The 46,127-nt window shown below is 45.4% G+C and carries 47 protein-coding genes, 1 tRNA gene and 1 pseudogene; 33 read left to right on the top strand and 16 right to left on the bottom strand.

The genetic code is table 11. The features are described 5' to 3' along the window. A partial coding sequence (locus Q0413_RS06040; RefSeq protein WP_298988087.1) for an iron chelate uptake ABC transporter family permease subunit occupies positions 1–518 on the bottom strand: 518 nt, incomplete at its 3' end. Then, positions 515–703 (bottom strand): hypothetical protein, encoded by a 189-nt coding sequence (locus tag Q0413_RS06035; protein WP_298988086.1) that lies wholly within the window; start codon positions 701–703, stop codon positions 515–517. The genes Q0413_RS06035 and Q0413_RS06040, both read right to left, overlap by 4 nt. A gap of 372 nt (positions 704–1,075) precedes the next feature. Here Q0413_RS06035 and Q0413_RS06030 point away from each other — a divergent pair, with 372 nt between their 5' ends. Then, positions 1,076–3,157, top strand: coding sequence for a carbon starvation CstA family protein (locus Q0413_RS06030; protein ID WP_298988085.1), 2,082 nt, complete (start codon positions 1,076–1,078; stop codon positions 3,155–3,157). After that, a complete protein-coding gene (kcuS, locus tag Q0413_RS06025; protein WP_298988084.1) occupies positions 3,144–3,359 on the top strand; it encodes a KCU-star family selenoprotein in 216 nt (71 codons plus the stop codon). The genes Q0413_RS06030 and kcuS overlap by 14 nt, the downstream gene beginning before the upstream one ends. 382 nt (positions 3,360–3,741) lie before the next feature. On the opposite strand, the gene Q0413_RS06020 is transcribed toward kcuS, so the two are convergent. The 5 genes from Q0413_RS06020 to Q0413_RS06000 form a co-directional block, all read right to left on the bottom strand. Next, positions 3,742–5,034 carry a hypothetical protein gene (locus tag Q0413_RS06020; protein ID WP_298988083.1) on the bottom strand — a complete coding sequence of 431 codons (1,293 nt, stop codon included), beginning with the start codon at positions 5,032–5,034 and terminating at the stop codon, positions 3,742–3,744. Between the two features lie 264 nt (positions 5,035–5,298). Further along, a complete protein-coding gene (locus Q0413_RS06015) occupies positions 5,299–5,499 on the bottom strand; it encodes a hypothetical protein (RefSeq protein ID WP_298988082.1) in 201 nt (66 codons plus the stop codon). Positions 5,500–5,620: 121 nt separating this feature from the next. Continuing rightward, complete coding sequence (locus Q0413_RS06010; RefSeq protein ID WP_298988081.1) at positions 5,621–6,229, bottom strand: NAD(P)H-dependent oxidoreductase; 609 nt, start codon at positions 6,227–6,229, stop codon at positions 5,621–5,623. Between the two features lies 1 nt (position 6,230). Then, positions 6,231–7,766: a glutamine-hydrolyzing GMP synthase gene (guaA, locus tag Q0413_RS06005; RefSeq protein WP_298988080.1), complete on the bottom strand. Its 1,536-nt coding sequence runs from the start codon at positions 7,764–7,766 to the stop codon at positions 6,231–6,233. A 54-nt stretch (positions 7,767–7,820) separates the two neighbouring features. Next, positions 7,821–8,021 carry a hypothetical protein gene (locus Q0413_RS06000; protein WP_298988079.1) on the bottom strand — a complete coding sequence of 67 codons (201 nt, stop codon included), beginning with the start codon at positions 8,019–8,021 and terminating at the stop codon, positions 7,821–7,823. A 27-nt stretch (positions 8,022–8,048) separates the two neighbouring features. Between Q0413_RS06000 and Q0413_RS05995 the strand changes: the two genes are divergently transcribed. The 14 genes from Q0413_RS05995 (at position 8,049) to Q0413_RS05930 (ending at position 22,693) form a co-directional block, all read left to right on the top strand. Continuing rightward, on the top strand, positions 8,049–8,459 hold the full coding sequence (locus Q0413_RS05995; RefSeq protein ID WP_298988078.1) for a hypothetical protein: 411 nt from the start codon (positions 8,049–8,051) through the stop codon (positions 8,457–8,459). After that, positions 8,440–10,242, top strand: coding sequence for an excinuclease ABC subunit UvrC (gene uvrC, locus Q0413_RS05990; protein WP_298988077.1), 1,803 nt, complete (start codon positions 8,440–8,442; stop codon positions 10,240–10,242). Before Q0413_RS05995 ends, uvrC begins: the two co-directional genes overlap by 20 nt. Positions 10,243–10,407: 165 nt before the next feature. Continuing rightward, on the top strand, positions 10,408–14,961 hold the full coding sequence (locus Q0413_RS05985) for an ATP-binding protein (RefSeq protein WP_298988076.1): 4,554 nt from the start codon (positions 10,408–10,410) through the stop codon (positions 14,959–14,961). A 14-nt stretch (positions 14,962–14,975) separates the two neighbouring features. Next, entirely contained in the window at positions 14,976–15,356 is a 381-nt protein-coding gene (locus Q0413_RS05980) for a response regulator (RefSeq protein WP_005869488.1), read from the top strand. Positions 15,357–15,369: 13 nt separating this feature from the next. Then, a tRNA-Arg gene (locus Q0413_RS05975) sits at positions 15,370–15,446 on the top strand. A gap of 252 nt (positions 15,447–15,698) precedes the next feature. Then, on the top strand, positions 15,699–16,925 hold the full coding sequence (locus Q0413_RS05970) for a tyrosine-type recombinase/integrase (protein ID WP_298988075.1): 1,227 nt from the start codon (positions 15,699–15,701) through the stop codon (positions 16,923–16,925). Positions 16,926–19,133: 2,208 nt separating this feature from the next. Further along, on the top strand, positions 19,134–19,496 hold the full coding sequence (locus Q0413_RS05965) for a hypothetical protein (protein WP_298988074.1): 363 nt from the start codon (positions 19,134–19,136) through the stop codon (positions 19,494–19,496). Between the two features lie 107 nt (positions 19,497–19,603). After that, the gene (locus Q0413_RS05960; protein ID WP_298988073.1) at positions 19,604–19,939 is read left to right on the top strand and encodes a hypothetical protein; all 336 of its coding nucleotides are present in this window, start codon (positions 19,604–19,606) and stop codon (positions 19,937–19,939) included. Positions 19,940–20,127: 188 nt separating this feature from the next. Continuing rightward, positions 20,128–20,400 (top strand): hypothetical protein, encoded by a 273-nt coding sequence (locus tag Q0413_RS05955; RefSeq protein ID WP_298988072.1) that lies wholly within the window; start codon positions 20,128–20,130, stop codon positions 20,398–20,400. A 4-nt stretch (positions 20,401–20,404) separates the two neighbouring features. Beyond that, positions 20,405–20,884: an Imm41 family immunity protein gene (locus tag Q0413_RS05950; RefSeq protein ID WP_298988071.1), complete on the top strand. Its 480-nt coding sequence runs from the start codon at positions 20,405–20,407 to the stop codon at positions 20,882–20,884. Then, positions 20,877–21,215, top strand: a complete 339-nt coding sequence (locus Q0413_RS05945; protein WP_298988070.1) for a hypothetical protein — start codon at positions 20,877–20,879, stop codon at positions 21,213–21,215. Before Q0413_RS05950 ends, Q0413_RS05945 begins: the two co-directional genes overlap by 8 nt. A gap of 32 nt (positions 21,216–21,247) precedes the next feature. Next, on the top strand, positions 21,248–21,859 hold the full coding sequence (locus Q0413_RS05940; RefSeq protein WP_298988069.1) for a hypothetical protein: 612 nt from the start codon (positions 21,248–21,250) through the stop codon (positions 21,857–21,859). A gap of 16 nt (positions 21,860–21,875) precedes the next feature. Continuing rightward, on the top strand, positions 21,876–22,229 hold the full coding sequence (locus tag Q0413_RS05935; RefSeq protein WP_298988068.1) for a hypothetical protein: 354 nt from the start codon (positions 21,876–21,878) through the stop codon (positions 22,227–22,229). A gap of 35 nt (positions 22,230–22,264) precedes the next feature. Continuing rightward, positions 22,265–22,693, top strand: coding sequence for a hypothetical protein (locus Q0413_RS05930; protein WP_298988067.1), 429 nt, complete (start codon positions 22,265–22,267; stop codon positions 22,691–22,693). Between the two features lie 645 nt (positions 22,694–23,338). Here Q0413_RS05930 and Q0413_RS05925 read toward each other — a convergent pair. The 7 genes from Q0413_RS05925 to Q0413_RS05895 all read right to left on the bottom strand — a co-directional run bounded on the left by Q0413_RS05925 (position 23,339) and on the right by Q0413_RS05895 (position 29,110). After that, positions 23,339–24,184, bottom strand: a complete 846-nt coding sequence (locus tag Q0413_RS05925) for a hypothetical protein (protein WP_298988066.1) — start codon at positions 24,182–24,184, stop codon at positions 23,339–23,341. 15 nt (positions 24,185–24,199) lie between these two features. Further along, on the bottom strand, positions 24,200–24,508 hold the full coding sequence (locus Q0413_RS05920; RefSeq protein WP_298988064.1) for a GNAT family N-acetyltransferase: 309 nt from the start codon (positions 24,506–24,508) through the stop codon (positions 24,200–24,202). Next, the gene (locus Q0413_RS05915; RefSeq protein ID WP_298988062.1) at positions 24,499–24,978 is read right to left on the bottom strand and encodes a hypothetical protein; all 480 of its coding nucleotides are present in this window, start codon (positions 24,976–24,978) and stop codon (positions 24,499–24,501) included. The genes Q0413_RS05920 and Q0413_RS05915 overlap by 10 nt, the downstream gene beginning before the upstream one ends. Beyond that, entirely contained in the window at positions 24,944–25,234 is a 291-nt protein-coding gene (locus Q0413_RS05910; RefSeq protein ID WP_297941828.1) for a YciI family protein, read from the bottom strand. Before Q0413_RS05910 ends, Q0413_RS05915 begins: the two co-directional genes overlap by 35 nt. Before the next feature lie 79 nt (positions 25,235–25,313). Beyond that, positions 25,314–26,576, bottom strand: coding sequence for a ComEC/Rec2 family competence protein (locus Q0413_RS05905; protein WP_298988061.1), 1,263 nt, complete (start codon positions 26,574–26,576; stop codon positions 25,314–25,316). Positions 26,577–26,698: 122 nt separating this feature from the next. Beyond that, positions 26,699–28,126: a type I glutamate--ammonia ligase gene (gene glnA / locus Q0413_RS05900; protein ID WP_297941424.1), complete on the bottom strand. Its 1,428-nt coding sequence runs from the start codon at positions 28,124–28,126 to the stop codon at positions 26,699–26,701. Positions 28,127–28,321: 195 nt separating this feature from the next. After that, a complete protein-coding gene (locus tag Q0413_RS05895; RefSeq protein ID WP_298988060.1) occupies positions 28,322–29,110 on the bottom strand; it encodes a histidinol-phosphatase in 789 nt (262 codons plus the stop codon). A 71-nt stretch (positions 29,111–29,181) separates the two neighbouring features. Between Q0413_RS05895 and Q0413_RS05890 the strand changes: the two genes are divergently transcribed. The 17 genes and pseudogenes from Q0413_RS05890 to Q0413_RS05810 all read left to right on the top strand — a co-directional run bounded on the left by Q0413_RS05890 (position 29,182) and on the right by Q0413_RS05810 (position 45,068). Further along, the gene (locus Q0413_RS05890) at positions 29,182–30,444 is read left to right on the top strand and encodes a peptidase U32 family protein (protein WP_298988058.1); all 1,263 of its coding nucleotides are present in this window, start codon (positions 29,182–29,184) and stop codon (positions 30,442–30,444) included. After that, positions 30,441–30,941, top strand: coding sequence for a 5-(carboxyamino)imidazole ribonucleotide mutase (purE, locus tag Q0413_RS05885; protein ID WP_298988057.1), 501 nt, complete (start codon positions 30,441–30,443; stop codon positions 30,939–30,941). Before Q0413_RS05890 ends, purE begins: the two co-directional genes overlap by 4 nt. Positions 30,942–30,944: 3 nt before the next feature. Then, complete coding sequence (locus tag Q0413_RS05880) at positions 30,945–31,337, top strand: hypothetical protein (RefSeq protein WP_298988056.1); 393 nt, start codon at positions 30,945–30,947, stop codon at positions 31,335–31,337. Between the two features lie 109 nt (positions 31,338–31,446). Further along, a pseudogene (glyQ, locus tag Q0413_RS05875) lies at positions 31,447–32,283 on the top strand (glycine--tRNA ligase subunit alpha); the annotation flags it as partial. 206 nt (positions 32,284–32,489) lie between these two features. Next, the gene (locus Q0413_RS05870) at positions 32,490–33,212 is read left to right on the top strand and encodes a Nif3-like dinuclear metal center hexameric protein (protein ID WP_298988088.1); all 723 of its coding nucleotides are present in this window, start codon (positions 32,490–32,492) and stop codon (positions 33,210–33,212) included. A 9-nt stretch (positions 33,213–33,221) separates the two neighbouring features. Then, positions 33,222–33,929, top strand: a complete 708-nt coding sequence (locus Q0413_RS05865) for a zinc ribbon domain-containing protein (RefSeq protein ID WP_298988055.1) — start codon at positions 33,222–33,224, stop codon at positions 33,927–33,929. Continuing rightward, positions 33,926–35,314: a glycosyltransferase N-terminal domain-containing protein gene (locus tag Q0413_RS05860; RefSeq protein WP_298988053.1), complete on the top strand. Its 1,389-nt coding sequence runs from the start codon at positions 33,926–33,928 to the stop codon at positions 35,312–35,314. Before Q0413_RS05865 ends, Q0413_RS05860 begins: the two co-directional genes overlap by 4 nt. After that, complete coding sequence (locus tag Q0413_RS05855) at positions 35,314–36,063, top strand: RluA family pseudouridine synthase (RefSeq protein WP_298988052.1); 750 nt, start codon at positions 35,314–35,316, stop codon at positions 36,061–36,063. Before Q0413_RS05860 ends, Q0413_RS05855 begins: the two co-directional genes overlap by 1 nt. Positions 36,064–36,129: 66 nt before the next feature. After that, the gene (gene ffh / locus Q0413_RS05850; RefSeq protein WP_298988051.1) at positions 36,130–37,470 is read left to right on the top strand and encodes a signal recognition particle protein; all 1,341 of its coding nucleotides are present in this window, start codon (positions 36,130–36,132) and stop codon (positions 37,468–37,470) included. 78 nt (positions 37,471–37,548) lie between these two features. Further along, complete coding sequence (gene rpsP / locus Q0413_RS05845) at positions 37,549–37,779, top strand: 30S ribosomal protein S16 (protein ID WP_297901685.1); 231 nt, start codon at positions 37,549–37,551, stop codon at positions 37,777–37,779. A gap of 1 nt (position 37,780) precedes the next feature. After that, the gene (locus Q0413_RS05840; protein ID WP_005873158.1) at positions 37,781–38,023 is read left to right on the top strand and encodes a KH domain-containing protein; all 243 of its coding nucleotides are present in this window, start codon (positions 37,781–37,783) and stop codon (positions 38,021–38,023) included. Next, positions 38,016–38,546: a ribosome maturation factor RimM gene (gene rimM / locus Q0413_RS05835; protein ID WP_298988050.1), complete on the top strand. Its 531-nt coding sequence runs from the start codon at positions 38,016–38,018 to the stop codon at positions 38,544–38,546. The genes Q0413_RS05840 and rimM overlap by 8 nt, the downstream gene beginning before the upstream one ends. After that, positions 38,543–39,244 (top strand): tRNA (guanosine(37)-N1)-methyltransferase TrmD, encoded by a 702-nt coding sequence (gene trmD / locus Q0413_RS05830; RefSeq protein ID WP_298988049.1) that lies wholly within the window; start codon positions 38,543–38,545, stop codon positions 39,242–39,244. Before rimM ends, trmD begins: the two co-directional genes overlap by 4 nt. Continuing rightward, the gene (rplS, locus tag Q0413_RS05825; protein ID WP_005873155.1) at positions 39,241–39,597 is read left to right on the top strand and encodes a 50S ribosomal protein L19; all 357 of its coding nucleotides are present in this window, start codon (positions 39,241–39,243) and stop codon (positions 39,595–39,597) included. The genes trmD and rplS overlap by 4 nt, the downstream gene beginning before the upstream one ends. A gap of 294 nt (positions 39,598–39,891) precedes the next feature. Next, a complete protein-coding gene (locus tag Q0413_RS05820; RefSeq protein WP_298988048.1) occupies positions 39,892–42,846 on the top strand; it encodes an acyl-CoA dehydratase activase in 2,955 nt (984 codons plus the stop codon). Continuing rightward, positions 42,846–44,063, top strand: coding sequence for a 2-hydroxyacyl-CoA dehydratase (locus Q0413_RS05815; protein ID WP_295098664.1), 1,218 nt, complete (start codon positions 42,846–42,848; stop codon positions 44,061–44,063). The genes Q0413_RS05820 and Q0413_RS05815 overlap by 1 nt, the downstream gene beginning before the upstream one ends. A 375-nt stretch (positions 44,064–44,438) precedes the next feature. After that, entirely contained in the window at positions 44,439–45,068 is a 630-nt protein-coding gene (locus Q0413_RS05810) for a hypothetical protein (protein WP_298988047.1), read from the top strand. 100 nt (positions 45,069–45,168) lie between these two features. Here Q0413_RS05810 and Q0413_RS05805 read toward each other — a convergent pair whose 3' ends face one another. Continuing rightward, a complete protein-coding gene (locus Q0413_RS05805) occupies positions 45,169–45,693 on the bottom strand; it encodes a hypothetical protein (RefSeq protein WP_298988046.1) in 525 nt (174 codons plus the stop codon). Beyond that, positions 45,686–45,937: a TetR/AcrR family transcriptional regulator gene (locus Q0413_RS05800; RefSeq protein WP_298988045.1), complete on the bottom strand. Its 252-nt coding sequence runs from the start codon at positions 45,935–45,937 to the stop codon at positions 45,686–45,688. Before Q0413_RS05800 ends, Q0413_RS05805 begins: the two co-directional genes overlap by 8 nt. Positions 45,938–46,127: the final 190 nt, after the last annotated feature.

Here is a 46,127-nt window from a genome sequence, read left to right as displayed (position 1 = left end):
ATCCACGCCGTAATCCTAAAACTATCCTCTCCGATTAGATAGACCGCGAAGGATGTAAATGCGCCCAAAAAGGACGATACGGCGATACCTACGATCAGCAGAGTAGAGATCGAGCGAGTATGGGCTGTGAGCTTAAAGATCACGATCGACAGCGCGCTTGCGCTTAAAAATGCGAAAATTCCGTAAAAAACGTCGCTAAGCCCCAGCAGGTAAGCTATGACCGCGCCGAAGGTCGCTGCCGAGGCGATGCCGATGATGTAGGGATCCGCAAGCGGGTTTAAAAACACGCTTTGCACCACCACGCCCGAAGTTGCTAGCAGTGCGCCCACTAAGATGCCCATTACTAGGCGCGGCAGGCGCATTTGCAGCAAGATGAGCTGCTTGGTCTCGTCTATCTCGCCGAAGGTGAAAAATTTCGCGACATCGCCTAGCGAAATGCTCGCTCCGCCGCTACTTACGGCTACTAAAGCAAGCAATATGAAAGCTGCGATTAGAAAGAGATAAAATTTAAAGCTCATAGCCCACCAGGCGAACTATACGCGCAAATTTCGTCGCGGCGGATATTTTTAAAATTTAAACGGCGCCAGGAATTTATGCGCGCGGAATTCATGAAATTTTCACGGCTGGTGCCATCATTTTTGCAGCTTGCATAGCTTTTGATATCAGCGCGAAAAAGTACGTAGCCGCACACCTGATTCGGCATAAATTTCCTCCTAAAAGTATTCGCGATTTTTATTAAGAAATTAAAATCGTTATCATGGGATTTTATCGCTTGATTTCTTAAACCGCGATAAATTCCATAACGGCTAAAAGCTGCGGGGTTAAATTTGGGCGATTAGATATTAAAATTTCACGCGACTCCAAGCCGTCTATTTAAATTTGAAATTCAAAATTTAGGCGTTAAATTTAAACGTCGAAAGAGCTCTTTTTAATTTCGCGATTCAGCTTTAAATTATAAAAACGCCGATAAAATACGCACTAAATTTTATTTAACGAGTCCCGCTTTAAAGGCGCAAGCCGTTTTACTAAACGGCAAACTGCGCCGAAGCCGCTCGCTAAGCTTTAAGGAGTGAGCATGAAATTTTGGCAAAAGATCCTTTGGGCGGCGGTCGCCGTCATAGGGGCGTGGTGTTTCGGCATACTTGCGCTAAATAAAGGCGAGAGCATCAGCGCCGTCTGGCTCGTAGTAGCCAGCGCGTGCATCTATCTGATCGGATACACCTTCTACGGACGCTTTATCGCGTATCGCGTATTCGAGCTGGACGATCGCCGCGCAACTCCTGCAGTGATCCGAAACGACGGACGAGATTACGTCCCTACGAACAAATACGTCCTTTTCGGCCACCATTTCGCCGCTATCGCTGGCGCCGGACCGCTCGTAGGTCCCGTAGTGGCCGCACAGATGGGCTATCTACCCGGCACTATTTGGCTTTTGGTGGGCGTCGTGCTTGCAGGCGCGGTGCATGATTTCATCGTGCTCGTGCTCTCCACGCGACGCGGCGGCAAGAGCCTCGGCGAGATGATAAAAGACGAGATGGGCAAGCTCACGGGCGGTATCGCGATGATCGGGATTTTTTTCATCATGCTGATCATCGTAGCGATCTTGGCGATGGTCGTCGTAAAGGCGCTCTCTAACTCGCCGTGGGGGCTTTTTACGATCGCGATGACGATACCGATCGCCGTATTCATGGGAATTTACATGAGGTTCTTGCGACCGGGCAAGGTCAGCGAGGCATCGATCATCGGCTTTATTTTGCTGATGCTTTCGCTCTGGGGCGGGCATTACGTCTCGATCGATCCGTACTGGCACGACGTCTTTTCGCTAAAGGGCGAGACGCTCGCGCTTCTTACGATCGGCTACGGCTTTATTGCGGCGATCTTGCCCGTGTGGCTGCTGCTTGCGCCGCGCGATTATCTAAGCACCTTCCTTAAACTCGGCGTCATCATCGGTATGGCGGTCGCGATAATTTTCGTCGCACCCGAGCTTAAAATGCCCGCTACGACGAAATTTATCGACGGCACGGGTCCTGTTTTTGCAGGTCCGATATTTCCGTTTTTGTTTATCACGATCGCATGCGGCGCGATCTCGGGCTTTCATGCGCTGATCTCCAGCGGCACGACGCCGAAGATGCTCGAGCGCGAAACCCACGCTCTTTTCATCGGCTACGGCTCGATGCTTATGGAAAGCCTCGTGGGCGTAATGGCGCTTGTGGCTGCGTGCATCCTAAGCCCGGGCGAATACTTCGCTATCAACTCGCCTGCCGCGGTACTCGGTAAAGACGCGGTAAGTGCCGCGGCGTATATAAATTCTATCGGATTTAGCATTACGCCCGAGCAGATCGGCGCCTTGGCTTCAAACGTCGGTGAAACCACGATGATGAGCCGCACGGGCGGCGCTCCTACCTTTGCGATGGGGCTAACGATGCTTCTGCATCAGATCATCGGCGGCAAGGAGCTGATGGCGTTTTGGTACCATTTCGCGATCTTGTTTGAGGCGCTGTTTATTCTAACCGCGGTCGATGCGGGCACGCGCACGGGGCGCTTTATGGTGCAAGAAATTTTAGGCAACGTCTATAAGCCATTCTCCGATACCAAAAATTCCCTCTACGGCATCATCGCGACGGTGATCTGCGTGGCGGGCTGGGGCTATCTGCTCTACAGCGGCGTTACCGATCCTATGGGTGGAATTTACACGCTGTGGCCGCTTTTCGGCGCGTCCAATCAGATGCTCGCGGGCATTGCGCTGCTGCTTGCGACGGTGGTGCTTTTTAAAATGGGCAAGCAAAAATACGCCTTCGTCACGATCGCTCCTGCGATCTGGGTGCTTATAACCACGCTTTATGCGGCGATCTTGAAGCTGATGCCGGCTAACGGCGAGCGCGTGCACGACGCGGTAAGCCACGTAGCTATCGCGCAAAATACCGCCGCCAAGCTTGCTAGCCTAAGCGATCCTGCGGCGATCGAAAAGGCGCAGGCTATCATCAGAAACAACGTCATCGACGCCGTACTATGTGCTCTTTTCGTCGTCGTTACGATCATCGTCATCGCTCAAACGATACGAATGTGCCTTAAAATTTCAAAGGGCGGCGCGAACGAGGGGTATTTTAAACTGGCAGAAAGCGAGCACATAGATAGGGGCGTTTATGAAAAAACTTAAATTTAATCCGCTCGCGGCTCCAAAGGCCGTGGCGAGGTTTTTGGCGCGCGCGGATGCCGCACTTGCGCCGCTCATCGGGCTCGGCGATTACGAGGGCTATCTGCGCCATTTCAGAAGCGCCCATCCGGACGAAATCCCGCTGAGCAGGGCGGAATTTTTCCGCGCGATGCAAGATAGCAAGGCAAAAAACGTCAAGTGCTGATAGCGGCGAAAGGGCGCGGTCGCGCCGTACAAATCGTCGTTGATCTGAAATTTTAATTTGATAGGGTGCGGGCGCGCGAGTCATGAAATTTATCCCGCTGCTAGGGATAAAATTTTGCGCATGTCTCGAGCGCTTTAAATTTGCTCGTACTTAGGGCGTTGAGATTTGTCCTTGCCGTTGCGCCCTATTCATCGCCGACCCGCGATTTTTTGCAATGGTCTCACCTCTGCATGTCGTAGAATTTTTAAACGGGTATTTCCGCGTCTTGGTAGAATTCTATATAAAATTTTTGCAAAATTTTTAGCAAACCTGCCTTAATTAAAGGCGCGAAATCACAGCTGTAAATTTTAAATCAGGAATATGGGTGTGCTTGGACCATGGCTTAGATCTTATAGCAGGTTAGAATTTGCTCCGCATCCTCGTCGTAAGCGTTATCTACCAGTACCTGGCATGTGCAGGTATGCGGCTGCGTGTGCTCCTCTTTTTCGACGCCGCCTTCGGGCGCTAAATTTTGCTCGGCAAATGCGTCTTTTTGCTCCGCTTCGTATTTTGCGCTCGCAGCCCGGCAGGAAGCAGCCGTAACGACGCCTAAAATTCTCGCGCCCTTTTGTTTAAATTGATGCGTCAAAACAGGCTTTGTCGCAAGGTATTGGACCTGCTCGCCGAGTTTAAATTTAAAGGGCTCGTCGTACTCAAATTTATCCGTCGCTTCGCACCTGGATTTACTAGCCTCGATCTGCGTAAATTCGCCCGAGCCGCCGCGATTAAATTCGTCCGCTTCGTCGCATCTAAATTCCTCGGCTTTATCGTGCGCAAATTTGTCCGAGCCGTCGTGCTCGCCGCTCTCGAGGTCGCCCGTTTTGCCGTGCTCGAAGCCGCCCGCCTCGCTACGCATGAGATCAAGAACCCTCAGCTCATTCGGCTCGTTTATAAAGTGTCCGCGCCAGCCGTCCGGTCCATTCGCCGCAAGCTCGAATTTATCGAAATCAAAATCGAGCTTCACGCGGAATTTAACGTTAAAATTTGCGTCCGTAAAAACAAGCTCGTTAGCTCCCTCTATTTCGCCGTTTTCGCCCGCTTCGCCCACGCGAATGCAATATCCGCCGCTCGCGCGCTGCGCCTGCGTCATAGGGTAAGTTTTCGCGATGATTTTAAGCTCGCAACCGCTTAAATTTAAGCCGTAAATTTGACCCGAGCGCGTAAAAATCAAGAAATTTAGCTCATCCTGCTTAAAAATCGCCGTGCAGCCCTTTAATCGCTTTCGCATGCCCGCCTGCGTCTTAAAATCGTAAATAAAAAGCGTATCGTCGGTCGCCGTAATAGCCTTTTTATCGCCGCCCTTGCTACTTAGCGCGATAAAATTGCCGTATTTTAGCACGCCCTTCTTGTGCTTTGAGATGAGCGCGAGATCCGCGGCGTTAAATTTATAAATCGTGTCTATAAAGCCCAAAACTACGAGCGTGCGGCCGTCATCGTCAAAGGTCGCGGCACGGGTAAAATCGCGGAAAGGCGCGCCGGCTAGCTGCTTGCCGCTTTCGAGCGAGAATTTTCTAAGCTTCATCTGCTTTTGCTCGTCGTTATCGCCTACGTAAAATGCGCGATCGCCCTTTATCAGGACGTTTTCGCCGATATCGCGAAGTCTGTTTTGAAGCCTACTTTGCCATAAAATTTTCATCCGTCGCTCCTTCCGTCTGCGCGTAAGAACACAGCGCGATTTATTGCTTTTAATTTGCGCTAGCGGTTTTTCAGCGCGCATGCTAATACTTGAATTATTGCTTTTAAATTTACGCTATTTGCGCGGCGCTCGGTACCGATTTAATCGACATTTTAGCCGTGCTTTGCGGGCAAATTTATCCGCGTAGCGTTTGGACCGGGCTAGAAAGAAATTTAACCGCGCGCTGTTTGAGCGAAACCACAAAATTAGCCTCGCAAATTTAGATCATTTTTTCGGTTTATTTTCTTTGATATAGTCCACGGCGATACGCTGGCAGGCGATCTTGTCGTTCTTTTCGAGGCATAAAGTCTCCAGCTCCTCACGGCTGAAATTTTTGTAATCTTTGATCGTCTTTTTGCCGCCGCCTCCCATCACGAAGTATATGAGAACCGCTAAAATCGCCATCACAGCGATTAATCTAAGCATGATTGCCTCCTAAATTTCATAGATTTTGCGCCAAATGTGCGAGCGAATTCGGCGCGTATCTGTTTAAAACAAGCGGTCAAATTCTGTGCCGTTCGAATTTTGCGAGCAGCGCATTTTAAATTTAAAGCGATATCTGCTTCGGAAAGTACCTATCCAGCGTCTGCGCTACCTGCTCTAACCAGACCTTTCGCTCAGCTTCGTCGCTATCTGCGACCACTCTAAACATCAGCCGCTCAAAGGTTTTCACGCCGCAAAAATCAAAAATGCAGTTTTTCCAAATTCTTTCCAGCGGATCGCCGAATATCTCGTTTTCTCTGGCCTTGGGAGTGTTGGAGGTGTTGAAAACTACGGCGGCTTTAGCCTTTAAAAGCCCTATCGGAAGCCCGCCACCATTATCGCCCGGCGCAAAATCGTAGGCTACTCTCTGCCTTAGCACACGGTCAATCCAGCCCTTGAGGATAGCGGGCGGCTCGCCCCACCAGTTCGGATGGACAATCACGATGCCGTGGGCGCTTACGATATCTTTTTGATGCACTTTTAACAGCTCGTCGTCGCTTTCGTCGCTAACGAGCTCGGTGCCGCTAAGGATCGGGTTAAATTTCTCCTTATATAGATCGTGAAATTTAACCTCGTAGCCGCTATTTTGCAGCTTTTCTACCGCTACGTTTGCAATCGCCGCATTTAGGCTTCTTTCGTAAGGATGCGCTAAAATGATGCAGATTTGTTTCATCTTACTCCCACTCTATCGTTGCGGGCGGTTTACTCGAGATGTCGTAAACTACGCGGTTGATGCCGTCCACTTCGTTTATGATGCGGCGAGAGACGTTTTCTAGCAGGTCGTAAGGCAGGCGCGAGAAGCTAGCCGTCATGCCGTCGCTGGCGTCCACTACGCGTATGCACACGGCGTTTTCGTAAGTGCGGTTATCGCCCATGACGCCTACTGAGTGCACGTTTAGCAGCACGCAAAACGCCTGCCACGTTTTGTTGTACCAGCCGCTTGATTTTAGCTCGTCGCGCAGGATCACGTCGGCTTTGCGTAGTAGCTCAAGGCTTGGCGTATTTACCTCGCCCATTATGCGGATCGCAAGGCCAGGACCTGGGAATGGATGGCGGAAAACGACTTCGCGCGAAAGACCTAGCTCGAGTCCCAGCTGGCGCACTTCGTCTTTAAAAATTTCGCGCAGAGGCTCGATCAGTTCAAATTTCATATCTTTAGGTAGCCCGCCTACGTTGTGATGGCTTTTGATCGTTTTGCTTGAGCCTGCGACGGAGCTTTCGATGATGTCGGTATAGAGCGTACCCTGGGCTAGAAATTTTACGTTTTTGTATTTTGCCGCTTCTTTGCTGAAAACCTCGATGAAGGTCGCGCCGATGATTTTGCGTTTTTGCTCGGGATCGACCACCCCTTTTAGTCTGCTTAAAAATAGCTCGCTAGCATCGATCACGTCTAGGCTCACGCCCAGTTTGAGCCTAAACATCTCCTCTACCGCCTTGCGCTCGCCCGCGCGGAGCAGGCCGTTATCGACGAAAACCGCTATCAGGCTCTGCGGCACCGCATGCGCCAAAAGCGCCGCTACGACCGAACTATCCACGCCGCCGCTTACCGCGCAAAGCACTTTGGCGCTGCCTATGCGCTCTTTTATTTTGATCATCTGCTCTTTGGCGAAGCTACCCATATTCCAAGTGCTGGTTATTCCGCAGATCTCTTTGGCGAAATTTTTTAAAATTCTATCGCCGAACTCGCTGTGGCAGACCTCGGGGTGAAATTGCAGCGCGTAAATTTTATGGGTCTCGTCACCAAATACGCACCACTCACTTTCATCCGAGCTTGCCATCACCTCAAAGCCCTCCGGCAGGCTCTCGACCTTGTCCGAATGGCTCATCCAGACAGTAGAGTTATCCTCCACGCCGCCAAATAGCCTGCTAGCGCGAAGCAGCTTTAAAGAAGCCTTGCCATACTCTTTTTTGCCCGCAGGCACGACGCTAGCGCCAAATTTATGCGCGATGAGCTGCATGCCGTAGCAGATACCTAAAATCGGAATTCCAAGCTCAAAAATTCTATCGTCGCAAAAATACGCGTCTTTAGCGTAAACGCTAGCGGGTCCGCCGCTTAAAATAAGACCTTTGGGGTTTTTCGCTTTTATCTTATCGATCGGCGCGTCGTATGCGATCAGTTCGGTGTAAACGCCTTGTTCGCGCAAGCGCCTAGCGATCAGCTGGGTATATTGAGAGCCGAAGTCCAGCACTAAAATGTCTGCCGTTTGCATGAAATTCCTTTGTAAAAATTTTTAAAAGTATAACAAAGCAAAGCTAAAAGTAGGCTATTTATCGCGTAAAATTCTAACGCCGCCTTTCGCGTCGTTTGTTTTGTTGCCATCCGCGGCGGATGCCTTTGCATTCACGGTTTGCTCATCCGCGTCCGAGTAAAAAGGCGGTGCTTTGTATCCGCAGCCGCTAAGCAAAACTAAGATAAAAAATGCTAAAATCCGCTTATGGAAAATGCAAGAGAAATAATAGCTCATATCAGAAAAGATCCTTTATATGCCAAGATGCGAGAAAGAGGCGAGTTTTTAGCGATTTTGCCGCTTAGTTGGCAAAGGCTGATCGCTTTCATCTACGTCAAAGATGGCATTTTGATGATAGCCGCGAAGCATCCGGCGGGGCTTTGCGAACTAAAACGCGATAGTAATATAAATTTAATAAAAGACGTATTAAAGCGCTTCGTAGCCGCTAGAGAGACGGCGGAGCTTTGCGGCGTGCGCGATATAAAATTTTTCGTCGCAGATAGAGTAATGAGCAGAAGAAGGGCGCAAATTTATAAAGCTCATTTGCGCCGGGATGGCGAAGCTTTATCTTTGGAGCACGCAAAGGGGGAGTTTAAAAACAAAATCCAAGATCCGCAAATTTATAAAATTTTTGAAGAGATAAGAGGGCTGATCCTTGCTAATAGAGGAGATTAAGAGCCTGCCTGCCGCACCCGGCGTGTATCAGTACTTCGACGCCGCGGGCAAGCTTCTATACGTCGGCAAGGCTAAAATTTTAAAAAATCGCGTCAAAAGCTACTTCTCTTTCACGCCCGCTCTCGCGCCGAGCCCGCGCTTAAGCGCGCGCATCGCCAAGATGATAAGCGAGGCGGTGCATTTAGAATACATCGTAACGCCCAGCGAGAGCGACGCGCTGATACTGGAAAATTCCTTCATCAAGCAGCTCAAGCCCAAATACAACATCCTACTGCGCGACGATAAGACCTATCCATATATCTACGTAAATTTAGACGACGACTTTCCGCGCTTTGAGATCACGCGAAAGATCGTAAAGGGCAGAAACATCAGATACTTCGGTCCCTATTTTCACGGCGCGAAGGAAATTTTACAGACGCTTTACATGCAGTTTCCGCTCGTGCAGAAGAAAAATTGCGTCAAAGGCAAAAAGGCTTGCTTATTCCATCAAATCGGGCGCTGCGTCGCTCCGTGCGAGGATAAAATTTCAAAGCAAGATTACGCTCGTATCGTGCAGAGTGCGCTTGCGGCTCTGAAAAATCCGCAAAAAATGGTGCCGCAGCTTCAGGATCGGATGGCGCGGCTCGCGCAGAGCGAAAATTTCGAAGAAGCCGCGCAGATCCGTGATAAGATTGAAATTTTAAAGCAGATGAACGTAAAGGTCGAGGTCGATCTGGCAAAGCTCGATGATTTCGAGGTCTTTGCGATTGCTGCACGCGACGGGCTCGTCTGCGCCGTGCATTTTAGCATACGCGAGGGTAAAATTTCGGCTTCAAGCTCGCATATAATCAACTGCAAAGCCCCAAGCGCCGATGATATCGCAAACGCCTACAAACAGATGATCTTAAGCGCCTTTCCGGCCGCGGCTCCCGTGGCGTGCGCTAAAATTTACGTCTACGACGAGTTTGACGATGCGGATCTGGTACGTGAAATTTTATCCAAGCGGCACGAAAGAGCCTTTAAAATTTACGCGCCGAAAATCGGCGAGAAGCGTAAAATTTGCGAGATCGCATATCAAAACTGTGAGATCAATATCAAAAAGCATCTAAAAACCCACGATTACGCATTTTTGCAGGAGCTGAAGGATTATTTTAATCTTACGAATTTGCCCGTAAATATCGAAGTTTTCGACAATTCGCATATGTTCGGCGCCGCGGCCGTGGGGGCTATGATAAGCTTTCAAGACGGCGAGTTTAACAAGCAAAACTACCGCCACAAGCACCTTAGCTCAAACAACGACTACGATCAGATGCGCGAGTATCTAACTAGCCGTGCGCTTAAATTTGACGAGCTCGCAGCGCCCGATCTGTGGCTTATCGACGGCGGAACGGCTCTGCTAAACTTGGCGGAGGAAATAATCTGCAGCGTCGGAGCAAACGTCGATATAATCGCTATCTCTAAGGAAAAGATCGACGCTAAAGCTCACCGCGCAAAGGGAGCTGCGAAAGATAAAATTTGCACGAAAAGCGGAATTTTTTCGCTGCCTACGGATGATAAGAAACTTCAGTTTTTTCAGTGCCTACGCGATGAGGCGCACCGCTTTGCGATCTCGTTCCACCAAAAGAGCAAACGCAAACTCGATCTGCAAAGCTCAAAACTGCTAAGCTTGGGCGTTAGCAAGGGAAGCTTGAAGAAGCTTTTGGACTTTTACGGCGATTTTGAGAGCATTTATGCGGCGAGCTTCGATGAGATCAGATCGCTTACGAATATCCAAACCGCCGAAAAAATTTTAAACAATCATTAACGAAAACCTAACGCAAAAAGCTATATTTAAAGATTTGTTTAGTAAAATCACCCATTAACTTTGCAGGACGGCTAAATCGTCTCCGCCTAGCGTGACGGAAGCGACTTCGTTTCTCCGGTTGAATAAAATTTAACGTCGCGTAAGCTGCGCTTTGAAGGATTTTGTATGAATTTAAATACTACAAGTGCTTTGAGACTTGTTAGCGGTATCCCGTTACTTTTGATTTTCGCGTTTGCATCATATTTCTTGTTTATCTCTTTGCAGGATTACGCCAGAGTGGGAATTTTGCAGCAGCAGATTGCTAAAAACAGCAATCTCGCAGCGTTAGTAGAGCAGGTAGATAAAGAGCGCGGTATCACTTCGGCGTTTTTGGGTAGCGAGGGAAACCCCGGTATGGGAACCCTTCTATCAGGTCAACGCAAAAAAACCGACGATGCGCTTGCAAAGTATAAAGAAAGCAAAAATATTAGCGAAAATGTCGTAAAAAAGACTATTTTTGATATTTTCGCTTACGGCACCGGTAATGACGAACTTTTAGCTGCTGAGACCGATATAGACGGTTTATTAGACAAACTTCCGCAGATAAGAAGGGATGTCGATGCTCAAAGCAAAAGCTTCGGTGAGCTTTTCAGCTCATATTTTCAAAAATTCGACGATGATGTAAAAAAAATCCAACGAGTGCTAAGAGAGGGTCTTGTAAGCTCAAATATCACCGTTTGGACGGTTTCATTGCTTAATACTTATGAAGCGATGGATGCCACTGCATCAGAGCGCGACTATATTATCGAATACATTATCGGTAGCAAGGCGATGAATCAGGCGCAGCTAAGGACTTGGGCTAGCTTCAACCTATCTAGTTCGCTTCCTAATTATTACTTCTTGCCGGAATCTGATGCTAGAGCCGCGATTTTAAAAATTCTAGACGGAGAGGAATTTCAAAATGCATTAAGAGAGACTGCTAAAATTTCAGCCACATTGCAGCAAGAAGCGGATGAGGGACACTATAGCGTACCTTTTCAAGAGTGGTTTGCTTCTACTACACTTAAATATAAAAAACTAAGCGAAATTTCTGAAAAGATCAATGCTGAGCTTGCAGCGCATGCCGATACTTACTTAGCGCAAAGGCTAAGAAACCTATTTATCGCTCTTGGCATATGGGTTTTAGCGGCTATTTTGGTCGTTTTTGCCTTGGGTATTACAAGACGTTTAAGACAGAACGTTACCGACCTCGGCAACGTGCTTAGCCGAATCGGCGATTTGACGAATCAGCACGAGCATATCGACGTTAGGACTAGTGAGGGTGTTAACAAGGCATATTCGCTTATCGAGGACGCGCTCGATCTGATTGCGTATCAAAAGGGCGCTGCGGAGGATGCCAACAAGGCAAAATCGATCTTTTTAGCCAATATGTCTCACGAGATCAGGACGCCGCTTAACGGCATCATCGGCTTTACGGAGCTTCTTAAAAATACCGATTTGGATGAGGAGAAGCGCGATTACGTTGATACCATCGAAAAATCGTCCGAAAACCTTCTAACGATCATTAATAACATTTTGGATGTCTCTAAGATCGAAAGCAATAAGGTCGAGCTTGAGGATATCTTATTTAATCCTATCCAAGATTTCGAAAGCGCGGTTGAAATTTACGTTGCCAAGGCTGCCGAAAAGAATATCGACATCCTGCTCTACATCGATCCTACGCTCGTACACCACCTATACGGAGACATCACGAAGATCAAAGAGGTTCTTATCAACCTCATGTCAAATGCTGTCAAATTTACGCCTGAGCATGGCACTATCGTAGTTGAAATTTTAAGGGAGCCTAGCAAAGCTCCGGGAGAGGCGATCGTAACGTTTAGCGTAGAAGATACCGGCATTGGAATTTCTGAAGATAAGCTCGCAAATGTATTTAACGCCTTCTCTCAAGCTGACTCTACAATCACGCGCAAATATGGTGGAACGGGTCTTGGACTTACGATTTCGTCTAAATACGTAGCTATGATGGGCGGCAAGCTTCAGGTCAAATCTACCGTAGGAAAGGGTACTAGATTTTACTTCACCCTTGCTTTTAAAGAGACTCAAAAGACTGATGCAGACGCAGTATTTGAAAGCATCAAAGGATTAAATTTCGCGCTTTTAGCTGATAGCGCCGATACGATGTATAATGATATCGTTAAAAATTATATCAGCAAGCTAGGCGGTAAAATTTCGATATTTAATACGAACGCGCAGTTCCGCTCAGCGCAAAATAATAACAAATATGACGCTCTTATCACTAGATTTAAGAATTACGGCGAGGTTAGCGATATATTGAGTATGCCTACGATCTTAACTCTTAAGCCAAAAGAGCTTCAAAGTATTAGTATTTCAAATTCCAAAATTTTTACCCTCACAGAGCCTTTTAATTTAACTAAATTCGTTAAGACGCTAGATAAAATTTCAAAATCTGGAATTGCTTTAAGCAGATCGGATTTTGCTCCACAGACGCATGAGATTAAGCTGGATGCCGAGGTGGAAAAGCCTATCGCCCCTGATGAAATGATTATGGAAGAGCCGGTAGTAAAAGAAAGACCTATCATCAACAAGCTCGATGAATTACGACATGCTACTACTTCGTCGGCAGACGAGCTACGCGCTATCTTGCAAAGCAGAAGGCGTACGCATGATGCCGAGGCTCATTCTGCGCATAAAGAGGAGGCTGTTAGTAAGTCTAGTATCGCTCAAGAGCTCAAAAAAGAAGCCCCTAAGGTGGAAGAGCCGGTCATTAAGCCTATAGATATCGAGCCTATGAACGATATTAAGATTGAAAAGACAGAGCCTGAATCGCCAAAGATCGATATTGATATTCCTGAAATAGTAATCCCGCGCGCAGAAAAGCCAAAGGTAGAGCCTTCAAGCACAAAGGATGTCCAGACCGATATCGATGAGCCTATATCTTTGGAAATTCCTGATGATTTTGTGGGGCTCAAAACACATGCGGCGCAGACCCAGGCTCCTAAAGCCGAAACTCCTAGCATCGATCTTTCTGATATCGAAATAGAGCTTCCTAAGATTAAGAAAGAGGAAGAAGAAGTAAAGGCTGAGCCTGCAAAAGTAGAAATTCCAAAGGCTAAGATTGAGACGCCTAAGGCTGAGATTGAAATTCCTGATATAGATATCGATCTTTCGGATATCAAACCGAGCGCCAAGGTACAAGAGCCTGCCAAAAAGGTTGAAATTCCAAGCGTAGAAGAAGAAATTCCGGTAGCCGTTAAAACCGAGCCTGAAATTCCTATCGCTAAAGCTTCGAAGCCTGATACTTCAAGTGTTTCTGCTCATGAAGATGAAATTTCAAGTGTTAAACTTTCAGAACCTGAAATTCCAACTAAAAAGATAATTGAGCCAGAACCTATCGCTGTTGAGCCAGAGCCGATAACAATTGAGCCTGAACTAAAACCTATAGAGCCAAAACTTGAAGAGGTTAAACAGGGACCGTCAAATATCGAGTCTGAACCGGTAACGCCAGTAGTAGAACCAGCGGCTCAAAATATTCCTGCCGAAGAGCCGAGTATTGAGCCGGAGCCTGTAGATATTCCGAAGGTGGAGCCTGCTACTCAAAACGACCATGTCGAAGAGCCCGAGATCGAGCCTGTTAGCGTAAAAGTCGAACCGGTAGTTATCCCGCAGCCTGAGGAAGAGGAGATGGTCGAGGTGCCCGTCACCGTATACGAAGACGAGCAGCAGGAAGAAACTATTATGGTCGAAGAGGATGTCGAAGTCGAAGAAGAGGTTGAAGTGCCGGTAGAGCGAAATCCTGCCGATGAAAATGTACCTTTGGTCAATAGAAAATATAACGCCAAAATCCTTATTGCGGAGGATAATGAGATCAATCAAAAGCTTATGAAGCATACGTTAAATAGCTTTAATATGAATTTGACGATAGTCGAAAACGGACTTTTGGCGCTGGAAGCCAGAAAAGCCAATAACGACTATGATCTCATATTTATGGATATTTCGATGCCTGTTATGGACGGTATCGAATCTACAAAGCAGATCAAGCAATACGAGCACGAGAATAATCTCCGCCACATCCCGATCGTGGCTGTTACTGCCAATGCGCTAAAGGGCGATAGAGAGAAATTTATGGCAGCAGGACTTGACGAATACTGCACTAAGCCGATCAAAAAGGATATCTTAGCTCAAATGTTAGATAATTTTATCGGCGATAAACGATCTGATGCAGCGCCCGCCGGTGGAACTACAAAGAAGCTGGTTAAAAAGCTTGTCAAACGCCAGGTGCCTAAGACGGTCATTAAAACTGTCAAAGTGCCAAAGACAATAATGAAGCTAGTTCCTAAAAAAAGCATAGTTTCCGATGACGTAGTGAAAGCTAAGGGTGCGCGCGTGCCGACAAAAGATATACTTATATGTAAGGCAAACATTATGGAAAGTAAAATTTTTGCCAGCATATTAAAACACCAGTATAAAGACGTAGAAATTGCGGGCAATTTCGACCAGCTTATTTCTATGGCGGCTACGGGTAGTTATAAGCTTGTTTTGATTGATAAAAAGCTAGCAGGGCTAGACTTAGCGGCGTTAGAGAGCTTGCGCCGAAAAGCGTCTGCGACCAAGCTAGTTCTGTTTTCTAACGACAACGATGAAAATCCACTATTTAGCGAAGTCGCTAGTTACAATATCACCAAGTCGGGTCTTGAGAAACTCGCACAAAAATATATATAAGGATGAGGTCTTAAATGAGAGATTTGAAAGTTTTAACGGTTGATGACGACGCTATAAATTTAAAGCTACTTGAAGTTATGCTAAAAAAATACGGCAAATTCCAAACCATACTCCAAGCCAAAAACGGCTTGGACGCCCTTGCCGTACTCGAAGTTCAGCCCGTTGATTTGATTTTATTAGATATCGTAATGCCTGTGATGAATGGGCTGGAATTTTTAGATAATCTTCATGCTAGAGAAAGTATAGCTCATATCCCCGTCATCGTCCTTACGACGGACGAGACCGCTAAACGAGAGGCTTTAAATAAAGGTGCTTATGACTTTATGACAAAGCCCATCAATGACAAAGATCTTCACAAAAAACTAGACGACGTTATGAATATTATCGGCGATTAAATTGCCGATTTTTGTCCTCGTAGCTCAGTAGGATAGAGCGCAAAATTCCTAATTTTGAGGCCACAGGTTCGAATCCTGTCGGGGACACCATCTATCAAATTTTCCCCCTATTTTTAGTTTTTTGATTTTTTTGAAAGCCCTGTTTTACGGGTTTTTCAAAACGGCTTTTTCAAATTTTTTCAAAAAAATTTCAAATACTAAAAACGCTAGATTATACAGGTAGTTTAAGAGAAACTACTATATATTAAAAAATGTATAGTAGCTCTTAAGCTTGTTAAACTCTTTGGAAACTTTTATAATTTGTCCTATGAAACTATATGAAATTTTAAAGGACAAGCAGTTATGAAGGTTTTTTCTAAGATTAAAGACGATCCGGCTTTTAAAACAGACCCCGATAAAGTTATCAGAAATTTCTCCCTGCCTCATCGCAAAAACACTATGGTAGAAATGATAGATGAGCATATAGCAGTTAGATTTTACCGCTCATTTACTAAAAAGGGAGAGCAAACAATCCATAGGCACTATCACTATTGCATAGGCGGCAAGCTGATTAAGTCTTTAGGTAATGCAGATGAGATAAGCTTAAGTGAAGCCAAAGAAACTCTTAAAGGTTTAATGATAGATAATTCTGCTAAGCTGACTCCTGCTAAAAATACTCTGGCAAGCGTTTATAGACAGTTTCGCAGACATAACGGCAATGTTGCATTAGCAACCTCTAAAAGACGAGATATGAGCTTTAAAGCTTTAAAGGATATTTGCGACAAAGATATAAACAAGATAAGCAAAAAGGATATTATGCCGATACTGGATTATTATTACGATAATGAGAAGTATGCCTCCTTAGAAATTTTATTCAAACTTATTAAAAGACTATTCAGATATGCTCGCATAAGAGATATTTCCAAAAATCCATTATTTGCAGAAGAGGTGTTTAAGGACTTTTATAATATACCTCGCCATAGCGAATACCCATATATAAAAGATGACTTGGATTTAACCGTACTTATTAAATTTATCATGAACTATCCTCATCAAATAGGTGTTAAGAACGCTTTGATCTTTGGACTGCTTACGGGGCTAAGAAGCTCAAATGTAAGAAATTTAACCCATGAGCATTTAAAAATAGGTGATGATGGAGAATACTACTTACTATTTCCACAAGATGAGAATAAGGTAAAAAGCAATGGAGATGAACATCTGGGACTTCCTAGAGAAGTAGGGCAATGGCTGCAAAGGTTACACGCTCATAATAGTAGCTGCCCGTTATGCTTTGCCAATACGCAAGGAGAGGTACTAAGCGATATGACTCTAGTTAAAGCGCTTAAAACCTATGCCCCCGTAATAGCTAAGAATAGACTAGTTTTTCACTCTTTTAGAAAGATACTAGAAACCTTTGCATATGAAAAAATACATGAGAATAAGCTGGATCCTTATAGCATTGAACGTACCCTTTTTCATGCACAAAGAGAGATACAAAAGATTTATAACAAAGCTACGAATATTGAGAATACGCGTAGGGTTCTAACATGGTGGCTAGGTTATTTAAAGGGGTTGGGGTTTAAATTTTAGAAGGTAAAGGCGAGCTAAAGGAATGGCTTCTTGTGAAGTTTTATACAGTTTAATTGCAGAGTTTTATTCTAAACCTATTGAGAAGCTTGCGCGCTCCACGAACGCGATAATCCATAAATGCTATAATGCCACAAGGAGCTTAAATTTTATTCTTAAGTATAGAATTGAGCCTTAAGATCACATTTCTACTATGGATAGCGCCTTTAAGTCTATATGCCATGTGTTTTAAAAATTTCCGGATAAGCGGAAAGACGGTGAGATAGGGAGTTGAACGACACCTATCCGCAGTTTGTCATTCTATAGCTTACCGTAATTAACGTGTAAGCTATCTTTATTTTCTTCAAAAAAGCGCTGGCTTTTCCTTTCTGCATATTACTTCTTTACTACTCCTTTCCTAAGCGTTCGCCCTCATTTTAGTGCATTGCCTCCTTTTTAGCGCTCGCCTTCTTTCTTTTGATACTGAAGGCGAGTGCTTGCGAGGATAGGGCCGCGATAGCTTATATAAATTCTGAAGCATTTCTATTCTTTTTAGTTTTACGCTTTTTACTAGGAATTTCTTGCATATTGCATATATGGCTTTCATATCTTTTATGCTCGGTTTGTAGGTTGTGCTTCATTGCTCCCCAACTCTAATAGGAGGCCTACTTTAATTGCCTTCATAACTTCATAGATTCCAGGTTGCTTCATTGCCTTTAGACCCAGGTTTAATTAAAATACCCCCGTCTTTTAAAACAGCTCACACCATTTTTTTGTTTTCTAGCTATATTATTTTCATAAGGTATTTTTTAAAATATCCTTATAATGTTTTTACTAAGGAGAAAGAATGTTTTATATATTAAAAAGCTTCTTGGCTTTTTGAAGTAACCTTTAAAGTTTATATATTACGGTTTTTCGATGGGTTACGTTATCGGTAATGTTTTATTGATAAGCTTAAACACTTATCAAGCATTCTTAATCTTTAGTTCCCCGCTGGCGGTTTGGGGTAATAAGAAAAATCGCAGAGGTGCGTTATAGCTTCGCACATTAATCTAAAAAGCTTCTGTTTTAACTAAATTCTAAAGATGTAACGTCTTTTTGCCCCTAGAGTTTTTTCCCTAGATAGCCTTCTTCTTCGTTTTATTTATTGCCTAAGTGCATTAAATTTGATCAAGGGGGCTATCTGAAAAGCCGCGTGGAGGTAGCGCCTCCGTTAAAGGTTACGGGGCTTGCCTCGCTCGTCGCTAGCGGAGCATTTGCTCGTCTGCTACCGCCGTTGCGATTATTCCTTGTAGGGATATTATATTGCATAGGCGGAATTTTATATATCTAGTGGATAGAATAAATTTTTTATTTCTTTTAGGAGTATTTTTTGCCTAGTACTATATTATAAATAGTATTGATCTTAATATATTTTTATCGCTTGTGGGGGATATTATTTGCCAAAGCAGCTCTTTTATCATAGATAGAGCAACCTCTTAGCCTATCCCTTTTAAGGATATTTTATGTGTAGCCTTGCTTTTGATATTTTGGGCTTTACTCTAATAGAATGCTTGAGTATCGCAAAGATATTGAATCTATTTAGGTATAGAAGAGAGATTGAAGTATTGAGGGTGGCAACCCCTCATTTTTTAATCGCTCTCCCATATTTTAAAAGTCTTTGGCTATCTTAATACTATACAAGAAAATAGCATAGCTTCCTCTATACTTTTAAAGAAGCCTCTAAGTCTTTAGACTTTTTATATGTAAATGAAAGTAAAAGAAGAGATTAATAAATTTGAGCTAAGAAGCTTTTAAGATCTTTCTAATATAATCCCCTTGTTCATAAGGACAAAGAAGGCTTTAAGCTTTATCTGTTTTTTTATTTGTTCTCTGCCTTAAAGAATAAACATCTTACAGATAGGTGCTTAAGGCATTTAGTGAAAATGTATTAATCGGCCTCCTTAAGATTTTAAACCTTGAGCTGATACAAGGCTTAAGCTAAATTTCTTAAGGTTTGAAACTTCTTAACTCATTTTTGCTTATTATTTAAAGTTTCCTTAAAAGACGATAAATATTTTTATATAGTTTTTTTAAAAGACTATATACTAATATTCTGTAATCGAGTGTTCGGGGGAATTCTGAGGGTTGTAAAAATTCAACGCAGGACACCACTTTTATTACTAATTAAATCGGCAAATTCTATGATTTATTTTTTATATCTAAAAAGCCCAAAATAAGTAAGGATATAAAATGAAATTTTTTCTCATCATACTTAGTATATTTCTTTGTATTTATATTGTTCTTTTGGCGCTAAGTTTTTTGCCTTGTGATATTAACGATATGTTGAGGCGAGACTACAATCGTATGGAGCAAAAATGCAGACTAAAATTGATACGACGGGCTAATAATGGCAACAGCGGGGCATATAGGCGACTTTTCTATTTTTATGAGCGATATTTTTTAGATAGATATTGTGTAGATAAAAAGGCGCAGCAAGAATTAGACAAAGAAGAGCTAAATTTTATTAAAAGATTTCATTCTGGAAATTTAGATCTATGCACAAATAACGACTTTATAGTTGGTTTATTAAAAAAGTGCGTTTTGAGGGAGTGAAATTTCACATTATGTACCGAGCGGATCGGAAAGGAAAAAAAGATTAACATGGATGAAGTCATGCATCTATATGACGTAGATAGGAAGCCAAAAGAATAAGAGATTTCATGAAAAATAAGATTTACTTTATTGCCGCCGTTATAATATTATTTGCGTGGATATTTTATCTATATAAAGAGCAAAGCGCCTCTTGCGATATAAAAGATCTTTTTATGAGCGATACCGAAATAACAAAAGAGTGCAGAATTGCTATAATAAGGCAATTTGAAAAGAATGGTAACCCGCGCGCATATAAGCGATTGAGTTTGGTTTATGGAAAAATTTTAAGCGAAAGACCGACAGAAGAGGTTTTAGATGAGCTAGATCAAGAAGAGATAGAATTTTTGAAAAAATTGTATCCTGATTCAGAAATTCTATCTAAAGAGCTATCAAACAGAAAATAATAGATTTTTATAAACGCAAATTTACCATAAAGATGGCTAAATGTTTAATAGAGAATGAAAAAAGGACGGTGATTGATGGACTTAGAGCTTTTATACCAAAATTCAACGAATTCTGATAAATTCAGCATCAATTCATTTGTCGGAAATTTATCTATCAAAAAACTTGGTCGGATTGCGACTATTGGGAGTTGGATAAAACTTTAATGCAGATTTTGAGCTTTTATCATAACAAAACGCTTCCAAGAGAAATTTTCGTCGCAATACTAGGGGTATTTAATGATGTTATCGGCGTGGAGGACAAATCGGAAATTTATGTAAGCAATATATTGTGTGCGAAAAACAGCGACGGCGTAGTGCCTAGCATATATGATAGATTTGAAAGATTAAACGTTCTGTGCAACAGCATCGTATTCGAACAAAAGCTTGACAATAGCGGTTTTTGGTATGTTCCAAAGGATTAATGCAATGAATCTTGTAAATTTTTATAGAAATACCGCATTTGATGATAGATATGATGCAAATTCCTTTATAGGTATGATTTTGGATAATAATCTATGGTCCGATGATGAATATTGGAAATTGGAAGCCGATTTAAAAAAGATTTTGCGGCATTATAAAAACAAAGAGTTGGACCCGGAAATAATGCAAGGCATTATTTCTATCTCTAATGATATATTTCTAAACGGAAGTTGGCGCGACGTAGATATAGACGCAAAAAGCGAATGTTTTAAAACGTATGAATATCAAGAAGATACAAAGCCAAATATTTTCGATAGATTTCGCCGTATAAAAAGCTTATTATTGGCGGTTGCATCAGGGGATGAAAATTTTTATAAAATCAAATTTTTCTATGAAAATTGTACGCTGGAGTCTTATGCTAAAAATAGCAAAGACGGTGCGGTAGTTAAAATTCCATTAAAAGGAAATGCGGTTTTAAATGAATAAAAAGACGATTTTAACTATTTTATCGGGAATAGTTGAAGATGGCGATTATATCTCTTTATGGGAAATCGTTTGGGAATTAAATTCTATTAACATTGCCAATTCGCTTAAAGTAGCGAAAAAAATTTTATTGTCCTTATACGAGCAAGGTTATATAAGATTGTTTAGTTCAAATTGGGGTTATGATACAGAAACAAAAGAGATATGTGATAAATCTGAAATTTTAAATATTTTAAGGGATGATAAAAATTATGAGCCGGTCGGCGTAAATAGCAAATATTTTTGCGTAACAGAAACAGAGCAGGGAAAAATTTATTATGCAAAACAATACTAAAATGCGAAAAACAGTAGTTTGGACGGTATACAATGAGAATAAAAGCGCTTGATTTAAATTTAAGTCCATACGTATATTTCTTTAGCGAAGCGGAAGATTTTAGGTTTAAGATTTTTAAAGATTTTCAAGCTGCAAGCGAGAAAAGATCGCTGGATTTTTATGAGCTTGAGGCGTTTAGCCTAATGAAAAGTACCGAAGTCTATGAGACCGACTCTATCGTCAGCACATTAATTCATAATTTTAGTTTATGCGATGAGGATGTAAGAGATATTTTAATAATGCTATTTGGGCAGTTTTATCTAAATAATTTCATAGATACCGACATAAAATATAAAACTAGCGCTAATATAAATTTAAATATAAGAAAATTTGAAGAATGGAAAATTTTAAGAGAAAATTTCTTTTATAATTTAGATAAATTTATAGCTCGCCCATACGAATATCTAAAAAATCATACTCACGCAGACAGCGCCTTTTGGGAAGAGCCGAATCGGTGGTGCCATCATAATATGTATATGTTTATCACTGAATGTGACAAAAAATATTATGATGAAATTTTAATTCCTAGCCTTCGCAACAAATACGAACACATAGAGGTTGATACCGACGAAGAAGGAAATGTAACGAAGTGGTACGGGACATGAAATTTAGGAGAATAAAATGGCGAGAGGAAGAAAAGCACTTTTGCAATCACTTTTTGCTTTAGCGTCAATTGAATTTCAAACAAAGTATATTGATAATGCCGATGCAGATGCCGATGTATATACATCGCCGGAAGAATTGCTAGAGGATCTAAGCAGTGCCTGCATAGAGGCGCAATCATTTAAGGAAGAATTTACGCAAGATGAATTAGAACGATGTGAAGCAATGAGAGATAAGATAAAAAGTCTTCCCAATGAAGATATATATAAAACGCCTCTTTGGGAAAAACTACGTAAAGAAGCGAAAGATTTTTTAAATTTTATGGGTTATAATGTAAGCGATACCGACGATAGCATTTTTAAGCAATTTTAGTTGGTCGTATCAATGCGAAATAAAAGGAAACCCAAATGCAGAAAAATAATGCACAAAAGGCTTTTATCGTCGAGCCTTTATATTGTCTTGCATCGAGAAAACATCAGATTAGATATATAAATAATTCCACTATCGATGAATATGCAACACCGGGCGAATTAGTCGAATATGTATATAATCCTCTAGAGATAGCCCAGAGACCAGAATACAAATTTCTATTTACAGAAACAGAACTAAAAGCCATAGCAGAGTATAAAGAAATGATCGATTATTTTTATAGCAAATATGACTACGATGAGATATATGATAATATGCCTGAAATTTGGAAAAAGATAATGGAGAAGTCATTAAGACTACTGAATATACTTGGTTTCACTCTTGATAATTTTTATGAGCGCGGGGATTTAAAATCCAAAACCAACGAAACCCACATCCCAATAAAAGAAAACCCAAATGCAAATTAACGGAAAAGAGATATTTAAAAAGGGCGATCTTATGTTCCATTTAACTCGAATGGCTTCTTTGGAACAATCAAGATAAATATATCGTTCATACTACGGCTAAACATTACGAAAGTCCTTCGGAAATGGCGGAACTTTTATATACCGAATGCAAAAACGCTTTATTGGAGCAATTCGAATTTTGTTTCTTACCATACGAGAGGGATGCGCTAAGAGAACTTTTGGAGCTCATAGATAGATACTTTAAAGATCAAAGCTTGCTAGAGGGAGATACTTATGACTATCTAGTATATCAGAACAAATCCTGGATAGAGGTCAGGGAGCTCGCTTTGAAGACCTTGCACATTTTCGGCTACAAACCGTATAACTTTAATTATGATTAGCCCCGTATTAGACCTGGTAGAATGAAATTTATCCTACATATCTTTACTCTGTTGCTATGTATAAGCGCCTGGGTTCTGCTTGGTTGTATACAGCGAAAATAAAACCAATGCCACGCAAGCAAATAGTTTCATTCCGGTTGCGTTTAGTTGCGCTGCATCATATCGCCGCACGCCGTAACGACGCATCTTAACGCCGCTAGGCCGTGCGCTGCTACGTCGCGACGCCATACTATCGCTGCGCCTCAAACCCCAGTGCCCGAAGCGCCTAGAGCGTCTTTCCGACGAGTTTTTCTTTAAATTCTTTATAAATTTCAGGCCCCGCGTGTTTGTATTCGCTCGTCAGCTTGTTGTGAAATTCTGCCATATCGCCGCCACTTTTGCGGTAGAGCTTGATCGCGTTTCGCCTTACGGCGCCGTCTTTTAGGTCGCTATCGTAGGCGATGCTCGCGTATCGCGTCCGCGCGCCGTCCTTGATCTCGCGGTAGGCCTCGCAGCCCTTGGCTCTGCCGAGCTTTGCGACGCACGCGGCATAGAGGGCTTGCAGGCTCACGCACTGCGGGATCAGCGCCTCCGCTGCGGCAAGGTCCGCTTTGACGATTTTAGAATTTGCAGCCTTCGGCTCCTGCTTCGCGGTTTTTACCCCTTGCTTTTGAACCTTTGGCTCCTGCTTTGCAGTTTTCGGTTCCGCTTTTTGGGCTTTTTTCTCCGCCGCACCGCTTGTTTTGCCTTGCTTTGCGCCCGCTCCTGCGGCATGCGAGGCTAGGCCGATCTTTTCAAATTTCGGATTTTTGCGGTAGTTTAGATTATTAAAGAATTCTATCACGTCGTCGTAAAATTTATCGTTGCTGACGATACCGATCTTGCCCTCCTGCCCGCAGAGCTTGCCCATCAAAAACACGATGATCTTATCGGCGAAGTCCTTTCTTTGCTTGCCGATCGTAAAAACCTCGCCTATGCTAACGCCCATCTTCGATAGACGCGCAAGGGTCAAGGTGCCGATCTTTTTGGCGGTGTTGGAGACGATATTTAGCTCGTCGCCCTCTTTTAAATTTACGACGTCGAAGATATTATCTACGTCGATATTTTCGTCGTCAATGATAAAACGAGTCAAAGTTTTTCCTTTAAATTAAATTTCAATGCCCGCGCTCGCGCAAATTTCATCTCTAAAGCGCGCGAAAGGCCTCATCGCGGGCTGATTTTGCGGATGCTCGCCGATCGGCTTTTGCATCCATGCCATATCGTACCAGCGGCCGAATTTATAGGCGCAGCGCTCGAATTTGCCGACGAAGCGAAAGCCCATGCGCTCGTGAAAGCGCACGCTTGCGTCGTTTAGATATTCGTCATCACCGCAAGCGATGCAAGCGTTCATATTTGCGATGTTTTGAGCCCTGAGCGTGCGCTCTAGCGCTTCGTAGAGCAGCCTGCCTATACCCAAAAAGCGCGCACGTTTTGCGATACATAAACAGAGCTCTCCGCCGACCAATCGTATGCCGCGCGCTCTTTGAAAACCGAAGCATAGGCATAGCCGAGGATTTGTTCGTGTTTTAAATTTACGCCGCTTTGTTTTGCCGAGGCGATTAAATTTGCGCTATTTTGTTTCGCCGCAGCGCTTGCGCGATTTCGCGCCTCGTCTACGGGCAAAATTTCACTTCCTGCGCCCGCTGCGATCGCAGAAATTTTAAAATTTTCATTCCGTTCGTCGTCCGCGCATGCCGCCTCGTCGCTTACGTAGGCGAGCAGATAAGAGTATCTTTGCAGCGTCTGCTCTATGCGCTTCGCAAATTCCGCGGCGCTGGGCACGTCATATTCGAAGCTGATCGCCGTTTGTTTTACGTAAGGCGCGTAAATTTTAAAATTTAACCCGCGCCGTTTATTCGCTAAAAAGTCGCCAAAACTCGGGCGCAAATTTCGTCGGCGCAAATTCTATGATCTCGTATTTTGCAACGCCGTTTTGAAAGAATGGATCTTGTGCGATGATCTCATCAAGTTCCGCGCGGTCTTTGGCGTTGATTAAGATGATGCCGCCGGTGCGAGGGACTTTGCGTCCCGAGCAGATAAATTTATCCGCCGCGAAGAATTTATCTAAAAACGTGTTGTGCTCGTTGATAAAGCGGTCCGCTTCGCTTGCGTCCTTGACGTAGGTGAGGTTTGCAATAAACATTTTGATCCTTTGTGAGATTTGAAGCGCGATTTTAGCATAAAATTCCAACGGATAAAATTCCCGCTGGAATTTTCAAGCGTTACGTTATAAAAAATATCGGCGAAATTCCGATTATCGCGCACGCAACTGCTGCATATCGAAGCTTGATCGCAGCAAGCGCGCAGATGTTTGCAAGCGCGAAAAGAAGCGGCGGAATTTGCGCTTGAAAGCTCGGCAAAGTAAAATTTAAAAACGCAAGCAGCGGCGTATCGAGCGCGCCGCCAAGACCTAATAGATGCAAAAATATACTTAGCGGATAAAAGATCACGAATGCGTATCCTAGCGGCATGACGCTAAGCTGCTGCAGCGAGGCGGTCGGGAAGAAATAATAGACCGCTACGTTCATACTGAGCCAAACGTAGAGGTTAAAAAGTATGACGTTCTGCCAGAGCTTAAATTTAGGCGCGAAGTGGTGCAGGTAGAGGAAGATATACAGTACGCCGAGGCAGGAGAAATAAAATCCGATCGAAAAGGCTAAGTGCGGGAAAAACGCAAGCAGAAGCGCGATCGTTAGGAAGAGGTTCGTAAATTTAAGTACGTAGAAATTTCGCATCGCGAGGTAAAACCCCACGCAGCACATCGCAAGCGAGCGCAGAAAGCTCGGCGTAAAATCAAGCACGAAGAGATATCCGCTCATCAGCACGATCACAAAGACGCTAAGATCGCGCCTCGCGCTGCGGTACGGAAAGTAGCGATCCTGAAAATAGCGGTAGATCGGCATTGCAAGCAGAAAGACCGTACTAAAGATAATGCCCAGATGAAAGCCGCTGATCGAGATGATGTGCGCTATGCCCCAGTTCGTCACGCTAGCGCGCAGCGGTTTTGAAATTTCGGTCGCAAAATACAGCGCGGAGTAAAGATCCGCCGTTATCTCATCTTCGTGTTGGGCGCGAACGAAGCTTATCGCGCGCCATTTTGCCCCGGAGGGCGCGGTCTCGGCTGAAATTTTAAAATTTGGCGCGTAAAAGCGCTGCTTTAAAAAATCTAAAAATTTTACGTTTTTGGTTACGATGCCGATATTTACGCGCGCGAAGCGGTGAAATTCCCGCCCGAGCCCAGCGGTCGTGTAGAGGGTGAAATCCGCCGTTTTGAGCTTTAATACCGTGTAGGTGCGGCCGCGCTCGTTGGTTTTGGCGTAGGCGTTTAAAATTTGCGCGTCGTAAAAGGCATAGTTTTTCGCGCGGAATTCTTTGAATTCATAAAATTTTAGACCTAAATTTAGCGATAAAATTCCAAGCAAAATGAGCAGAAAGTATAAAATTTCACGTTTGCGGTAAAAGAGTTGAAGCTTCACGGACGGCATTTAAGTTCGCGCATGCGGTAGAATTTTAAAAACTTTTGTGCGGCGAAATTTTAAAATTCCAAGGCCTTATGCCGCACTGCCCAGTCAAATTTTTCGGCATTGCGGCATAAGATAAGCCCGTCTTAGCACGAATAATTCGTCGCAAACTCAAACGGCGTAGGGCGTGCCTCGTAAGGCCAAACCTGAGTTTCAAATTTAAAATGCTGATAGGTCTCGATAAAAAGCTCGCTCATTATCGGGCGCAGATACTCATTATCGCGGATCACCGCCTCTAGGCTGCCGCGAAGCGTGTGCGGAAGCTGCTCGATGCCGCGCTCGCGAATTTCATCCAGGTGCAGTTTGAATAAATTCTCATCCATCGGCCCGACCGGCTCGGTTTTGTTTTTGATGCCGTCGATTCCCGCCATCAGCATCGCCGCAAACGCCAAGTACGGGCACGCGGTGCTATCGGGGAAGCGCATCTCGGCTCGCACCGAGTGCTCGCCGCTGCCGTAAGGGATGCGGATCGAAGCGGAGCGGTTTTGGCTCGAATAAGTTAGAATGGACGGTGCCTCAAAGCCCGGGATTAGGCGTTTGTAGCTGTTGGTGCTCGGGTTCGTAAACGCCGCGACGCTGCGCGCATGCTTTAGCACGCCGCCGATATACCATCTTGCCGCGTCGCTTAAATTTGCGTAGTTGCCCTTTTTGTAAAAGGTATTTTTGCCCTTTTTCCAGATCGATTGGTGCACGTGCATTCCGCTGCCGTTATCGCCGTAGAGCGGCTTTGGCATAAAAGTCGCGGTCTTGCCGTTTAGGTGCGCGACCATCTTTACTACGTATTTGTATTTTTGCACGTTGTCGGCAGCCTCGACGAGAGTGCCGTATTTAACGCCGATCTCGCCCTGTCCTTGCGCTACTTCGTGGTGGCAGATGAAGGTCTCAAGCCCGATCTGCTCAAGTACCTTTAGCATCTCGGCGCGCAGATCGACCATCGAATCGACGGGCTGGACGGGGAAGTAGCCGCCCTTTACGCCCGGGCGGTGGCCGCTATTAAAGCCGTCTTTGTAGTTTTTGCCGCTGTTCCAATGCCCCTCTTCGGTATCTACCTTAAACATCGCGCAGTTCATATCGTCGATGATCTTTACGTCATCGAAAACGAAAAACTCATTCTCCGGCCCGAAATAGCAGGTATCTCCAAGACCCGTAGTTTGCAGAAACTGCTCGGCTTTTTTAGCGATCGAGCGCGGGCATTTTTCGTAAAGCTCGTTTTTGTAGATGTCGTAAACGTCGCAGATGACGATGATCGTAACGTCCGCGGTGAACGGATCCAAAAACGCCGTTTGCACGTCGGGCTTTAGCATCATATCGGATTTATCGATCGGCTGCCACGCCGCTACCGAGCTCGCGTCGAATGGAATTCCCTCGGCGAAGTCCTTCGGCAAGCGCTTGTAGTTGTAAGCGACGTGGTGCCAGGTGCCTTTTAGATCGGTAAATCTAAAATCCACGAACTCGACCTCGTTTTCATCGCAAAATTTAAAAAATTCCTTCACGTCATTAACAAATTTTCCCATATTTTTTCCTTTTTTCCGCCCGTATTCGGGCTAAATTTAACGGCGGATTTTAACATTATTTAGTTGAAATTCGACTTTATCTGCGCGCCGTTTTGCGCGCCGCGATTTTTAAAATTTTGCGTCGCCGAAACTTTTTAAATTTTAAAATTTGCGGCGCCGCTACTTTTAAAATTTAAAAGCGGCTGCCGTTAAAATTTACGCCAGACTTACGAACTGCCGCTCGCGATTTTTGAAAACGGCGATCTTATCGTAGCCGAACTCGCACGCTTTGGCGTAAATTTTATCGTAGTTTAGCGCTACTTGGGCAACCGAGTGCGCGTCCGAGCTAAGCGTGATCGGCACGTCTGCATCCGCTAGCATAGCCAAAAGCGCGTCGCTTGGATAAATTTCATTTGCGGGCTTGCGAAGCCCCGCGGAGTTTAGCTCCACGACGATGCCACTTTTTTTGATCGCGTTTATCGCGCCGCCCGCTAAAACTCTGATATCTTTTTTCGGGGTAAATTTAAAAATTTTAATCAGATCCATATGCCCTAAAATGTCGAATTTACTGCTTTTGCACAGCGCGCAGATCAGCGCAAAGTATTCTCGATAAACGTCGTCTATCTCGCGCCCGCTCCACTGATCTAAAAATTCCTCGTTATCAAAGCCCCAGTTGTTTAAAAAATGCACCGAGCCGATGAGATAATCGACCTCGCGCGCGAAAATCCGCTCATCCATTAGCTCTTTTTTCGTCATAAAATCGACCTCATATCCCAGCCGCACGTCGATCCGCCCGCTAAACTCATCCCGCAGATCCCTAATCATCCGCTCGTAAAGCTCCATCTGCTCGAAGTTCATTCGGTATTTTTGATCGAAGTTCATCGGCGCGTGATCCGCAAAGCCGAAAATTTCTATGCCTCGTGCGATCGCCGCTTCCAAATACTGTCGCGGCTCGCCGTTAGCGTGGTTGCAAAGATAGGTATGGTTGTGTAGATCGGCTCGCATCAACTGCTCCTTAAATAAAATTTTGGCTAAATTGTAGTAAAATCGTGCTTAAAAAATCACTAGGAATGTATTTGAAAAAACCCGAACTCTTAGCTCCTGCTGGGAATTTAACGAAACTAAAAATCGCCCTAGCTTACGGCGCGGACGCCGTGTATGCAAGCACCGGTTCATTTTCGCTGCGCCAGCGAAGCGCGAAGGAATTTAGCAAGGAAAGCTTCGCGCAGGGCGTCGCTTACGCGCATGAGCGCGGCAAGAAGCTTTATGCGACCGTAAACGGCTTTGCGACCAACGGCCAGCTAGGAAACATCGAAAGGCATTTGGAATTTCTTCGCGATCTGCGCGTGGATGGAATTTTAATCGCCACCCCAGGCGTCGCAAGCCTTGCGCGAGCCGTCGCGCCTGAGATTCCGATCCACGTCTCTACCCAAGCCAACGTGCTAAATTATCTGGATGCGCGGGTTTGGGCGGAGCTGGGCGCCGTCCGCATCGTCGCGGCGCGAGAGATGACGCTCAAAGACGCCGTAGAAATCAAAGATAAAATTCCAAATTTAGAGATTGAAATTTTCGTGCACGGCTCGATGTGTTTCGCATACAGCGGGCGCTGTCTTGTTAGCGCGGTGCAAAGCGGACGCTTCAGCAACCGCGGAAGCTGCGCGAACGACTGCAGATTTAACTACGAGCTTTACGCAAAAAATCCCGAAACCAGCGCGCTTTTCCGCTTGCAAGAGCGCGAAGGGGAGGGTACTTTCGTAATGAACGCGAAGGATCTTAGCCTCATTTCGCACGTGCAAAAGATCATGCAAACGGGCGCGATCGACAGCTTCAAAATCGAAGGGCGCACCAAGAGCGAATACTACGTCGCATGCGCCACGAATGCTTATCGCGCGGCGATCGACGATGCCGCGAGCGATAAATTTGAGGCCGGCGTTTACGAGCGCGAGATCGCGACGCTTAAAAACCGCGGCTTTAGCGACGGATATTTGATAAAGCGCCCGTATGAGCGAGAGGATACGCAAAATTTAGACCGCAGCATCGAGCTTGGCACGCATCAGGTCTGCGCGATCTCGCAGGATGGCGAGTTTATAAGCGTCAAGGATAAAATTTTACCCGGCGTTTCGTATGAAATTTTTGCTCCGCGCGGCTTTAAAATTTGCGCTTGCGATAATGAGATCGGCGAAATTTTTGAGCTTAGCGGCAAGTCGTATTTAAAATTTAAGAGGCTGCAAAGCCGCAGCGGTAAGGAATTTAGCGAGATTCACAGCGGCAATCTAAATGAGATTAAGCTGCCTGCGAAGCTCGCGGAGTTTTGCTTTTTAAGAAAGGAGATAGAATGAAATTTGTTTCTATAATAATGGGCTCAAAGAGCGATTACGAGGTCGTTTACGAAGCAGCTAAAATTCTAAACGAATTCGGCGCTGCGTACGAGATGATCGTATCTTCGGCGCACCGAAGCCCTGCTCGTACGGCTAAATACGTCGCGGACGCCGAGAAAAAGGGCGCGCAGGTTTTCATCTGCGCGGCGGGCATGGCGGCGCATCTTGCTGGAGCGGTCGCTGCAAATACGACCAAGCCGGTGCTAGGCGTCCCGCTCGGCGGTAGCGCGCTTAGCGGCGTAGATGCGCTGTATTCGACCGTGCAGATGCCTTCGGGCATCCCCGTCGCGACGCTTGCGATCGGCAAGGCGGGCGCAAAAAACGCGGCGTATCTGGCGGTGCAAATTTTAGCTTTAAGCGACGAGCTTCTAAGCTCGAAGCTAAAGGCGGATCGCGCGGCAAAAGCCGAGGCTCTAAAAAAAGACTCCGAGCAGATCGAAGTGCTGCTTGAAGATTAATCTATGAAAATTTTAAAATTGAGCGAAGGCTTTGAAATTTGTGGGCTAAAGACTCGCACGAATAACGCGGATGAGATTAGCGGACGAGGGGTGATCGCAAATTTGTGGGACGAGTTTTTAAAATTTAACGCTAGCAGAAGCAGCGCCGAGAAAAGTGAAATTTATGCTGCGTATTACGACTATGAAAACGGCGCGCAGGGCGAATACTCCGTGCTAATAGGCACTTGCTCGAAGGAAGGGCACCATAAGAAAGCCACGACGAAGCTTGCGAATCCGCAAATCAGTGCTGCAAAAATGAGCGCGATGAAACCGGCGAAAAATTACATATCGAAGCGGGCGATTACGCGGTTTTTGATTTTGCTAGCGAGCCTACGAGAGCTGGCGAATACTGGCTGAAATTTGGAAATTTTTTGAAAGCTCGAAGCTTCAAAGAGCTTTTAAAACGGACTTTGAAAAGCTCTTTGGAAGATAAAATTTAAATTTACATATCGATAAAAGGATAAAAATGACGTTTTCACAGATTATTTTGACGCTTCAAAACTACTGGCACGAGCAGGGCTGCTTGCTCGTTCAGCCCTACGATATGCCCGCGGGCGCAGGCACCTATCATCAGGCTACCTTTTTGCGCAGCCTAGGAAGCAAACCTTGGCGCGCGGCATACGTAGCACCCTCGCGTCGCCCAACAGATGGGCGCTACGGCGAAAATCCAAACCGTTTGGGCGCGTACTATCAATTTCAGGTGATCTTAAAACCGAGCCCGGACAATATCCAAGAACTCTATCTAAAAAGCCTAGAGAAGCTGGGGCTAGATCTTAAAAGCCACGATATCCGCTTCGTAGAAGACAACTGGGAGAGCCCGACGCTGGGGGCCTGGGGACTTGGCTGGGAGGTTTGGCTGGATGGCATGGAGGTGACGCAGTTTACCTATTTTCAGCAGGTAGGCGGCATCACGTGCGAGCTCATAAGCGGCGAGATCACCTACGGGCTTGAGCGCTTGGCGATGTATCTGCAAAACAAAGACGACGTTTACGACATCGTCTGGGACGACAAGGCGGGGCTCGTGACCTACGGCGACGTGCATAAAAGGGGCGAGTTTGAGTTCAGCAAATACAACTTCGAGCTTGCGGACACCGCGATGCTTTTTAATCATTTTGAAAACTGCTTCGGCGAGTGTAAAAGCATCCTAAAGCACGGCCTGGCGCTTCCTGCGTATGATTACTGCATGCTTGCGGCGCACACGTTCAACGTCCTTGACGCGCGCGGAGCGATCTCGGTTACGCAGAGGCAGGATTATATTTTAAAGATCCGCGATCTTGCCAAAAACTGCGCGCTTTGCTACGCAGATCCGCAAAAATATGTCGCCGATCTTTGCGGCACGGCGTGCAGCGATAAAAAAGGCGGCGCGGCAAATGAGAGGGAAAAGAGCGAGAAGTGCGGCGTTAAAGGGGCTGTCTCGGCGCCCGCTTCCTCCGCGAGCGCAAATTTAAAAAACGCCCACGGCAAGCAAAACACCGCAGACAAAGCGGATGAAAGCGCAAAGTGAAATTTATGAAAACGAGCGAAATTTATGAAATTTTAAACGCCGCCGCGCCTTTTTGCGACGCGGAGGCGTGGGATAATAGCAGGCTTTTGCTCGGAAATTTGGATGATGAAATTTCAAAAATCTATCTAAGCCTCGACGTTACTAGCGAGCTGGTGCGCGAGGCGGAGGCGGGCTCGCTTTTCGTGGTACACCACCCGCTGATTTTCAGTCCACTAAAATCGCTCGACCCGCGGCTCTATCCTGCAAATTTGATCTATGAGATGATCCGCAAAAACATCTCTCTCATCGCGATGCATACGAACTTTGACAAGCACGTTTTAAACGGGTTCGTAGCGCGCGAAATTTTAAAATTTGAAATTACGGATGAGCGGGAATTTTTGGTTTTCATGCGCGCGGATTTGAGCTTTGAGCAGCTGTGTGCACAGATAAAGCGCAAGCTTGGCATCAAGCATCTGCGCGCCGTGAAGACGAAAAATTTTATCCAAAATATCGCGCTTTGCACCGGCAGCGGAAGCGAACTGAACCAAAGCTTGGGCGTGGATTGCTTCATCACGGGCGATATAAAATATCACGCAGCGCTTCAAAATTTAGAAAACGGCGTGAGTTTGATCGACATAAATCATTTTGAAAGTGAGCGCTATTTTGGGCGCGCGCTCGCACCTTTCTTGCAAAAAAGCGAAATTGAAGTTATAATAAGCGAGCAAAAAAATCCATTTACGTATTATTAAAGGAAAAAGATGAACAAATATTTAAGCCAATTGGTAGAGCTTTGCGAATTCGATAAGCAGCTGGACGGATTTAAGCCTAAAATCGAGGCCGCACAGGAGAAGCTGAGTAAAAAAAGCACTGAAATAAACGGCGCAAAAGAACAGATCGAAACTCTAAATGCGGAGATCGCCGAGCTAAAATCTCAAATTTTACAAGCAAACACGCAACTTAGCGCCTTTTCGTCCAAGCTAAAAAGCACGGGCAAAAAAAGCGGCGCGGCAAAAACCGAAAAGGAGATCAAAGCCCTTAGCGTCGAAGAGGACATCGCAAAAGAGCAGCTCGAGGCCACAAACGAGGAGATCGAAAGGCTGGAAAAGATCGTAGCCGCAAAGGAAGCGCTCGTAAAAGAGCAGAGCGAAAAGCAAGAGGCGTTTGAAGCCGAGCTAAAAAGCTTGCAAGAGCAGGTGAGCGCCGAGATGGGCGAGGTCGAGGTCGCTCGCGGCGCGATCTACGCCAAGCGCGATAAGCTAATGCAGGCGATGAACCCAAAAACCGTCTCATTCTACGAAAAGATCCGCAAGTGGGCGGGCAATACGGCGGTCTCGCCGGTGCGCAAACAGGCCTGCTACGGCTGCTTTATGCGTATAAGCGACAAGACCTATTCCGCAGTCATTAAAAGCGACGACATCGTAACCTGCCCGTATTGCGGCAGAATTTTATATAAAGAAGCCGAGTGATCTACACCGCCTTGGCGTTTTTGGCGTGGCTTGCAGCTGCGCCTTTTATTTTTATCCTAAGCTTTAAAACAAAATACCGCACGAGCCTGAAAGCGCGATTTTTTCTATACAAAAACCCTAAATTTAGCCCCGCTGCGGTGCACTTTCACGCTTGCAGCCTGGGCGAGGTAAACGCTCTTGCGCCGCTAATTTCTAAATTTGAGAGCGTCGCGCTTAGCACGACCACGCAGACGGGCTTTGATGCGGCGCGCTCTCTCACGCCGAACTCTCGCTACCTGCCTTTTGAAAACTGGCTTCCATTTTGGCTTACGGGCAGCCGCGTGTTGGTGATTTTCGAAGCGGAACTATGGCTAAATTTGATCCGTTCCGCTAAGTCGCGCGGAAGCTACGTGATCCTGCTAAACGCGCGCATAAGCGACCGATCGTACGCGAGCTATCTGCGTTTTAAGTTTTATTATCGCAAAGCGTTTGAAAATATCGATCTGGTGCTTGCGCAAAGCGAGCTTGATGCGGCGCGGCTGCGGGAGCTCGGCGTAAAAAATATAAAGGTCGTGGGCAACGTGAAAAGCGCGAATATCGCCGTTGCGACGAAGGACTATTCTGCCGCGTCCGCAAATAGCTTCGTGCTTACGATCTCAAATACTCACGAGGGCGAGGAGGAACTTGTTTTATCAAATTTAAACGATTTTATAAAATTTCGCAGTTCGCAAAATATGCCCGAAAAATACCCGCGCGCAGCGAGTATCCGCGACGATAGGAGCTTGCCTGCGGCCGAGCTTCGCGACGAGCAGGGCTTGATCGAGCCGGTAAATTTAAACGAAGCTTCTTTGGATGCGGCGAGCTTAAGCGACGCTTCGTCCGCCGTGCCGAATACGGCGCCTTTAAACGGCGCGTCTTTAAATTCTACCGCACGGAACGCGGCAGCTTCAATAACTACGCCGCAAAAGCTAAAAATCATCCTGGCGCCGAGGCACCCGGAGCGCTTCGAAAAGGTATGTGAAATTTGCAAGACTTGGGCGCGCGAGCACGGGCTTAGCTTTGAGCGATTTAGCGACAGCGCAGGACTTGAAAGTGATTTTATCTTGCTCGATGCCTTCGGCGAGCTAGCGAACTTTTATAAAATTTCAAACGTCGTGATCTTGGGCGGCAGCTTTTTGCGAAATATCGGCGGACATAGTCCGATCGAGGCGGCGAGCTTCGGCGTGCCGATCATCAGCGGGCGATTTTTTCATAATCAAAAGGCGCTGTACGCGCTCGTGCAAAATATCGCTCTGTGCGAGGCGAACGAAATTTCAAGCGCTTTAAAAGAGCCGCTAAAGGGCACGCGAATAGATAAAATTTGCGATCTGCAAGAGATAGAAAATTTAATCAAGGAAAGAATTTAATGCAAGAAAAAGCCTACAAACTGCTGGCGGCGCAGGAAAACATCTCGCACAACGAAGCCAAGGCCCTCATCGACGCGGGGCTTGTGAGCGCGCGCGGCGCAAAGATCGCTCTAGCGCGCGAGATGCTCGGCGAAAATACTAAATTTAGCGTGATGAAGCCCGCAAAACCCGCGATCATTTATGAGGATGAGAACGTTTTGGCGGTCAATAAGCCGCCCTTTATGAGTAGCGAAAATTTGGAAAAAATCTATAAATTCGGCCTTCTAAACCGCCTGGATAAGGAGACTAGCGGCGTCGTGCTGCTGTACAAAAACGAGGAATTTCGCGAAGCGGCGATTTTGGAGTTTAAAAATTTGCGCGTGAAGAAAAGCTATATCGCGATTGTGAAGGGGATCGTGAGCGAAGAGATGAAATTTGACGAGCCGATTTTGACGATAAAGACCCGAAGCGGCGCGTTTTCTAAAATTTCGCCAAACGGCAAGAGCGCATTTAGCGAGGTTTATCCGCTTATGGTAAGCGGCAAAAAATCGCTCGTAAAGGTGCGGATCGAGACGGGCAGGACGCATCAGATCCGCGTGCATCTGGCAAATGCGGGATTCGGCGTAATAGGCGATGAAAAATACGCTAAAAGCCGCGCGAAGCGGATGTTTCTGCACTCGTACGAGACCGAAATTTTGGGGCTAAAATTTAAAGCTCCGCCGGGTAAAAGCTTCAACGAATTCGGCTTTGAAATTCCTAAAGAGCTCTGATATTCAATGGCTTTTAAGTTAATTTTAGGTAACATCGCAAGTTTAAAAATTTTATAAGGGATCAAAGTGTTTGAGATCATAAGCGAGTCGTTTAAAAACGCGGTCAATAAATTAAAAACAATCGACGATGAAAAAGCTTTAAAAAACGCCTTGGAGACGCTAAAAAAAGCGCTTTTAAAAGCTGACGTGCACCACAAAGTCGTAAAGGATTTTTTGGCGCTTGTCGAAGCCGATCTTCGTATCGGTACGATAGGGCAGAAGCCGTTTTTGCAGTCCATCAAGACAAATTTGACTAAAATTTTAACGGCGCCTAGAGGCAGCAGCCAGGGATTTGTATTTGCTAGCACGCCTCCTACGGTAGCTTTGATGACGGGACTTCAAGGAAGCGGAAAATCCACAAGCACGATAAAACTTGCAAACTATCTGAAACTTCGTAAAAAAAAGGTCTTGGTTGCAGCGTGCGACTTGCAGCGCCTAGCCGCGGTCGAGCAGCTCCGCCAGCTGTGCGAGGCAAATGAGATTGAGCTGTTTTTCATCGAGGGCGAGAGCGATCCGCTAAAGGTTGCCGAAAAAGCGCTAAGCAAGGCTAAAAGCGGGCTTTATGACGTACTGCTCGTAGATACGGCGGGACGTCTTGCGATAGACGAGGCGCTTATGGCACAGCTTGCACAGATGAAAAAAGCTTTAAATCCGCATGAAATTTTTTACGTAGCGGACGCCATGAGCGGTCAAGACGGCATTAAAACGGCCGCTAAATTTGATGAAATTTTAGGCCTTACGGGCGTAATCTTAAGCAAATTTGACGCCGATACCAAAGGCGGCGTAGCTCTTGGTATCGCGCAGCAGCTTGGCATCCCGCTTCGCTTTATCGGAACCGGCGAGAAAGTGGTCGATCTGGAGGGCTTTATACCCGATAGAATTACAGGTCGCATTATGGGTGAGGGCGATTTAGCGACGTTAGCCGAGAAAACAAGCGCCGTTTTCGACGAAAGAGAAGCCAAGGCTCTAAACAAAAAGATCAAAAAGGGCGAATTTAATTTCAACGATTTCGTAAATCAGCTAGAAAGCGTGAAAAAGCTCGGCAATATGAAAAATTTAATCGGCATGATCCCGGGACTTTCCGGCATGGCAAATAAGATAAAAGATATCGATTTGGAAAACTCCAAAGAGATACTTCATATCAAAGCGATGATCAGCTCTATGACGCCGAAAGAGCGCGAAAACCCCGATCTGCTAAATAATTCGCGTAAGCGCAGGCTTGCTGCGGGCGCAGGGCTTTCGCAGGTGGAAGTAAACCGCTTCTTAAAGCAGTTCGCGGGCGCTTCGAAGCTTGCGAAAAAATTTTCGGGCAAGGGCGGCATGCAGGGGCTTGCCTCGATCGCTCAAAGGCAAAATTTACCGAGATAATTTCTCGGTAGAGTTTGCAGATGTTTAAGTTTTAGCCATCTGCAAGTTCTAAAACTTACAAAAATTTAAGGAGAAAAAATGGCAACAGTTGTTAGGCTTACAAGAATCGGAAGAAAGAAGCAGCCTTTTTACCGCATCGTGGTAACGGATAGCAGGAAAAGACGCGACGGCGGCTTTATCGAGACGATCGGCTTTTATAACCCGCTAAAAGAGAGCGATAATATCAAATTCGACGCGGAGCGTTTGGCATACTGGAAGAGCGTAGGCGCGAAGTTAAGCGATAGGGTCGCTCAAATCACAAGCAAATAAAATGGTAGAAAATTTTATAAAAGAATACGCAAAGTTGATCGCCGATTATCCGCAGTCCGTCTCTACGCAAAAGCGGGTCGGTGAAAACTTTACCGAGATCATCGTCTATGCCGACAAGGCCGATACCGGCAAACTCATCGGCAAGGACGGCAAAATGATAAACGCCATAAAGACCGTCATCATCGGCTATAAAGCAAAAGATCCGATCAATTATAAAATTACCGTCAAAGCCAAAGATGCCTGATGATCTTTTAGAGGTCGCAAAGCTCGGTCGGACTATCGGTCTAAAGGGCGCGATCAAAATTTTCGATCGCAGCGACTTCCCCTCTCAGTTTAAAAAAGGCGCCAAATTTTATCTGCGAAACGGCGAAATTCTAGAAATTCTATCCTTCAACGGCGCAAATTCTAGCGCTATTTTTAAAAATTACGAAAGCGTAGAAGCGGCGGCAAATTTAACCAACCAAATCCTTTACCGTAGCAAAGAGGACACGCGGAAATTTTGCAAATTGCAAAAGGGCGAGTTCTTTTACTTTGATATTATCGGGCTTGAAATTTGCGAAGACGGCGCGGTTTTGGGGTGCGTAAAGGACATATCGCAGATCGGAAGCGGCTATCTTTTTGAGGTAGAGACGGATGAAAGCTTAATCTCGCAGGCTTTGCCGAAAGAATTTTTTATCCCATACGTGGACGCCTATGTGAAAGAAATTTCGCTTAGCGAACGTAAAATTTTTACGCAAAATGCGCGCGCGATTTTGGAAAACTCATGAATTTTATCTTCATCTCTCTATTTGAAAATCTCATCGCGCCGTATTTTGAGGACTCGATTTTAAAGCGCGCGGTCGATAAGAAAATAATCTCGACGCATTTTTTTAACCCGCGAAATTTCACGACAAATCGCTATAAAAAAGTAGATGATTATATGATCGGCGGCGGTGCGGGGCTTTTGATCGGCACGGAGCCGCTTGCCGGGACTATAGAACACGTAAGAGCTAAATTTAAAAACGCCAAGTTTATCTACCTCTCGCCCGCCAGTAAAAAATTTAACCAAAACGATGCCAAGCGTCTAAGCGGCAAAGAGAGCTTATGCTTTATCTGCGGGCGCTACGAGGGGATCGATGAGCGCATAGTCGAAAGATATGTAGATGAAATTTTTTGCATCGGTGATTTCATCCTTACCGGCGGTGAGCTCGGTGCGCTTTGCATGTGCGATGCGATAAGCCGCAATATAAAGGGCGTTTTAGGCAACGAAAGCTCGCTTGTCGAAGAAAGCTTTGAAGGCGGAATTTTAGAGGCGCCCGCATTTACAAAGCCTGATGTTTTTGAAAATTTACCTATAGTTTCAGAGTTTTTAAAGGGTAATCACGCTAAAATGCGCGGCTTAAAAAATCAAATGGCGCTATGCAAAACGAGGTTCTTCCGCCCGGATATGTACCGAAAGATCGCCAGAAATAAAGGAAATTTATGAAAAACAAGTATATCCAAGCGTTTGAGGACGCTCAGATCACAAGCAAAAGTGTGCCTGATTTCCGTGCCGGTGACACCTTAAAGGTAGCCATCAGGATCAAAGAGGGCGATAAGAGCAGAATTCAAAATTTTGAAGGCACCTGCATTGCGCGCCGTGGAAACGGTGTAAGCGAGACCTTTATCATCCGCAAGATCGGTGCAAATAGCGTCGGCGTAGAGAGAATTTTCCCGATCTACAGCGAGAGCATCGAAAGCATAGAGGTTCTAAGAAAAGGACGCGTTCGCCGCGCGAAGCTATTTTACCTACGCGACAGACGCGGTAAAGCGGCTAAAATCAAAGAGCTTCGAAAATAATCCTTTAAATTTATGCTTCCCAATTCAAAAGGAAGCTCTTTTTATAATGCGCGAGATTTTAAAAAATTTCGCGCAAAATCTACTCGCATTAAATCTAAAGTTTTACAACTTTTCCATTAAAATTTTTAATTTTAAACTGCCCAAAATTCGTCTTTCTCGATAGAAAAAGATAAAATATATCCTGATTTTATTTGCGTTTAAAAATATTACTATAAAATGCAAATTTTAATTTAGAAAGCTCGCGCTAAATTTGAGAATTCGGCCGAGTAAAATTTATTCAGTAAAGAGCGAGATGTGATTTTCTTAGGCATTGACGTAGGATCAACCACTGTTAAAACGGTAGTTTTAAACGAAAAATATGAAATTTTAAGCAAGAGCTACGAGCGGCATCTAGCAAAGCCCAAAGAGCTGGTGCTGGATAAAATTTTGCAAATTCAAAAAAGCTACGCAGGCGAGCGATTCAGCGTCGCCATAGCGGGTTCGGCGGGCATGGGTATCGCCAAAAATTGCAAAATTCCGTTCGTCCAGGAGGTTTTTGCTACCTCGCTCGGCGTAAAGCGGATGTTTCCAAAGACCGATGTCGTCATCGAGCTCGGCGGCGAGGATGCTAAAATTTTATTTCTCACGGGCGGACTTGAAGAGCGTATGAACGGCTCATGCGCGGGCGGTACAGGCGCATTTATCGACCAGATGACCAATCTTTTGCATCTGGATATCACGGAGCTCGACCGCCTAAGCTTTGCGGCTAATAAAATTTACCCGATCGCCTCACGTTGTGGCGTGTTCGCCAAAAGCGACATTCAGCCGCTACTAAATCAGGGCGTTAGAAAAGAGGATATTTGCGCTAGTATCTACGCCGCGGTCGTCGAGCAGACGATCTCGGGGCTTGCGCAGGGTCGCGAAGTTAAGGGCAATATTCTATTCTTGGGCGGCCCGTTGTTTTTCCTAAAAGGCCTTCAGGCGCGCTTTAAAGAGGTGCTAAAGCTCACCAACGAAACTGCGACCTTTCCCGACATTGCGCCTTATTTTGTGGCTTACGGCAGCGCGCTGTACGCAAAAGATACGGGCGAGACGTTAAATTTGGAAGAGACGATCGCGCTTTTAAAAAAGGAGCCCGACAGAACCGCGCTGGAAGCCGAGCCTCCGCTTTTCAAAGACAGAGCGGAATTTGACGAGTTCACCGCTCGTCACGCCCGCGCCAGCGTGCCTAAGGTGGATATCCACACCTACAGCGGAGATGCGTATTTGGGTGTGGATTGCGGCAGCACCACGATCAAAGTCGTACTGATAGGCGCAAACTACGAGCTACTCTATAAATTTTACTCCTCCAATAAAGGTGATCCCGTAGATATCCTGCTGCCGCGTCTTAAGGAGCTATACGATCTTTGCGAGGGTCGCATCAAGATCAAGGGCAGCGGTGTTACCGGCTACGGCGAGGATCTCATTAAAACCGCCTTTCGCTTTGATTACGGTATCGTCGAGACGATCGCGCATTACAGCGCTGCGCGCCACTTCAATCCGAAAGTAGATTTTATCATCGACATCGGCGGGCAGGACATCAAGTGTTTCTCCATTAAAGATGGCAATATCGATTCTATCGTGCTAAATGAGGCATGTAGCTCGGGCTGTGGCTCGTTTTTGCAGACCTTTTCAAATTCTTTGGGTTACGACATTAAAGATTTTGCAAGCTTAGCCCTTTTTGCGACCCATCCCGCCAAGCTCGGCAGCCGCTGCACGGTCTTTATGAACTCTTCGGTCAAGCAAGCTCAAAAAGACGGTGCTACGATCGAGGACATCAGCGCAGGTCTTGCTATTAGCGTCATAAAAAACGCGATTTACAAGGTCATCCGAGTGCGAAACGCCGACGATTTGGGTCAAAACATCGTAGTGCAGGGCGGTACCTTTTTAAACAACGCTGTGCTGCGCGCTTTTGAAAAAGAGCTCGGTAAAAATGTGATTCGCCTTGATATTAGCGAACTTATGGGGGCTTACGGCGCCGCGCTTTTTGCCAAAAATAACGCAAACGAGCGTACCGATATGATCAGTCGTGCAGAGCTTGAAAATTTCACTCATCGCAGCGAATTTAGTGTCTGCAAGCTCTGTACGAACAAATGCCCGCTTACGATCAGCTACTTCGGCGATACTAAATTTGTCTCGGGCAATAAATGCGAGCGCGGCGCGGGCAAGGAGATCCGCCACGATATCACGAATTTGTTTGAGTTTAAAAACGAGCTTTTGCGAAAATATCGCAAGCCGCCGAAGCAAGACGCGCCGCGGGTCGGAATTCCGTTTGTTTTGAATATGTTTGAGATGATCCCGTTTTGGAGTGCGTTTTTTGAAAATTTAGGCATGAGCGTTGTGCTGTCGCAAAAGCCGCGAAAAGAGACGCTGTTTTTAGCAAGCCAAAGCATCCCGAGCGATACCGTCTGCTACCCGGCTAAAAGCGTGCACGGCCACATCTACGATCTGCTAAATAAGAGCGTCGATTTTATCTTCTATCCGTGTATGAGCTACAGCCTGGATGAAAATATCAGCGAGAACTGCTACAACTGCCCCGTAGTCGCATACTATCCCGAGCTGATACGCGCGAACGTAGGCGCGCTGGAGGAGAAAAAATTCCTCTACCCGCACGTAGATCTTAACATGCAAGATTCGTTTTGCAAAACGATGCAGGCTGAGCTAGCGGACGTCGGGTATAAATTTCATTCTGACGCCGTGAAAAACGCCGTCTTGCAAGGCCTTAAGGAGCTGCAAAACTATAAAAATACCGTTTTAATAAAAGGCGAGGAGACCCTAAAAGAGATACAAAGCAGCGGCGCTAGCGCCGTCGTGCTCGCGGGTCGCCCGTATCATATTGATAAGACGATCAACCACGGCATCGATCGCTATCTAAATTCCTTGGGCTTTATAGTGCTTAGCGAGGACGCGCTGCCGCTTAGCAGGGTGCAGACGAAAAGCCTTAATCAATGGACCTACCACGCCAGGCTTTATAGCGCGGCACGGTTCGTCTGTAAATACCCGCGTATGCAGCTGGTGCAGTTAGTCAGCTTCGGCTGCGGGATAGATGCGATCACGGGCGACGAGGTGCGCGACATACTGCGTCAAAACGGTAAAATTTACACTCAACTTAAAATCGACGAGGTTACGAACCTAGGTGCGGTCAAGATCCGCCTGCGTAGCCTAAAAGCGACTATGATAGAGCGCGAAAGGCAAGGCGCGCAACAAGAAGCAAGAAAGGATGCGCGCTAATGTTTGCTAAATTTACAAAAGATATGAAAGCGACCCACACGATATTGATCCCCACGATGATTGATCCGCATTTTCGCTTTATGCAGGGGGTGCTGCGCGACGAGGGCTATAAGAGCGTCTTACTCGGCGAAAATCGTCAAAATATCGTCGAGGAGGGGCTTCGCAGCGTGCATAACGACATGTGCTACCCCGCGCTGCTCGTCATCGGGCAGTTTATCGACGCGCTAAAAAGCGGCGAGTTCGATACGCACAAAGTAGCGCTTCTCATCAGCCAAACGGGCGGCGGCTGCAGAGCGAGCAACTACATAAATTTGCTTCGCAAAGCGCTTGAGGACAGCGGCTTTAGCTACGTCCCTGCGATCTCGTTAAATTTCGGTTCGCTAGATGAGAATGAATTTAGCCTCGGCAAAAAATCGCTTCTAAAGCTCTTTGCCGCGATATTTTACGGCGATTTGATGATGGGGCTGTATAATCAGTGTAAGCCCTACGAAAAGATCAAAAATCAAACGAATGAAATTTACGAACTCTGCGCCGAGCGGATCAAAAATTTGACCGATCAAAGATCGTTTTTCAATCTCAAGAAAAATTTCAAATTTATCCTCTCGCAGTTCGCTAAAATCGAGCGCGACGATAAGCCGCGAGTGAAAGTAGGCATCGTGGGCGAAATTTATCTCAAATACTCGCCCATCGGCAACAACGGCCTAAACGCCTACCTCATTCGCGAAAATGCCGAGCCCGTAAATACGGGGCTGATGGACTTCGTACTTACCTGCATCTACGATGCGGTCTACGACAAGCAGCTCTACGGCAAGGGCGGCGCGGCGTATTACGGCTCGCTTGCGGTCGCTAAAGTAGTGGAATTTTTCCAGCGCATGATGATTAAGCAGATGAAGCGTTTTGGCTTTCGCGCGCCGAGCCCATTTAGCGAGGTTCGCGCCGCCGCCGACGGCTACATCGGTCACGGCGTGAAGATGGGCGAGGGCTGGCTGCTGACGGCGGAGATGGTCGAGTTTATGCGTCACGGCATACAAAACGTCGTGTGCGCGCAGCCCTTCGGCTGCCTGCCAAACCACATCATCGCGCGCGGAATGATCCGAAAGATCAAACAGAACTACCCGCAAGCAAACATCGCCGCTATCGACTACGACCCGGGCGCAAGCGCGGTAAATCAAGAAAACCGCATAAAGCTGATGCTTGCTAACGCAAATCGAAAGTAGCGCGCCGCATATCAAAAAGAGCTTTGGAATTTTAAAATTCCAAAGCCTGCCGTAAAATTTTAAAATTTAAAAGCAAGCTCGCGATGACGGTTAAATTTTGACGCGCAAATAGCTCGCTTCCTTTCGCGAAATTTTCTCGAGATTTTAAAATTTTAAATCTCGATAGCGCTCTTGTGCTTCTTTTACCTCTTCCGCGCGTTCTGGCTTCAATTCTTGCGAAATTTCATCGGAATTTTATGGAAGTCCGCGCGAAATTCTACGCGTCGCCGCCATAGAATTCCATCGCACAATCCCATTTCGCCACGTCATAAAATTCCATTCTCGTTAAGGCAAAATTTAATACAATCCGTCTTTAAATTTTTACGAAGGAAGTTTATGAAATTTTGGATTTGCGGCGCGGTTTTGACACTATGCTGTGGAGTTTTTAGCGGATGCGCGAGTAAGAATTTGCCGGGCTACATGCAAGGGCGTGAGCATATCGTCGCGATGAGCGCGACGTCTGGCGGTCAGCTGCGTATGAGCGGCGAGATTTATGATTACGTATTTGATGCGAATCTTAGCGCCGTGCGCGCCAAGGTTGCGAGTCTGGCGTCGCTAAATAAAGACGCGATAAGGCGCAACGTAAGCATGCTCACGATCGACAGATACAATGAAGGCAGCGATGCCGCATATATCCAGCACGAAATCGAGCTCGTAAAATACGATCTACCGCTATCCGTGCAGGCTAAGCTGATGGACGACCCAGAGCAGCTGGAGCCCGCGTATAGTTCTACGTTTCATTACTCTTATCTGATCGAAGGCAAATATTTTAAGCGCCTAAAAGATCACGACGAGCTACGCAGATCGCACCGCCTAGGCGTGCCGATCGAGTATCCCGCGCGTATAGCGGTCGATAGCGGGATCAAAAGCGAGCGCGATGCAAAAATGGATACCGACATACAAGGACTCATCGTAATGCCGCTAATGATGCCGGTGCTGCTTTTAGGCAGTATCCTAGGCGGCTAGAATCGACTGAACCACGGAAGTGAAATTTTATTGATTTAAATTTTAAAATAGTGGCGGACAGAGAGGGATTTGAACCCTATTTTAACCTTTAAGGGGGAGGTTAGTGCATTTCGATTTGGATTATTTTATCGGGTTCGGTGTGCAAATTCTCTAAAATCTTGCATAGTTTTAAATTTCTTTCTACCATAAAGCAGTTTTCGTTTTCTTTAGATAGGATTTGAAATTCTATTGTTTCCACCCCTTTAAATATCTCTTTTACCATTTTGCCTTGTATTGATTTTTTAGCGGCTTCGTTTATTCCTATTTTATCGTAATAGTTATCGTCTTTTTCTACCTTTACTACTCCGTTGTTATTTATGCTCCATATCATATCGGTTGGGATTTCTTTATTTTCCTCTACTTTATAAATTTTACCGCTTTTATCGAATCTCATTCTTATTTTGTCGTATCTACCAAAAATGAAATTTACGCAACATTTGGTTTCTATAGCCTCCCACGTGCCGATTAAATTTATATTTTTACCAAATTGATATTGCTTGTTGCTTGGTGATACGTTTATTTCCATGCTTTCTTTGGCTTGTAGGCTAGCGAAAGTTAAAATTGTTGCTAGTAGTAGTTTATTCATCATTTGCTGCTTCTTTCTCCATCTCTCTTTTTAAAATTTTGGTTTCCATGCTGCTTAAGTAATATCTTTTTTCTATTTCCTTGAGTTTCCTAAATTTTTGTAATAATTCCCGTTCATAAGAGCTTGTTACATCTGCTGAAAAGTATGAGATTATTATTTTGTATAAATTAGGGTTTTGCCGTTCCCAGTTATATAGGGTTTTTAGGTCCTTGCCGATAAATTTTGCAATTTCTTTTTTGTCCATTGGAAATAATTCCCTCTATTTAAAGTTATTTTAATAAAGAATTTGCAATAATTCCCGTAGAGAATTTGCAATAATTCCAAACGCAAAGTTATTATAGCAAATTTTATGTTTAATTTCTCGCACTATGCCGCGACAGAGTAAAGATGTCTAGGGTCGAAGTTAGGCGGGAATTTCACCTGAGTAAGTGATT

The organism is uncultured Campylobacter sp. (assembly GCF_938045465.1).
Taxonomy (GTDB): Bacteria; Campylobacterota; Campylobacteria; order Campylobacterales; family Campylobacteraceae; genus Campylobacter_B.
This window is presented reverse-complemented; position numbering and strand designations above follow the sequence as displayed.

Bases quoted from the DNA above. Each gene is read 5' to 3' on its own strand.
- Q0413_RS05880 (WP_298988056.1), top strand. From the start codon at position 30,945: ATGAAAATTTTAAAATTGAGCGAAGGCTTTGAAATTTGTGGGCTAAAG.
- Q0413_RS05800 (WP_298988045.1), bottom strand. From the start codon at position 45,937: ATGGACAAAAAAGAAATTGCAAAATTTATCGGCAAGGACCTAAAAACC.
- trmD (WP_298988049.1), top strand. From the start codon at position 38,543: ATGAATTTTATCTTCATCTCTCTATTTGAAAATCTCATCGCGCCGTAT.
- Q0413_RS05905 (WP_298988061.1), bottom strand. From the start codon at position 26,576: ATGCCGTCCGTGAAGCTTCAACTCTTTTACCGCAAACGTGAAATTTTA.
- glnA (WP_297941424.1), bottom strand. From the start codon at position 28,126: ATGGGAAAATTTGTTAATGACGTGAAGGAATTTTTTAAATTTTGCGAT.
- Q0413_RS05970 (WP_298988075.1), top strand. From the start codon at position 15,699: ATGAAGGTTTTTTCTAAGATTAAAGACGATCCGGCTTTTAAAACAGAC.
- Q0413_RS05940 (WP_298988069.1), top strand. From the start codon at position 21,248: ATGAGAATAAAAGCGCTTGATTTAAATTTAAGTCCATACGTATATTTC.
- Q0413_RS05945 (WP_298988070.1), top strand. From the start codon at position 20,877: ATGAATAAAAAGACGATTTTAACTATTTTATCGGGAATAGTTGAAGAT.
- Q0413_RS05995 (WP_298988078.1), top strand. From the start codon at position 8,049: ATGCGAGAAAGAGGCGAGTTTTTAGCGATTTTGCCGCTTAGTTGGCAA.
- Q0413_RS06030 (WP_298988085.1), top strand. From the start codon at position 1,076: ATGAAATTTTGGCAAAAGATCCTTTGGGCGGCGGTCGCCGTCATAGGG.
- Q0413_RS05985 (WP_298988076.1), top strand. From the start codon at position 10,408: ATGAATTTAAATACTACAAGTGCTTTGAGACTTGTTAGCGGTATCCCG.
- Q0413_RS05980 (WP_005869488.1), top strand. From the start codon at position 14,976: ATGAGAGATTTGAAAGTTTTAACGGTTGATGACGACGCTATAAATTTA.
- guaA (WP_298988080.1), bottom strand. From the start codon at position 7,766: ATGCAAACGGCAGACATTTTAGTGCTGGACTTCGGCTCTCAATATACC.
- Q0413_RS06035 (WP_298988086.1), bottom strand. From the start codon at position 703: ATGCCGAATCAGGTGTGCGGCTACGTACTTTTTCGCGCTGATATCAAA.
- Q0413_RS05855 (WP_298988052.1), top strand. From the start codon at position 35,314: ATGCAAGAAAAAGCCTACAAACTGCTGGCGGCGCAGGAAAACATCTCG.
- Q0413_RS06020 (WP_298988083.1), bottom strand. From the start codon at position 5,034: ATGAAAATTTTATGGCAAAGTAGGCTTCAAAACAGACTTCGCGATATC.
- Q0413_RS06015 (WP_298988082.1), bottom strand. From the start codon at position 5,499: ATGCTTAGATTAATCGCTGTGATGGCGATTTTAGCGGTTCTCATATAC.
- Q0413_RS05965 (WP_298988074.1), top strand. From the start codon at position 19,134: ATGAAATTTTTTCTCATCATACTTAGTATATTTCTTTGTATTTATATT.
- Q0413_RS05930 (WP_298988067.1), top strand. From the start codon at position 22,265: ATGCAGAAAAATAATGCACAAAAGGCTTTTATCGTCGAGCCTTTATAT.
- rplS (WP_005873155.1), top strand. From the start codon at position 39,241: ATGAAAAACAAGTATATCCAAGCGTTTGAGGACGCTCAGATCACAAGC.
- Q0413_RS05805 (WP_298988046.1), bottom strand. From the start codon at position 45,693: ATGAATAAACTACTACTAGCAACAATTTTAACTTTCGCTAGCCTACAA.
- Q0413_RS05840 (WP_005873158.1), top strand. From the start codon at position 37,781: ATGGTAGAAAATTTTATAAAAGAATACGCAAAGTTGATCGCCGATTAT.
- Q0413_RS05870 (WP_298988088.1), top strand. From the start codon at position 32,490: ATGAAAACGAGCGAAATTTATGAAATTTTAAACGCCGCCGCGCCTTTT.
- Q0413_RS05810 (WP_298988047.1), top strand. From the start codon at position 44,439: ATGAAATTTTGGATTTGCGGCGCGGTTTTGACACTATGCTGTGGAGTT.
- kcuS (WP_298988084.1), top strand. From the start codon at position 3,144: ATGAAAAAACTTAAATTTAATCCGCTCGCGGCTCCAAAGGCCGTGGCG.
- rpsP (WP_297901685.1), top strand. From the start codon at position 37,549: ATGGCAACAGTTGTTAGGCTTACAAGAATCGGAAGAAAGAAGCAGCCT.
- purE (WP_298988057.1), top strand. From the start codon at position 30,441: ATGAAATTTGTTTCTATAATAATGGGCTCAAAGAGCGATTACGAGGTC.
- Q0413_RS05935 (WP_298988068.1), top strand. From the start codon at position 21,876: ATGGCGAGAGGAAGAAAAGCACTTTTGCAATCACTTTTTGCTTTAGCG.
- Q0413_RS05865 (WP_298988055.1), top strand. From the start codon at position 33,222: ATGAACAAATATTTAAGCCAATTGGTAGAGCTTTGCGAATTCGATAAG.
- Q0413_RS05950 (WP_298988071.1), top strand. From the start codon at position 20,405: ATGAATCTTGTAAATTTTTATAGAAATACCGCATTTGATGATAGATAT.
- Q0413_RS05815 (WP_295098664.1), top strand. From the start codon at position 42,846: ATGTTTGCTAAATTTACAAAAGATATGAAAGCGACCCACACGATATTG.
- Q0413_RS05960 (WP_298988073.1), top strand. From the start codon at position 19,604: ATGAAAAATAAGATTTACTTTATTGCCGCCGTTATAATATTATTTGCG.
- rimM (WP_298988050.1), top strand. From the start codon at position 38,016: ATGCCTGATGATCTTTTAGAGGTCGCAAAGCTCGGTCGGACTATCGGT.
- Q0413_RS05895 (WP_298988060.1), bottom strand. From the start codon at position 29,110: ATGCGAGCCGATCTACACAACCATACCTATCTTTGCAACCACGCTAAC.
- Q0413_RS06010 (WP_298988081.1), bottom strand. From the start codon at position 6,229: ATGAAACAAATCTGCATCATTTTAGCGCATCCTTACGAAAGAAGCCTA.
- Q0413_RS06000 (WP_298988079.1), bottom strand. From the start codon at position 8,021: ATGAGCTATTATTTCTCTTGCATTTTCCATAAGCGGATTTTAGCATTT.
- Q0413_RS05910 (WP_297941828.1), bottom strand. From the start codon at position 25,234: ATGTTTATTGCAAACCTCACCTACGTCAAGGACGCAAGCGAAGCGGAC.